Origin of the sequence: Lederbergia galactosidilytica, from assembly GCF_017873565.1 — a bacterium.
Lineage (GTDB): Bacteria > Bacillota > Bacilli > Bacillales > Bacillaceae_C > Lederbergia > Lederbergia galactosidilytica.
Genome location: NZ_JAGGKH010000011.1, coordinates 57672 through 115342 on the forward strand (window position 1 = coordinate 57672; position 57671 = coordinate 115342).

Genomic DNA, 57671 nt, shown 5'->3' on the forward strand with positions numbered 1-57671 from the left:
TCTCCCTTCATTCCCAACTATAACCCAAGATTTTCATACAAATGCATCACTTGTCCAATTTAGCTTAACAGCTTGTTTACTAGGGCTTGGATTTGGCCAAGTGATTATTGGGCCGATGAGTGATGTGCTAGGAAGAAGAAAGCCATTATTAATCTTTCTCTTTCTTTATTTTGTCGCATCTACTTTTTGTGCTTTTGCACCAACTATCTCTATGTTTATCGTAGCCCGCTTCACCCAAGGTTTTGCAGCCGCTGGTGGGATTGTTATTTCTCGAGCTATTGTACGTGACCTGTATCAAGGGCGAGAATTGACTAAGTTTTTTTCATTACTCATGCTCATTAATAATTTAGCGCCCATTCTAGCGCCGGTAGTAGGTAGTAGTATTTTATTGTTTACCAATTGGAAAGGCGTATTTATTACTTTAGGCTTTGTCGGAATTCTCCTTGTCACTTTTGTCTCATTAAAGTTAAATGAAAGCCTACCTGAGGAAAATAGAGTGCCTAGTAATATCGGTCAAACCTTTAGGAATTTTCTCTCTCTAATCATGGACCGTAAATTTTTAGGATTTGCCCTTACACAAGGATTTATTTCAGCAGGTATTTTCGCGTATGTTTCTGGTACACCTTTCGTGTATCAAAATATTTATGGTACCTCTCCACAATTATTTAGTATATTATTTGCGATGAATGGTATTGGTATCATGATCGGTACACAAGTTGTTGGTCGTTTTGCTGACACAATTTCGGAAATTCGCTTTTTAAAAATTGGTTTATCATTGGCAATGATTGCAAGCAGTGGCTTACTTTTAGCTGTACTTTTAAAAGGTCCGCTCTTTACGGTTGTCATTCCAATATTCTTCTTTGTTTCATCAATGGGGATAATTTCGACCTCCTCATTTTCATTGGCTATGGAAACACAAGGACATATAGCTGGTAGTGCAGCTGCTCTTTTAGGATTACTTCCTTTTGTCCTAGGCTCCATTTCCGCTCCCCTTGTTGGTATTGCAGGAGAATATTCTGCTCGACCAATGGGTGTTCTTATTTTTTGTGCGGCCTTATTTGCCTTCCTCTCATTCTATGGATTAGCGAGTAATTCTCGAGCCCGTGTAAAAAACAAATATGCCTCATAAAAAATTTGACGCAAACTGTGCCGTTCAACTTATAAGCCTCCTCGTGATTGAATTAATCACTTTGGGGGCTTCTTTTAATCATGTTTTATAATAAGTTAGTTTGGATGCGACATCCAAGTCATTCAGCTTTGTGTTTTTCTTATCTTTTCTAAGAAGTTTTTTTATTACCTCTTATCCCCTTTCTTTTCTTATATGATCTTGCTGCCGCTCAGCTCACATTCACTCCTTACAGCTTTAAGCCAATCAGTAATAAATGAATCTTTATGATTTCGCATTTCGAATGGGCTTAGTTTATACTCACGTAATCATCCCTTTTCAATAAAATAATGTAGGATATATCCTTGTAAGGAGGTTTATGAATGAACATGCCCCATGATGCGGATTATAGTAACCCCTCTCCATCAAGACAAGAAATTATTGATCAATTGTTAGGGGCCATTACTCACGAGGAAATGGCTTTAGCAAATTTCCTTAACGCCGGTGCCTCTAAAATACATGCTTTTATTGGCGCAGATTTAAATTTTCCAACTCATCCTTCCAACCAAGAAATTATTTCGATGAATAAATCCTCGCTCCATCTCTTAAGATCAGTTGTAATAAAGGATTGGTTTTTATTAAACAAGCTTGAAGAAATATTTATATTTGATGAAAGGCAATTTTCTGCCCCTATATCAGGCTTATTCGATGAAGAAATGAATGAAGAAGTAAACGAAGAACTAAATGAGGAAGTAAATGAGGAAGTAAATGAAGTTTCTGAGTCAGAAGCTGATGAGGAAAACGAAGCATCCAGTGAAACTGAAGAAAAACTAGCTGGAATGAATGATGATAATTTTGGTGATTATGATGAATCCCAAGAATTTTTCCGTGAATGAAGCAAATAAATCTCTACCTATTGTATGGAATACCATGATTACTTATCTTAAAGCCATACTTTTTTTTGGGAAAGCAATGCATTCACGTAAGATTAATAATAAGATAATAGCCAAATCCATTGCAAATTCATATGAATATTTGCATATGTTTATTAAATTTCTCATTAAGAGATATGAATTGACGGAGTTTATGCATATTTCAGTTGTCATACCTGAATTCATAGAAGAAACAGAAAAAGTAGTAAATGAAATGTATAAATTTTCACATGAATCTGTTGTTCGCCTATATGACATAAGAAAGATTTCGTATTTACAAACAATTATTTTGAATGATCTATGGTGGTTACAATCGATTTCGCAGCAAAATGATGTAGAAAACAATCCCAATACAAAATGGTTAACTTGTGAAGTGTTTAATCCTACCTCAACAGTAAAAGGGGGCTCTGAATAATCTAGAGCTCCCTTTTAGCAGACTACTTTATTGAGATTTCGGACCATCGTCTGGTAAAAATGAAAATAATCAAACACACTTGCAAATGGTACAAAGCTCCGGTGGGAGTATGCGCCTTGATGGACATCACAAGGTACAATAGAGAATCAAAGCTAAATATGCCCCCCTGGCGCAGAATATTTGATCAATTTCCTATTAACTTGATTGTTCATTTTAACCAACCCGCTGAAAATCATTTGCCGTTGGTAAAATTCCATTTCTTTCACACTATTTTTTGATTATCTCTTTTTTGCTGAACATATACTCTAAGCTAACTTATATTTTCCTTTTTTTCTTGTTACTAATTGGCTCACAACCATTGCGGCAAAGATAAGAAGCCCGATCGTATCAGTTAGACCTTCTGGATAAACAAGCATTAGTCCTGAAATAATGGCAATGATTCGTTCAAACCAATATAACTTTCTGTACCAAAATCCAATTATCCCAGCCCCGATTCCAATCATGCCGGTAATCGCTGTGATAAGGACCCAAATTAATTGGAGAATCGTTGTATCAATCATTAATAACTCTGGAGAGAGGACAAACATATATGGAATGATAAATGCCGCGATCGCAAGTTTAGCCGAGTTAACCCCAGTCCGAATAGGTTCCCCCCCTGAAACTCCCGCGGCTGCAAAAGCAGCCAAAGCGACCGGGGGAGTGATATCTGCCACAATTCCAAAATAGAAAACAAATAGATGTGCAGAAATCGCAATCGACACCGGCACCGCTCCTCCTGCTGGCATATCCATTGTTAAAAGGGTGATAATCGCAGGTGCTGCAATCGTTGATGTAATCACATAGTTTGCGGTAGTCGGTGATCCCATTCCCAGAACAATGGCTGTTAACATTGTGAAAAATAAGGTTAATAACAACTGTCCATTAGCTAGATCAACTAGACCATTAGCTAGCTTAAGCCCCAATCCCGTTTTTGTCACAACGCCAACAATAATACCTGCTGAGGCTGTGGCCGCCGCAACCGCTAAAGCTGTTCTTGCCCCATCAGCCAAAGCCTCAATAATTTGTTTAATTCCAATTCGTGTTTCTTTTAAAAACAGACTAACTAAAATAGTTGCAACAATAGACCAAAGAGCAGCTCTCATTACACTCATACCGCTCATCAGTAAAATAATAACCATCAAAATAGGAATCAATAAATGTATTTTCTTAAAAACTTCTTTTTTATTTGGAAGCTGTTCTTTCGATAAACCGACTAAGCCTACTCTTTTAGCTTCGAAATGGGTCATAATCCAAATCCCTGAGAAATATAATATTGCTGGAATCGCAGCTGCCTTGGCTATATCCCAATAGCTAACACCACCAATAAATTCAACCATTAAAAAAGCCGCCGCTCCCATAACAGGTGGCATAATTTGTCCTCCCGTAGAGGCTGCCGCTTCCACCGCACCAGCGAATTCCTTTTTGTATCCAAGCTTTTTCATCATCGGGATTGTAAATGAACCAGAAGTGACAACATTGGCCACAGAGCTTCCACTTATGGTCCCTTGTAATGCACTGGAAAATATCGCTACTTTTGCAGGACCTCCTACTCGTTTTCCGGCAATAGTTAACGCCAAATCATTAAAATATTGTCCAACACCCGTTTTGACTAAAAAAGCTCCAAACAGCAAAAATAAAAAAATAAAGGTCGCTGATACATACAATGGAGTCCCTAAAATTCCTTCAGACGTAAAAAATAGGGTGTTAATTAAGCTTTCAAAATTAAGTCCTCGATGCGCTAAAAAGCCTGGCATGGACTGTCCAAAATAGGCATAGGCAATAAATAAAGTCGCAATCACCGTAATGGGAATTCCAACAGCTCGCCGTGTGGCCTCTAACGTTAATAACACAGCAAGTGTTCCAACCAGTAAATCCATAGATGTGAGCGTACCAACTCTATTAGCAATAGTATCTAGCATGAGCGGGTAGTAGGCTCCCACTCCCAATGAAAGCAATGCTAATATATAATCATACCAGGCAACAGAATGTTTCTTTTTTGATTTCTTCCTAGCTGGAAATAAAATATAAATAAGGGACAGAGCGAAACCCAGATGCACAGATAATAAAATTTGCCTTGGTAAAGATTGCGTAATAGAAGCATATAGTTGAAAAATAGAAAAAGCTAATAAAACTAGAAAAACAATGGTACCTAGAATCCCCTCTAAGTGCCTTGTAGCAGATTCCGGATCATATTTTTCTAATATTTTCTGTTGTTCTTCCTGTGATAATATTTCATGTTGATCTGCCAACAATGTTCACTCCTTTCCATAACTCCCATAAAGCTAGACGTTGTTCTGTTAATAATATGAGGGATCCAGGGGGAATTACTTCAGCAAGATCTAATTCATGATTATTGCTAATAATTCGGTGTGTTCCCACCACTTGTGCCGTTCTCATATATATAGATGGCATATCCCTTCGCATATTTAACAGATGATATTTTCCGTCTTCCAATTTAAAAATTTCCCCTTTTTCAGCATTAGAGGGCATTCCAATCGCTGTATCTTCATACGTCAGTTCAATTTGTCTAATGGTACCATCTTTGAGAACAGTGTAAGTCTCCACAACATTTGAAAGATGAATCGAATGTGTGTAACTAATTTCGAATGTATCTTTATTTCGATGTAAGGGCAAATAGGCAAGTAGTTTATTTGTTTTTGCATCCTCAATAACTAATACCCTCTGAAAAGGTAAAAAAATAATAATACTAAGGATAAAAGCAAATAGGAAAGTTTTTTTAAAATATCTCAAACCGATCTTCCTAACTATTCTAAAAAATACATCCAATTAAGGGATTAAATCCAATGCACAAACACCATTCTTATTGACTATGGTGCATACATTTATCATTAAAATAGATAAAAAATCTTAAAGTATAGTAGATAGCAGGAAACTCCAAACCAACGCTTACTTTAGCAGATGCCAACTCTTGTAGATATTTAAATTGGCTGATAGAGCCTGTTTAGAATTTAACTATATGTGAAGATTCTTAAACTTCTTAAGTCAAGATTCAATTAACTATCTTAATTCGCTTCATCCAGTGAGGAAGGAATCCTCATTGGATGAATGCGCTTTATTCGGCTTTTACCCCTTTTTCATCAAAATACTTTTGTGCACCTGGATGAATGTCAATTCCCATTCCATTAAGAGCATTTTCCGTCTTAATAAGCTCTCCTTTAGCATGACCAATTTTATCAGTATTTTCAAAAATTGCCTTGGTCATATCGTAAACTAAATCCTCAGTTAAATCACTTCTCACTACTAGCATGGCTTGAACCGCTACTGTCTCTACTTCATGATCAGCCCCATAAGTACCCTCAGGAATCGTTTCCTTTGCATAATAAGGGTATTTCTCAATGAGGGCCTCGATTTTATCATTATCAAGTGGCACAATTATTACATCTTTTGTTGCCGATAATCCTTCAACAGCTCCGGTTGGCGTTCCAGCAGTAATAAATGCTGCATCAATCGTTCCATCTTGTAATCCAGTTGAAGAATCATCAAAAGATAAGTTACGAGCCTTGACATCTTCAACGCTCATATCATACATTTCCAAAATTTGCTCAGCATTCGCACGTGTTCCTGACCCAGCTTCTCCCACAGAAACTGTTTTCCCCTTTAAATCAGCAACTGTTTCAATCCCTGATCCTTTCAGAGCAACAATTTGGATTGTTTCAGGATAAAGAGTACCTAGCCCTTGCACATTATCTATTTTTTCTTCAAACATATTGGTACCTTCAGTGGCATATGTAGCGATGTCTGTTTGGGTAAAAGCGACTTCTACATCCTCTTTTTGGATGCTAGCCATGTTTTCTGCTGATGCATTGGAAGTTATCGAGTTGGCTTCAATTCCAGTTGCATCACCGATCAAAGTAGCAAAAGTTCCTCCAAGCGGATAGTAAGTTCCACCCGTCCCACCAGATGCAATCGTTAGAAATTTAATGCCGTAGTCTTTCTTTCCTCCATCATTTTCACCTGATTGCTTCCCATTATCAGCGTTTTTGTCGCCTCCACATGCAGCTAATAACAAGGAAAGCGTTAACACAAAAGCAGCCATTAAAAACTTCTGTTTTCTTTTCACTTATATGTTCCTCCTCCTACATATTCTAAAGCATGAATAGTTTAACATATTTTACCAACTCTATAAAGATAATACGCTTTCACCTTAAACTTCATACCCCATCCAGGCTAGTTATAATACTTTTTCTGCTCTATATGATAAAATACTTTGCAACAAGTAGAAAAAGTAAGGTGAAACTAATGGCATTTCCAAGAGGAAAGATTTACGATGCAACCATCGAAAGTATGATACTAAAAGAAAATATACCACTTTTAGTTTATTTACCGGCTTCTTATTCAGAAGATGAACAATATCCTTTATTAATTGTTCAGGATGGAAAAGATTATTTTCAATTAGGGAAACTTACCCGCTTCGCTGATGAATTAATTGACGAAGGAATTTTAGAAAAGACTATTATTGTCGCAACACATTATAAAAGTATAAAAGATCGCCGTAATAAATATCATCCATCGGGAAATGAAAATCTAAACTTCATGAAATTTATCGCCAATGAGTTAATTCCATGGGTTGACGAGCACTACCCTACCTACACAATCAGAGAGAAACGCACTTTGATGGGAGATAGTCTTGCTGGCACCGTTTCTTTACGCACCGCTCTTTATTTTCCGGAGCTTTTTAAAAATCTTATTCTCCATTCTCCATATGTGAATGAGACAATACTTGAAGAGGTTGAATCAGCCCCATCCGTATTTAATTTTGAAATATATCATGTCATCGGTAAGGAAGAAACCGTTGTTAAAGTGTCAAACAACCAAGATTTTCTAACACCTAATCGGGAACTTCATCAACTATTTATTGCAAAGGGCTACGAAACTTTTTATGACGAATTTTTTGGCGGACATTCTTGGAAATATTGGCAATCTGATGTTAAAAGAGCATTACAAACAATGTTTTCCTAAGCAACCTGTATAAGAATCTGTTATAGTTATGATATGAGATTTTTATTTATTAAATAAAGATAAAAGGAGGCAAAAACATGAAGTTTGGAATCGTCATCTTTCCATCAAAAGAATTACAAGATCTAGCCAATTCTTATCGTAAGCGTTATGATCCTCACTATGCTTTGATTCCTCCACATTTGACGTTAAAAGAAGGCTTTGAAACGGAGGAAAAACCTGAAAAACTAACCGAAATATTAGAAGCGATTGCCAAAGAATTTCAGCCTATCCATTTAAAATTCCTTAAAGTTAGTTCATTTCAGCCTATTACCAACACCATCTATCTAAAAGTTGAAAAAACTGACGAACTTCTTCGCCTCCACGAAGAACTCTATAGTGAAATACCAGGTGGACCACCTGAACATCCTTTCGTTCCTCATGTGACGATTGGGCAAAAATTATCGAATGATGAACACTCCGATGTTTTTGGTGCACTTGGAATGCTTGGTGTCGAACATCAAGAAATCGTTGACCGTATCCATCTAGTGTATCAATTAGAAAATGGCTCTTGGTCAACTTATGAAACCATTCGATTAGGAAAGGATTAATAATAATTATGCAAGCTGTGCAAGCAACTACAGAACAACAACTCAACGATGCATTTTATGTGAGAAAAAAGGTATTTGTTGAGGAACAGAAAGTACCACTAGAACTAGAAATAGATGAATTCGAAAATGAATCTGCCCATTTCATATTATATAATCATGACAAGCCAATTGGGGCTGGTAGATTTCGAATGGTAGAAGATTTCGGAAAGATCGAACGGATTTGTATTTTATCGTCCTCTCGTGCACTCGGAGCTGGTAAAAAAGTTATGGAAGCGATCGAAGATTTTGCAAGGAAGAAAGCAATTCAACAATTAAAGCTCCATGCCCAAATCACCGCAATCCCGTTTTATGAAAAACTCGGTTATATGGTATGCTCGGAAGAATTCATGGATGCTGGTATCCCTCATAAAACGATGACCAAGCAATTAAATGCAGATAATGCATGAATAATTAATAATATTAGCCCAAAATTCAACCTAAAAAACAAGAAGGTATTTCAATGTTATACATATTCATTGAAATACCTTCCTTTGTTTTTCTGTTCATATTCGTTTATATGAACGAATTGTCTAGCTCTCTTATCTCTGTTCACTTTTTTCTTAATTATTTGTTGTTCTTTAGAATGGCTACGTTTTAGTATTTCTTGAAATGGAGAATTTAACGATATTTTTTCAATGTTGGAGACAGGTGTCCAGACATGTCGTTCAACCTGCGACAGAACTCTTTTATGATATTCTTGATACTGATAAGGTTGTACAGGACCAATATATCCCATCAAGGAACCTCCCCTCATTTACTTTAACTAGTACATACCCGAATTATATATGTATGAAACATTATTTTAATTAATTCAGAAAGAGAGGCTGGAACATAACTAGAACGTTCACTTTTAAATGACGATACGCTAGTTACCTGTAAGACATACATTTAATCCCTCGATCGGTCGATTTCTTAGTGTACATTTAGCTGAGCCGCAATATTCTTTAGTATTGTGTTGATATTGCACTTGCTAGCTACTTGCGGAAAAGGAATGAATTTCCACATATGCACCCCCACCACGATCGATGGATTTTAATATGACCTAAACATTTTTGTCCCAGTCTCAGTTAATCATATATTTTACCTTTTATTATTTAACATTTTCGAAATTGCTTCCATATCCAATTGATTTCCATCTTGAATAATCGATTTCACCATTTTATCTTCCATTTCTTTAGAAACCGGCTTATTGGCAATACGGGAAACTTTTTTGATAATTCCTCGCACTGTTCTTTCATCTTTAAAATTGGCATTTTGCAGTGAATTGGCTAGTTCTAAAACTTCATTCATATTAACGCCTGTTTTCTTTTCTACATTTTTGAAAAAGTGATTTTCCATTTTTTCCGCTCCCTTCCGTTCATACTTTATATAATATGAACGAAAGTCAAATAAGTGTGGTAAAAATTAAACATTAAACAGGAAAAAGATAGGTTGCTTTAACTGCAACCTATCTTTTTGTATTTTAGACATTTTTAACAGAAGGCTGCACCAACAATTATAAGCAGGATAAACAAAACAACAATTAAGGCAAAGCCTCCTCCGAAAAATCCTCCGCCACAGCCGCCTCCACCTGCATAACCGCCGTAACCACATCCACAAGCTCCTGCACCGTATCCATATCCGTACATTTACGCTCACCTCTCTTTTGTTGGTTCACTATAGCTTATGTGGCTAGTGCCTGTTCCGTATGGGCTAACTAAAAAAAAAGAGGCGAAAAAACTAAAAGAGGAAATATTGAAACAGAAAATTAAAAGATGGGCAGTTTATTCATCGATAAAAAGTCTTGCGTTAGGGACGGTTTGCCCTACCTCCCCATCTTAATCTTGATGCAAGCCACTTCCCTGCATATGATTAAGAACACTCGTTAAAGATATTAAATTCATCCCTTTGGTTTAAAAATAAGCGCTCCAATAAATCCAAACACGATGGCCGCTGAGATTCCTGAAGAAGTAACCTCAAACATTCCTGTCATTACCCCTACCAGTCCATGTTTGTCCGCTTCAGCCATTGCCCCTTTCACAAGTGAATTTCCAAAACTTGTAATAGGGACGGTCGCACCTGCCCCAGCAAAGTCAATCAGTGGTTCATAAAGTCCGAAGCCGGCTAATATCGCTCCTAATACAACTAATAAACTTAGCGTATGACCAGGGGTTAATTTAAATGAATCCATGATGAGCTGCCCAATCATGCAAATGATTCCGCCAATGACAAAAGACCAAAAAAACATTGCTAACATTTGCCCTTACCTCCTTTATTCATACTCAAGTGCTACCGCATGTGCGATACACGGAATCGTTTCTTTTTGTAAAACTGTTAACGGTGAAAGAAGCGCTCCAGTAGCCACAACTAAAATCTTCTTATACTTGCCTCTTTTCATTTCATTTACTAAATGTCCATACATTACAGCGGCAGAACAACCTGGACCGCTAGCACCTGCAAATACTTCCTGTTCATCTGTGTACAGAATCAATCCACAATCATTAAATATATTCTCATCTAATGGTAGACCCTTTTGTTTAAATAGTTCTAGGGCTGTATTTCTACCGACCTCAGCTAAATCTCCCGTAATGATTAAATCATAATATGAAGGATCTCTTTTTAAGTCAAAGAGATGCCTTTGAATTGTATCTACAGCAGCTGGCGCCATTGCCCCACCCATGTTAAAAGGATCGCTTAATCCCATATCAACGACCTTCCCAATTGTTGCTGAGGTGATTCGTGGAGCTGGTCCAGTTATGTCTTTTGCCAGTCCAATCAGGCCTACCCCTGCTGCCGTTGCCGTCCACTGGGCTGTCGGTGGCTTTTGCCCTCCATATTCTGTCGGATAACGAAATTGTTTTTCGGCTGAAGCGTTATGACTAGAAGTTCCTGTCAAAACATGATTTGCTCCTCCACTATTAATAATTAGGGAGGCTAGTGCTAGTCCCTCCGTTGAAAGAGAACAAGCACTAAATAGGCCTAAATAGGGGATTCGATTTGTTCTAGCAGCGAATGTTGTTGGAGTAATCTGATTGATTAAATCACCTGAGAGGAAAAATTGTACATCATCTTCTGTTAACCCTTTTTTTCGAAGGGCAATTTCAACAGCATCCTCTAATAGAACATTCTGCGCCTTTTCATATGAATCTTTGCCCATTCGCAAGTCATCATGAAATTTATCGAAGTCATTTGCCAAGCGACAATCTTTTTCAAATGGACCTCCCACAACCCCTGTTGATAAAATAGTAGGTTTTTGCGAAAAAAGCCATGTTTGGGCTCCTTGAAGCATTTAAAATCCCCCCCACTGTACCAAAATGGTTTTGATAAGAGTGACGACAAAGGCTGAAAACACGCCAAATAAAATAACTGAACCGGCTAGCTTAAACATATTACCGCCTACTCCGACAACAAAACCTTCTGATCGATGCTCAATAGCCGATGAAATAACTGCGTTCCCAAAACCAGTTATTGGAACACCACTACCTGCTCCACTAAATTGACCAATCCTGTCGTACACACCGAAACCAGTCAAAAGCATCGCAATAAATACCATGGTAGCAACAGTCGGATTACCTGCGGTTTGTTCCGTAAAGTTAAAGAAGTAAATATAAAAATAGGTAATTGCCTGTCCGACTAAACAAAAAAGCCCACCGACCCAAAAAGCACGCAGGCAATTTTTTAATATGGGACGTTTAAGTTCATGTTTTTTCTGTAGCTGATCATATTGTATTTGTTCCGGTGTTTTTGTTTTATTTTTACTAGCCATTTTACGTCATTTCCTTCTGTAATTTAATAATTTCTTTAAACCGTTTTTCCGCTTCATCAATACTTATGTTATCATCTTCCAATGCTTCTCTAAGTCGGATAGTTTCTAAAAATATTTTATAATCGCTAGAAACAATAAATTTTTTTTCTGGATAGTCACTCTCTAATTGATCCTTTAAATTTTTTTCGATTTTTTTCATTCTAAATCGTTGAAGATGACTAACCTTATAGGCTATAAGGATATTTTTTTGCCCTTCAATGATCGCCACATCGTATATTTCATTTATTTTTTTTACGTCCTCTCTTATCTGATAGGCAACAGAATCATTTTTTTCTTGATAACTTATTTCGATTGGTGCGGGTTGAGTTGTTTTCATTAACGATAATCTTGCCTCTTCCCCATCTTCATTACTTGAACAACCGCTTATAATCAAGAAGAAAACTGTTATTGCTAAGACGTATTTTCTATTTTTAAGCATTGGTACCTCCTATTATTAGACCTTATTTCAAATAAGTACAAACTAATGAAATTCTTTCCATCTATTTTTGTTCAAAAAGTAAAATAGCTGTCCTGCAACGCTCTTGAGACTCTATGGGGGCAGATTTTAGTGCGAAATAAGGAGAAACACATGGGCGCAAAATGAAACTGTGGAGTATTATCCCTATCTCCATCGGGAAGCAAGTTGTTTCATTTTTACCGATTCTTTGAACAACCTTTATAGGATATTTTTCTCCAGATTCCTGAAATTATGATTATGTTTCAGAGAAATTTATCTCTTCTTATACAAAATGAAAACCTAGTCCCCCTTCTGAAAAGGTAAGAGACTAGGTTTTATATATTCTTCAACGTTCTTTTCTAATTGGCTTTGATGGTCCACATCCACAACCAGCTCTTTTTTTGCGACCTTTTCCAATAGCATTCTTTTTTCTAGGTCTATTATTCATCACAATCACATCCTGAGTAATTTTCTCTACTCTATAATTTATGTACCCAGTAAAAAATGTGTTTGCCCAATAGCCCTTATTCTTCAGAAATCTTGGATTGGATAATTGTTTCTATAATAGAGGCAAAACCTGCGATTGATAAAATATATACTAATGGCTCCGCCAACCTCGGGAAGAACCAGCAAGCAGAAAAGATAAATATTGATATCCAAATTCCAGTACACCAATAACAGCTAATGAGCTGACCGATCCAACCTCTTAAACCTTTTTCTCTAGGAATAAGATAAATCTCTAATTCACCATTTTCATCAAGCGATTCATACTCTTGCATAAAGGGACGCCTAACAAATTCTGTTATTTGATCATAGACCAATAATCGTGTTAATCGGAAAACCGCTAAACTTAATAAAATGAATGTAAACCAATTAATTGACATCAGTTTCACCCGCCTATTTTGTGCTATCAAGGCATTTGTCCGTTACCCATTTGGCTAATGTCTAATATGTTATTAATGAATATGGATCAATAGATGACAAGGAGGAATTTAATCCATGAGTTACGAAGAAATGGAATCAGTTGAATCAATTGAGACAAATCACTGTGGTGGTGGATGTAGTTCAGGTTGTGTTTGTCAAGTCGTTCGCGCTATTAAAGATATTCAAGAAATGGCTGTGGAAGAAGAAGAATGCCCAACTTGCCCAACGAATTGTTTTATCGAGCCACTAGGCGGCTCTCCAGTTCGTTCCCATGTAGATACGAGAGTATTTACCCTTACAAATAAAAACGGGGAATTATTTAAAGCACTATTTAAAGGCCGCGGAGGCAACTGTGTATCCGTTTATTTCCGAGTTGAAGAAATCTTTGATAACTGTTGTGCCACATTGCGCGTACTAGTTCCTTTAAATAAAGAAGGGGATCCAGTAAAAATAACCCATCATGGAGACATTAATTACGAAGCCCTTTGTGCAGTACGCAAATGGGGAAAAAGCAGCAGCTGTATCACCGTTGATCTCCATTGCTTCTGTGCGGTTCAATGTATCGCAGACGTTGACTTACAACTTTGTGACTAATTTTGAAGGCGGAGGGTTCACACCCTCCCCTTTGTTAAAAAATAATCCGAATCGCCTGTAAATCCTCAATGGCGATTGTAAGAACATCTCCATTAAACGTTTTTACCTGAATGTTATCCCCTTTTTTACTCTCCAATATGCCGCGAATTCTCTCATCTTCTTTAATAAATTCACATGGAAATGGGGGCTGGCTCCGAGGGACTTGTAATAAGTATTGCAACTTTTCAGAAATTGACATTTCCTTAAAAGCTTTAACAGGTGTGAGGTTCCAGTTTTTTTTGCTTGAGTTAGTCTGGTTTCGAAAATAATCTACTGCTGACTTAGGCTTTTCCGCTTGATATTCGTTCTCTATAAGGGATTCGTGTTCCTTGGAATTTGCTTGCACTTGAAAAGGAACGCTATTCTTTAGCTTCCTTGGTGTTGGTGTTGATTTATTTTCAGGTGAAGTTGTTGTATTTGGACTAGAAGAAAAGGAATATTGCATCGAGAATTCTGGTCTTACAAAATCTGGTTGATGGATATATAGCAAAGGGCTCTTCCCTTTTCGTTTCTCTTTCTCTTCCATTAAGGTACACCTCCATATTTCGTACTTCGTTTTATATGTATGCAACAAATTGGGCAAGGTGACCTTTACATAAAAAATATCGGTAGGAAAATTCTAGGGGTCTACACCTATTTATCATCTTTTCTATTCCACACAAAAAAGCTGCCACAAACTGTGGCAGCAAACATAATAATTTTATAAAGCTACAATATGGAAGCCGGAATCGACATGAAGATTTTCCCCGGTAATCCCTCGGGAGAGATCACTAAATAGGAATAATGCAGTATCTCCTACCTCTTCAGGAGTAGTTGTTCTTTTCAGTGGTGCCTTTTCTTCGATATCTTTTAACACGCTGTTAAAATCACTAATCCCTTTTGCAGAGAGTGTTCGGATTGGTCCAGCTGAAATTGAATTCACACGAATCCCATATTGCCCTAAATCTTTCGCTAAATAGCGCACACTTGCATCAAGTGAAGCTTTGGCTACCCCCATTACATTATAATTAGGGACAACACGTTCTCCTCCTAAATATGTCATTGTAACCATACTTCCACCTTCAGGCATCATATTTAGTTCTTGAACAACTTTTGCCACTGCAGTTAATGAGTAAGAACTAATATTATGGGCTAAAAGAAATCCATCTCTTGTGACATTTAAATAATCCCCATCAAGCTCATCTTTATTCGCAAAAGCAATCGCATGAGCAATTCCGTGAATTGGTCCCACTACTTCTTTGATTTTACCAAAACATTCGCGGATCTCCTCATCATTTGTAATATCACAAGGGAGGACTAGCGATTCACTTCCCTCCAAAGAATCTGCTAAGTCACGAACGTTTTTCTCCAATCTCTCTCCTGCATATGTAAACACTAAGTTAGCTCCTGCACTGTGTAGTGAACGTGCGATTCCCCATGCAATACTACGTTTATTTGCCACACCCATAACGACAAAAGTTTTTCCCTGAACAGATAAGTTCATATCCAACCCCTCCATTAATCTTTTTCAAAAGTACTTTATAATTATTAATCATCTTTCTTAACTATCATGTGTTACTAGTACCTAGTACTAACCCTATCATACACGAGTAGTTTTAGGGTTGTAAAGAAAAAGCACAAAAGAAAATCAATTTCCTTTGTGCTTTTCATTGTTAGTATTTATAAATTTTTAGGTGTGGAAGTGGCGCACTTAGCCGTTCACCTTTATGATCTAAATTTGTACGTCGCTGAACAGGCGCTTACGCTTTTCATGTTAAAATTGAATTTCGCGCATTAGGTCATCTACAAATTCTCTTGTTCCTGTCACAATAAGACGGTCTTCTATTTTCAATCTTGAATCACCATGTGGCACTAAAGATTCATTGTCTCTAAAGATCCGGACTACAATTAAGTCACCAACAAAAGGAAATTCACGTAGTTTCATATTGTGATAGTTTGGATTACGCATTTCGATTTCATAAAGGGCTGTTTCTTGATTCGTAAAGATATCGGCAATATTAGGTGATTCAATTAGCGCTGTGACAAAGGCTTTAGTTGATAGCAATGTTGAAAATACTTCGACTTCATGTTCTTTTAATGGAGCCGTCAAATCCGGACTTTCAATTCGAGCAATCACTCTCTCAATTCCTAGTTCTTTAGCATGGATAGCTAGTGTAGCATTAAGTTCTTCATCACCTGTAGAAATAAACAAGATATCTGTTTCAAACACACCCGCATTCTCTAATTCAGCCTCATTATAATTGGGAAGCTCGGTAATATTAAAAACTGTATCTGAAATATGAGAATCTGGTTTCTCCATCTTTTTATGAAAAACAGCCGCTTCAAATAGTTCCTTATCCAATTGTTTCGATACGGGAAGAGTAATTTGGTTTGCCCCAATAAATGTAACTTTTTGCTTCGGTTCAAAGCCATTTTCTTTCGGAAACCACTTTTTGAAGAAAATAGGTGTGACAATACACGAAATAACTGCAACCAAAATAAATGTTCCACTCATTTCTGGTGTAATGACTTCCATTCTCTCCGCTATTTTTGCAGCAGCAATAACCACAGATAATGTGGAAGTAAGTAAAAAAGCCGACGCTAATACTGTTTTTGTATCATACCATTTCTTTAATATGAATACAGGAATGATCTTAGAAATTAATAAAGCAATTAAGAGCAAAGGAATCAATAAAAGTAATTTTTTATTACTTAGCAAGGACCAGAGGTCAAGGTCTACCCCAACCATCACAAAGAATATAGGGATCAAAAAGCCATATCCGAAGGAATCCAATTGACGAACCATTTCAGGTTTAGGATTCAACAACGATACGAGCGTTCCCGCCAAAAAAGCTCCTAAAATATTTTCCGCTCCTAAAGTCTCCGATAAAGCGACCAATACAATGATTAATGTAAAAATTGCACGGGTACCAATTTGTACTGTTCCTGTCGAAAGTCTTTCGATAATAGGGCGATTTTTGAAACGTCTTCCGACAAAATATAACAGAATACCTGCAACAAAAAGGATCAATATTAACCACATATTTCCTTGACTATCTCCGGAGATAGAAACAAATACAGCTAGTAGAATCATTGTAACGAGATCAGCAATAACAGCGATTAAAAGAATAATTTGGCCAATTCCTGTTTTCATGATATTGGCCTCTTTTAGAGTAGGTACAACTACCCCTAAAGAGATAGTGGAAATAATTACAGTCATTAATACAATATTATCAATTAACCCCATCCAAACAAACAAATAAGATAAGCCTACTGATAATATAAATATTGCAGAAAATATGAGAATTGAAATCCCTAAACGATTTGGCTCGGTTTTCCCGTTAGCTAATTTAATTTTCTTATTAGATGATCTAAATGCAGAAAAGTCTATCTCTAATCCACTAAGAAACATTAGAAAAATAAAGCCTAGTGTGGAAAGGATGTCTAACCATGATCCTCCACGTATTAAGTCAAAACCACTTTTTCCAATAATTAATCCCATAATAATTTCCGCAATGACTACAGGCATAAATGAAATTCGAAAACGATCAAGAACAATTGGTGTTAAAAAAGCAAAAATCAGTACAATAACCAGTGAAAGTAATGATTCGTCCATAAAAAATTCCCCCATCTTAAAATACGAATTAAGAGGTAATCATCTTTCCAAAGTACGTGTTCAACTTGGGCCTAACATTGGGATCGTTCGGAGAGCATTCTTCTTAAGCTGGCTTAGCTTGGACTGAATGGACAACTAAACAGAAGATCCTCAACTGCTATATCATTTCACTGGCTTTAGAACACCGTCTTTATTGAATAAGATAACTCATAAGCATTGTCGCTAATCCAAAATAAATCAATATGGATGTGATATCATTCATTGTTGTAATAAAAGGACCTGATGCGACAGCTGGATCAATTTTTAACTTGTGCATAAAAAGAGGGACCAGCGACCCGCCTATCGTTGCCACTAAAAGAGAAGCAAAAATCGAAAAGCCAACTAATAATCCTAAAATAAGATCATGCTTCCAAATAAAAATAACCAAGGAAACTAAAATACCGCAAATTGCCCCGGTTACTATGCCGGTCCCTGCTTCTTTCAAAATAATTTTAAACTTTCCAGATTCATCCATTTCCCCAGTAGCAAGACCACGAACAGCAACTGCCAGAGATTGTGTTCCAGCATTTCCTGCCATCCCCGCAATTAATGGGATAAACACTGCGACAATGGGAACTTGACTTAACGTATCTTCAAAACGCCCAATTAAGCTTGCAGTAAACATACCTAAGAAAAGAAGGATAATCAGCCATGGTAAACGCTTCTTAGCAGCAGTAAATGGACTTTTATCCATTTTATCGAGATCAGATATACCTGCGAGCTTAGAATAATCATCAGAGGCCTCTTCATCAATAACGTCAATAATATCATCGACTGTGATGATCCCTAATAAATGATTTTGAAAATCAACAACTGGTAAGGCTAATAAATCATAATCCCGCATTTGTCGAGCGGCTTCTTCTTGGTCATCTCCCACTGAGATTGAAACGACCCGATCAGACATAATGTCAGAAATCATCGTATCATCATCTGTGATAATTAAATCACGTAATGACAAAACACCAGCTAAACGTAAATCTTCATCAATCACATAAACATAATAAATAGTTTCCGCGGTTGGAGCTTGCTTCTTTAAAATATACATAGCTGATCGGACCGTTTGATTCTGCGATATGGCTACATACTCAGTAGTCATGATACTTCCCGCTGTATATTCCTCGTAGTGGAGCAACCCTTTAATTTCTTGGGCAGCATCTTTATCCATAATCGTAAGATAGCTGGCTGTCTGATCTTTTCCTAATTTATTTAAAAGGTCAACAGCATTATCGGCATACATATTGGCAAGCATTTCTGCAGCATATTTTGGCTCCATTTCCGCAAGTATGTCTTTGTACTCCTCATCCTCTATCTCCAGCATTTCAAAAAAATCTGCTACTTCCTTTGGGGATAAGTAATAATACATTTTTAATCGAATCTCTTTATCAATTTTGAAAAAGAATTGGGCCTGATCATATGGGTGAAGATCTAAAAATTCTTCTCGAAAGGAATCAAGGTTGCCTTCATTCGCCGTTTGGATCAGTAACTCTTCATTAATATTTTCTTGTGTATCGTTTATTTCCATGACGACCCTCTCCTTCCAAATTGGTCCCCATTATCCTAACAAATCTTGATCGGTTTGTCGTCATTAAATGTCTTTTTTTCTATATTTATTTTTCACTTAATCAATACAGTTCGATTAAACCTTGATATCATGCTAAAAAATCCAAAGCTTGGGTATGTTAAAATAATGGAAAGAGCTAAATTAGTGCCGATGAAATGGAAGTGGATAGGATGAAAATAGATATAATTGGCGATATTCACGGCTGTTTTCAAGAGTTTAAGGAACTTACCCAAAAACTTGGCTATTCATGGGAAAGCAATTTTCCTATACATCCTGAAAAGCGAATCTTAGGCTTTATTGGTGATATAACAGATCGAGGTACCGATTCAATTAAGATGATTGAACAAACATGGGCACTTTGGAAAAACCATGGTGCTTATTATGTACCTGGTAACCATTGCAATAAGTTGTATCGCTATTTTCTTGGGAGAAATGTGCAAATTAAACATGGTTTAGAAACAACGGTAGCTGAACTTGAAAAACTGTCCGATAAAAAATTTAATCATATTAAAAGGGTATTTATGGAGCTTTATGATAACTCCCCACTTTACCATATTTTAGATGATGGACAATTAATCATGGCACATGCCGGAATCAGAGAGGATTATATCGGAAAACAAAATAAAAGTGTCAAATCATTTGTTTTATATGGGGATGTGACCGGAGAGACACTCCCAGATGGAAGACCTGTGCGAAGAGATTGGGCCAAACATTATAAGGGTAAGGCTTTTATTATTTATGGACATACTCCAGTAAAGCAACCGCGCAAAATTGGGAACACAATTAATATTGATACGGGAGCTGTTTTCGGTGGATATTTAACAGCTTTGCGCTACCCCGAAATGGAATTAGTATCTGTTCCTTCTTCATTGCCTTATATTGAAGGAAAATTCACAATCTTTCCTTAACATCAAAATTTTAAATAAAAATCCCCCACAAAACCTTTAAAAGGCTTATTAGATGGGGAATCAGATAAGAAACTTTAATTCACTAGTATCAAAACCGCTAATGGAATATGCCCCTACAGTGAACAGCTTTTTCCAATAGCGATATGGTTATTCCATTAGCTCCTTCATTATAGCTTTATAATGATTCTCTATTTAAAAGCTCTTGCATATCTTCGGGTAGTTCAGCCTGAATTGACAGATTTTCTTGGGTAATGGGATGGGTTAGTTTAATTTGCTGACAATGGAGTGCTTGGCGATTGATTAAAGTGCGTTTCCCACCATATAAATCATCCCCAAGTAAAGGATGACCAATATACGCTAAATGCACTCTAATTTGATGGGTCCTACCCGTTTCAAGCTTTAATTTGACATATGAAAAAGAGGAAGTCGTTTGAATGACTTTATATCGTGTCACAGCTTTCTGACCATCACTTCTTACTTCCCGTTCAATAATACTATCCAACTTACGACCAATTGGCTCATCAATCCTTCCAATGTCCTTTTCCATCATTCCTCCAGCAAACGCCTCGTAAAAACGCTCTATCTCACCTTTTTTTTGCATCTGACTTAATAAATGATGGGCATGTCGATGCTTAGCAATCAGCACTAAACCTGATGTATCTCGATCCAAGCGTGTCACGATATGTACAGTGGAAGCTAGCTTTATTTGTTCATAATAATAAGCAATTGCGTTGGCTAAACTCCCTGTCGGATGCTGCCTTGACGGGATCGTATTCATCCCTGTAGGTTTGTTCACAATGAACAGGTCCTCATCCTCATACATAATCATTAAAGGGATTGGCTCTTTAACCAATTGTTCATTTTCTTGCTCTGGAGGAAACAACAGTTCTAAGTCATCATATTCCTGCAAACGATAACGAACATTTTGCTCTATTCCATTCACACGTATAAAGCCACCTGTAAATTTAATGGCCGACAAAGCTCTTCTCGAGATCCCTTGTTCTTGTAAAAAAGCCTTAATTTCTTGATTTTTGTATTGAGCTGTAATTTTCCAACTTAATTCATGTTGCTTCATAATTTTATCGACCATCCGAAATAAATGAATCATGAACCCTTTTCCAAAAAGGAAATGGACGAAATCTTGCAAAGCGGACTTTTTCTTTCGCTACCTTAAATTGGATGGATTTCACATCACGATGCATCACTGTTAAATGATCCAAAGTTACATGGAAATCAAATGAATTGACTGGTTTTAAGACTAGTGTATGATGCTCTGGCAAGATAAGTGGAGAACCAACCGTTCGAAATACTCTGTTATTAATGGAAGCCATCTCTGCCAATTGAATAGAAGGTAAAGATGGATGGATAATCGCCCCTCCCAAAGCCTTATTATAGGCTGTGCTCCCAGATGGAGTAGATACACAAAGTCCATCTCCACGGAATCTTTCAAAGTGATCTCCACGTATTTCTACATCCATTACTAAAGTTCCCACTAATCCTTTTACAGTGGATTCATTTAAGGCTAGGTAACGCATTTCTTTTCCGCCATTCCGATAACGAATTACGACCTCTAATAATGGATATTCCACAACTTGATAAGGAGTTTTTGCGATCGCAATCACTAATTTTTCAATCTCGCTTGGAACCCAATCCGCATAGAAACCTAAATGTCCAGTATGTACTCCAACAAAAGCTGTTTTATCTAATCGAGAACTATATCGATGAAATGCATATAGTAAAGTACCATCTCCGCCAATGGAAATGACAATATCAGGATTGCTTTCATCATATATCATTTCAAAATCCTGTAAATAAGTCCTTACCTTCTGTGTCAAAGCATTAGAAGCCGGATTTCCTTTGGATGTAATGGCAAATTTCAATCCTCTCAACCTCCTAATTTAATCATTATCATTATTTTTCTTCATCTTCTTTGTAGCTTCCTTATTTATTGAAAAATAAACCTGTGCTTCTTGAATTTCTTCCTTAATTTGCGACATTTCCTCATCAAGTCGGAAAGCAGCTTCAGCTGCACGTTGTAACCTCATATTAATTTCTTCAGGAAATTCACCTTTATATTTATAATTCAGAGAGTGTTCAATCGTAGCCCAAAAATTCATTGCTAATGTTCGTATTTGAATTTCAGCTAAAATCTTTTGCTCACCTTTAATTGTTTGCACAGGATATTCAATCACAACATGATAAGATCGGTAACCACTTGGTTTTTTATGAGAAATATAATTCCTTTCCTCAACAACCTTAAAATCATTCCTCTTTCTTAATAATTCCACAACTTGTTCAATATCATCAACAAATTGACACATCATTCTTAATCCAGCGATATCTTGCATTTCTTCCGCTAATTTATCCAGCGGAATATTTTTCTGATCAGCTTTATCGAGAATACTTGCAATCGGCTTGACTCTCCCCGTTACAAATTCAATTGGAGAATGATCTTGCTGCCGTTCAAATTGGGCTCGCATCCCTTTTAATTTTATTTTTAATTCATCAACTGCTTGTTTATAAGGAGCTAGAAAAAGTTCCCACTGTTTTATCATGCTACCACCTCTTAAAATACATGTTCAAAAGCGAGAATAAAATGAGCCAGTTAACTCAAGCACTAAAAAGCGCCACTTATACATATACCACGTACGCCGAAGCTTAAGGTGGACAAATACAACAGGGTGGATATACTGAGTTGAAGACCGTCTATTACATTGCGTCATTTTTATCAGTTTTTTGAACATACCTTAAATGAAAAACAAATATATTGTTTAAATTTGCTTCTGTTACAACATTCATCATCCTATGTAAGTAAGGCAGAATTAAGAAGCCATCTTTATTTTAGCATAAACAAGTTTTACATAATAATTTTTGTCCCGGTATATGTTCTAAGCTAGAAAAAAATACGAATTACATTTTGTAGTGAATAATATTGAAAGCTGACGGTAAATAAAGAATAATAGAATAAGAAAGTTTTGTCTTAGATGGAAAGGATGTCAAACATGAGTGGGGAAATTGAAAGGGAATTTAAAAATATTATTACAAAAGACGAATTCAATCTTCTTTTAAATACTTTTCATATTAGTATTCAAGATTTTGTTACTCAAAAAAATCACTATTTTGATACTCAATACTTTACATTAAAAGAAAAATCTGCTGCTCTAAGGATTAGAGAACTTCCGGGCTATTATGAACTTACATTAAAAAGGAAGTCTACAGACGGTGTTATCGAAACAAATCAAATCATCGATCATAAAGAGGTAGATTTTTTATTAACTAATAATATTCTCCCTATCGGAGAGGTAAATAACACACTAATTAAGTTGGGAGTCCCTGTGCAAGATTTGGTATACTTTGGGAGCTTAACAACCGATCGTGCAGAGCTGGAGTATAAAGGTGGAAAATTGGTCTTCGATCATAGTCATTATCTTGGTATTGAAGATTATGAACTTGAATATGAAGTTACTGATTGGGAATTAGGAAAATCTATTTTTACAAATTTACTTAATCGACTTAACATTAGCCCACGACCAACCGATACTAAAGTTGGGAGATTATATCATGCAAAGCTAGACATTATGAAACAATCCAATAAGGAATGATTAATCTGAATACATTAGGTGAAATGAAAACTTTAATTGAACTACAATTATTACAAGGAATGACTCGTTCAAGTTCGAGTTCTCCTAGCCGAGATACAAGTTTGGATTTTTCCAAAGTTCTTGAGCAAACCCTTTTAAATACCACAAATGGAAGTTTTAAAAATGCTGAAGCTCTAAATACACTAGGGGCTATGAGCCAACTCGAAACAAATTTTCTCCCGAGCACAGTGGCCAAATCTATTGTACAAAAAGTAAGTCAAGCGAAAACTAATACTAAAGCAGATTCTAGTTTAGAAGCGATTATCCAACAAGCGGCAGATAAATTCAATTTGCCTACTAAATTAATTAAATCTGTCATTAAACATGAATCTAACTTCAATGCCAGTGCAGTTAGTTCTGCTGGTGCAACTGGCCTTATGCAACTAATGCCGGCAACTGCAAGAGGATTAGGTGTACAAAATATACAAGACCCTCTTGAAAATGTGATGGGTGGCAGCAAGTATTTACGACAAATGCTAGATAAATATAATGGAGATTTACCTTTAGCACTCGCCGCTTATAATGCTGGTCCTGGGAATGTAGATAAATATGGGGGGATTCCTCCATTTAAAGAAACACAAAACTATGTTAAAAAAATTACAAATACCTATTACAGTTAAACAAGCTCCACCCTAATTTGCTTATACTTAGCCAATTAGGGTGGAGTTCTTTGGTTGTTCGGGAAAATTATTTCAGTGTGGAATCGCCAAGCCTCAGCGACTGGCAAACTTTCGATACCTTCTTTATAAGTCAATAACGATTCACCCTTCTCTGTCTAGCTACAGGTGGTAGGGGCTCAAGATCAAATTACCTGTAATTCTGGAAGGGAAGAACATCCTTCCAGATTCCAGAACATTTGCTTGTCGCCCCTAAGCAACCGCCTTCCGCTTTTCTCTGTCTAGCTATAGGCGGTAGGGGCTCGAGGTCAAATTATTCTGTAATTCTGGAAGGGAAGAACATCCTTCCAGATTCCAGAACATTTGCTTGTCGTCCCTAAGCAACCGCCTTCCGCTTTTCTCTGTCTAGCTATAGGCGGTAGGGGCTCGAGGTCAAATAACCTGGAATTCCGGAAGGGAAAGAACACCCTTCCAGGATTCCAGAACATTTGCTTGTCGCCCCTAAGCAACCGCCTTCCGCTTTTCTCTGTCTAGCTATAGGCGGTAGGGGCTCGAGGTCAAATAACCTGGAATTCCGGAAGGGAAAGAACACCCTTCCAGGATTCCAGAACATTTGCTTGTCGCCCCTAAGCAACCGCCTTCCGCTTTTCTTTGTCTAGCTACAGGCGTTAGGGGCTCGAGGTCAAATAACCTGGAATTCCGGAAGGGAAAGAACACCCTTCCAGGATTCCAGAACATTTGCTTGTCGCCCCTAAGCAACCGCCTTCCGCTTTTCTTTGTCCAGCTGCAGCGCCTAGCGACTAGCAAATTTACGGCTTCTTCCTACGATAAGTCAACATCGGCTCATCCTTCGCCGTGTTTCCTTTATCTCGTCAGAAGCCTTTAAATTTGTACGTCGCTGAACAGGCGCTTCCGCTTTTCTTTGTCCAGCTACAGCGCCTAGCGACTAGCAAATTTACGGCTTCTTCCTACGATAAGTCAACATCGGCTCATCCTTCGCCGTGTTTCCTTTATCTCGTCAGAAGCCTTTAAATTTGTACGTCGCTGAACAGGCGCTTCCGCTTTTCTTTGTCCAGCTACAGCGCCTAGCGACTAGCAAATTTACGGCTTCTTCCTACGATAAGTCAACATCGGCTCATCCTTCGCCGTGTTTCCTTTATCTCGTCAGAAGCCTTTAAATTTGTACGTCGCTGAACAGGCGCTTCCGCTTTTCTTAAAATAGTTCAATTTATTTGAGTTCTGATTAGGTCATTGCTAAAATAAATATACCATTTTAAATAAAGGAGCGAATCATATGGTTGAGATGAAGATGACACCGTATGATGCTATTGGGGAAAAGAAGCTTCATAAGCTTGTAGAACAATTTTATCTACGTGTCGGAAAACATCCCGAACTCACCCCCATTTTTCCTGATGACTTAACAGAAGTTGCCAGAAAACAAAAGCAATTTTTAACACAATTTTTAGGTGGTCCCAAGCTATATACTGAAGAACATGGTCACCCGATGTTACGTGCACGCCATTTACCACATGAAATTACACCTAGTCGTGCGAAAGCATGGTTGGCATGCATGAGTGAAGCTATGGATGAAGTCGATATTGAACCAGGCCTTCGAGAGCTTTTCTATACGCGTTTAGCTTTGACAGCAAAAAATATGGTGAATACTCATTCACCTAACGTTATGCAAGGTGAAGTGCTTTGACAACACGACAGATTAAGTATCTTTTAAATAAAAGACCAATGGAAATTTATTTCTTTGTAGATCCTTTTTGCTCAGAATGCTGGTCACTTTCTCCAATTCTAAAGAAATTGCAAATAGAATATGGCGAGTATTTTTCTATTAAATATGTTTTGTCTGGAAAACTTTCTTCCTTAAATCAAAATAAAGATCGAGTTTTTTCTTGTCAGAATAGATGGAAGCGAGAGCAGGGCCGGTTCAAAAGATTGAAAAACAAGACGTCACCGCAACCCCCACATCTTGCAGCTATAAGTATTAAAGCAGCGGAATTACAGGGAAAAAAAGCAGGAATTCGTTTTATTCAAAAACTCCAAGAATTTTTATTTATTGAGGATAAAGATATTTCGGATATAAATGTGATTCAACAATGTGCAAAATCTATCGGCCTTGATCTTGATGAATTTTTACAGGATGTTTATTCCGAAACAGCTGCCAAAGCTTTCCAATGTGATTTGAAGATTTCAACTGAAATGGAAGTAGATGAAATGCCGTCCATGGTTTTTTTTAATGAAAATATTGAAGATGAAGGCATTAAAATTACTGGTTTATATTCTTATGATATATATGTGCAGATACTAACTGAGATGCTTCAAGGTTATCCTAAACCTGCGGAGAAGCCCCCGTTAGAAGTTTTTCTCTCTCTAAATCCAGTAAATGCTACACAAGATTTAGCATTGATTTTTGATTTACCGCCTCATAAGATAGAAAGACAAATGAAGAAATTGCAAATCCAGCAGAAAGTACAGAAAATCTGCTCACTACATGGCTCTTATTGGCGATACAAATATAATAATTTATAATTTTTACTGACGCTATTTAAAACAAAACGCGCTCATGATTTTTTCATAAACTGCCCTATAAAAGTAGACTGAAATGTCTAACATTTATAGGGCAGTTCATTTTTTCATCCACAATCTTTTTAAACATGAAGAAAAATAGTCTACATATATATAGATATATATGTAGACTGAAACACTTGAAAGGAGAAAAAAACGATGCGTACGATGAGCCTCGTTATAATTATCGTTTTTATCGCCGTCTGTTTCTTCCTTCACATCTTAGCATTATTACGATTGATTTCGATTTATATCACTTCTCCACTCCTTTTTATAGGGTTATTCACCCTAGTCTCGCTTGTGAATGGAAAGAATAGATTTCGCGGTTTTCATTAGTTCTTCTATTGAGAAATTCCTTTTTGGAAAAAACGGATGATGTCTTCTGTAATTTGTACTACGTCATCCTCCCCTTCCTCTCCGATAATATTTTGATTATTTCCTATCTGTAATAGAGAGAAAAATATTCTTGAGCTAAATTTGCTTGAAAATGCAGAAGGTAACTGTCCTTTATCCATTGCACTTTGAAATCCTACTTCCAAAACAGTATAAAGTTCCTCTATAGCACGATTCATCTCTTGCCAATCATTTTTCTCTAGGACTGTTTCAGTGCCCCGTGTTAAAGCATCTATATCAAGATGAAGGGTTGCCGTTAAAAACCCATGCGCAACCTCGTATAAATTTTTATAGAATGATTGCTCTTTTTGCAATGTATCTTTTACTTGTTCCCCAATCCGCTCTAACATCCGGATCATCGTTTTCGCATACAAATTTGATTTACTAGGAAAATAATAATAAACAGTTGCTTTTGTTACATTTGTCGCCTTTGCTACATCATCCATTGAAACTTCTTGATAAGAGTAATTTAAAAATAAAATTTGAGCTTGATCCTGGATCTTTTCTATTGTTGGCTGTTTTAATAAATTTGTCGGCGGTCTACCTAACGCGCGTTTTTGGGACAATTTACTCCTCTCCCTTGCATCAGACTTGTTGATAATCTGATAGATCTCATTTTATTATACACAAAAACTTCCACCAACTTTATTGAATTATAAAGGAAACTAATCAAAAATTTTAAATTGACTAACCAGTATATATAATTATATTATGAACAATAGAACAAATAATCTAAAGGATTGATGAACATGAAGAAGTGGAGTTGGGGAGACTTTGTCTCTGGGATGAAAAGTCGTTGGATCACGATGGTCATTTGGTTTGTATTACTAGGTATCCTCTCCGTTGCTTGGCCACAAATTAATAGCCAAAAAACAAATTCAAATCAATTATTACCTGATCATGCAGCTTCCCTTAAGGCTGCGGAATTAGCGAAAGAACAATTTCCCAATGAAACAGGCACACCATTACTTCTCGTCTGGTATCAGAAAAACGGGTTAAACGAAACTGATTTTGAAAATATTCAAAGACTATTTAAGGATTTAGATGAACATCCTGTAAATAAACAATCCTTTGTACCGCCTATATATAAAGCTCCGGCACAAGCATTAGCACAATCAGCTTCAGAAGATCAAGCTGCTTTAACAACACCTGTATTCTTTGATTCAGCTGCTTCCACAAAAGAACTTCAAAAAGGAATAGATGAGTTAAAAGAACAAATTGATCAATCTCTCAATCATGCGATATTAGATGATGATTTAGATAAAGATGGATTACATGTTCGAATTTCTGGTCCTGTTGGCATTCAAACTGATGCAGTATCATTATTTAGTAATGCGGATTTTACTTTATTAGTGGCCACTGTAGCAATTGTTTTGCTTTTATTAATCATTCTTTACCGCTCCCCTTTACTTGCGATTATCCCTCTGATCACTGTTGGTTTTGCTTATGGATTTATCAGTCCTCTTTTGGGACTCCTAGCAAAAAATGGGTGGATAGAAGTAGATCAACAAACGATATCGATTATGACAGTTTTACTATTTGGTGCTGGTACAGATTATTGCCTATTTCTTATTTCAAGATATCGTGATGAATTAAGACATGAACCTGACCGATATAAGGCAATGCAAAAAGCTATAGAAAATACTGGTAGTGCGATTATGATGAGCTCAATTACAACCGTTTTGGGCTTACTCACTCTTACTCTAGCTTATTATGCTTCTTATGATCGATTTGCAATTCCATTTAGTTTATCCATTTTAATTATGGGGATAACGGCTTTAACTTTATTACCAGCCTTCCTTACTCTGTTAGGTAGAGTTGCATTCTTCCCTTTTATTCCGAGAACAGAAGCAATGATCCAAAAGCTTGAAGCTAAGAAAGGTAAGAAAATACGCAGGCAAAAAGAAAAAAATGCATTCAGTATGGCTTTAGGTAAATTTGTCACTACCAAGCCATGGACAATTATTATAAGTTGTTTAGTTATCTTAGGGGTTTTCATTTCGTTTGTACCAAAAATTCAATTTACTTATGGACTTTTAGATTCCTTTCCAAAAGATATGCCTTCAAGAGAAGGATTCTCTATTATTTCAGACCATTATCCACCTGGAGAAGTGGCCCCTACACAGGTGATTGTCAATACAAATGGAGAAGAGATTTCTCTACAAAAAGCTTTGCAAGATTTAACGTTTATTGATAATGTATCTGATCCTGAACAGGGAAAAGATAAAAATTACCAATTATATGAAGTCTCCTTCACTATGGACCCATATTCACCAGAAGCAGTTGAAAAAATTGAGGATATTCATACTGTTGTAAATTCAAGTCTGCAAGAGGCTGGTATCGTCAATGCTGGAGAAAATCTGTGGATCGGTGGAGAAACAGCTACATTATATGATACAAAACAGATTACAAATCGAGATCAATCGATCATCATACCTGCAGTTCTATTGATTATTGGAATTTTACTGTTAGTTTATTTCAGGTCAATTATTGCTACGATTTATTTATTAGTGACGGTCGGTCTATCCTATCTAGCTGCCCTTGGAATAGGCTGGATTTTACTCCATTATGGCTTCAATGTTCCTGCTATCCAAGGATTAATACCTCTTTATTCATTTGTTTTCTTAGTTGCATTGGGAGAAGATTATAATATTTTTCTAGTCGCTAATATATGGAATAAACGCAAAAAACGCTTGCCTCTAAAACAAGCGATTGCAGAAGGTGTTAGCGAAACAGGTAGTGTCATTAGTTCCGCAGGATTGATTCTAGCTGGTACCTTTGCTGTCTTAGCTGTTATGCCAATGCAAGTACTTGTTCACTTTGGTACAGTAACTGCGATCGGAATACTAATGGACACATTTATTATCCGGCCTTTATTAGTTCCCGCCATTACGACTGTATTAGGGAGATATGCTTTTTGGCCGGGAAAACTGTGGAAACTAAAAGATGAAAAGGAAAAGGAACTCATATAAGTAAGTTATAGCTCCTCAATTATAAATTAACCGCTCCTTCACCTGGTTAGGAAGATATAATCGAGAAAAAACATAGGCAGTTTAACTTGATCCATAGAAAGAAGCTGTTTGTCTTTTCGTGGATCAGGTAATTGCGCTTCGCTCACCAGCTGTCTCACTGCCGTTTGAAACAATTGAGTAATTTTATACTTTAAAAAAAGAGCGAACTTCCTATCAAAATGATAAAAAGTTACGCTCTTTTTTCTTATTCTGAAAGCAAGGCTTCCATTTCATTTAATTTTTCTTCAAAAATTTGACAAGCAGCTTCAATTGGTTCTGTCGAAGTCATATCCACACCAGCTTTTTTCAAAACTTCAATAGGATAGTCTGAGCTTCCTGCTTGTAAAAATGCTAGGTAGCGTTCAACAGCTGGTTCTCCTTCTTCCAAGATTTGCTTAGACAACGCAGCAGCTGCACTAAATCCCGTCGCATATTGATATACATAGTAATTATAATAAAAATGAGGTATTCTTGACCATTCTAGACCAATTTCTTCATCAATATGAATATCCTCTTCCCCAAAATACTTTTTATTTAGTTCATAATATTCTTTCGTTAATAAATCAGCCGTTAACGCTTCTCCATTTTGATCCTTTTGATGGATTAGATGCTCGAATTCCGCGAACATTGTTTGGCGGAAAACCGTCCCACGGAAACCTTCAAGATAATGATTCAATAAATATAATTGTTCCTGCTTATCCTTAGCATTTTTAATCATATATTCATTAAGAATTGATTCATTTGTTGTGGAAGCTACTTCCGCCACAAAAATCGAATAATTCCCATATGGATATGGTTGGTTTTTACGGGTGTAATAACTATGCACACTATGACCAAATTCATGAGCAAGTGTGAAGAGATTATTCACATTGTCTTGCCAATTCATAAGAATATATGGATTGGTACCGTAAGCACCTGACGAATATGCGCCACTTCGTTTCCCTTTATTCTCGATTACATCTACCCATCTATTTTCAAATCCTTCTTTCAATATGTTTGTATATTCACTACCTAATGGTGCAAGGGCCTCAATAACAATATCCTTTGCCTCGTCATACTTTACTTCCATTTTGACTTCCTTCACTAGTGGAGTATACAAATCATACATATGAAGTTGATCCACCTTCATAATTTTCTTACGTAATTTCACATAGCGATGTAGTAAATGTAAATTTTTATTAATAGTATTGACAAGATTATCATAAACACTCTCAGGAATATTGTTTCCTGCTAATGCCGATTCTCGTGCAGAACCGTAATTACGAATTTTAGCAAAGAAGTTATCTTTCTTTACTGTTCCATTCAATGTGCTGGCAAACGTATTTTTAAATTGGCCATACGTTTCATACACCTTTTTAAAGGCTGTTTCCCTGACTTTTCGATCCTGACTTTCCAAGAAACGAATATAATTTCCATGAGAAATTTGGACATCTTCCCCATTTTCATCTTTTATCACTGGAAATTCTAAATCGGCATTATTCAGCATACCAAATGTTGTACTCGCAGAACCTAAAGCTTCAGAAGCCTGAGCCAACATGGCTTCCTGTTCTGCTGATAAAACATGCCCACGTTGAAGATTAATTTCCTCTAAAGCATGACGATATACTTGTAAATCAGTGTTTTCTTCAATAAATTGAGCAATTTTGCTTTCATCCATCGCTAAAATTTCTGGAACAACATAGGAAAATTCACTTGCTACAATGGAATATAAACTCTCAGCTCGCGAATTTAATCCTTGATAATGTGAATTCCCTGTATCTTGATCATAGCGCATATGAGCATATGTATATAATTTTCCTAATCGTTCAAATACTTGCGATTGAAATTGCAAAACTTGATTTAGTTGACTAGCACTTTCTCCTATAGTCCCCTTATACTGTCCTGCCTGTTTAACTTGTTCTTTAATCTCTTCATACTCTTTTTCCCAAGCCTCATCTGTGGGGAAAATATCCTCTAAACGCCAGGTCATTTCCTTCGCAATTTCGGACCGTTTTGGTAATGATTTTATCTTAGTTTCTTTTGACATAACCATCCTCCTCTAGTTTCATTCTAAAAATCTTCGGTAAGCAAAGTAAAACATAAATGTTTTACTGTGATGTTCGGATCAACGTAAGGCACGCCATTTTGGCACATTCCCAACGGACTAAGGTTATGTAGCCTCTCCGAATCGGCATCAAGGCTAGACTCTTACACTAGCCAATTTTATAATTGCTTAACTTAGAAAAATCCTACAATATTATCTATTCTACCTATTTTATACAAATCCCTGCAACTTTAATGATTGTTTGAATAAAGGCTATGTAAAATATCTCTTCGGAATAATGCATTTTCCCTAATCAAGGCCTCTTCTGTATTTTTGGGGATTTTTACTTTTTTTTCAATCATAAATAAGTCTTCTCCTATTTTCGATAAATATTCTAATGATGTGAGCAGAGAAAAATATTCAGAAATAGGTACTTTCCACGTATATTGATTATTAAAATCTAGCGGAAATTCTCGAATTGTAATCATACCATTATTTATACGTTGTAAAATTCTTTGATTTACCCATTTCAAGGAAAGTTTTTGCCCGATTGGTATTTCTTGCAAGCAATCTAGATATATATAAAATTGCCAAACAATTGGAGAGTCATAGATGAGATGTGCATGAGGTAGGGGGAGACCACAAATTTCTGGTAACAGAAATGGATTATGTCCAGTCGTATACACTTCTTTTAAAAATAAATCATTATGAAGATTTCCATAATATACTTTATATTGTATCCATGTTCTTTTTTCATTTAACCAAGTTTGAAAATCAAAGGGCAGGTCATGAACAGGGGGAAACTTTTTTTCTAGTGGAATTTCTTGTAATAATCCTATTAACTTAGTGGATGGTAAGGAGGTCATTTTTGAGAGTTGTAAAAAAGTCTGCTTCTCTGGTAAATAACTCAGAAGTGTAAGTCCAGCTTTAGAAGTATATGTGCACAGAGAGAATTGGAAATCTGATAACTCAAAGATCTTGTTTTTCCTTTTTTTATAAGGTTTAGTACCAAGTATCCATATAGGGAGAATATTAAGTTTTCGATAACCTGCGTTTCTTTCCATTAAACGCTGTCTAGGTAATGGAGAGCATTGATATTCAATCGCATAAAGATGATTGCCCTTTTTAACTAAAAGATCAGGCCTTTGTTGGATTTCAGGAAGATAATATTCTAAATAAACATCAAATCCATTTCTCTGATAATGGTGATACAAATGTTTTTTTCCGAGTAAATGTCTGGGACTTTCGGGTTCCGTCGTAGAATTGGAGCATTTAGCAAATTGCTTGTGGGCAAAGTGAGGGATACGGATTTTCCCTACTTTTAGGATTAAATGCTCATGACATACTGGACAATAATAATGTGAGGAAAGTTTTTGTTTCGCTAAATTTTTTGGAACGTTCACCAATGATATAAGTTTTCCTTCATCATTTAATGCAGTTAACAATTTTTTCACTCCTTTATCTTACCTAATTCGCTATAAACTGTTATAATCCTTTAAATAAATCGATAAAGCAATAAAGCATATAATTGCTAGAGATAAGATGAGTATAACACCCTCAACGGCTCATCTATTGTTTTTAACCTTAAGTTGATGTATTTTGCAAGCAAAAAGTTTAGAAGAATGCAGCGAGAAGTTTAGAACTTTGCCAGCCCTTATGTTCTTAGTAATTAGCTATTCGATAAAGCGTGTTTCACACGGTAACTGTCACCAGTAAAACTTAAAATATGAGCGTGATGTATGACTCGATCCACCAAGGCAGCGGTTAGGCGTGCGTCTACAAATATTTTATTCCACTGACTAAATTCTAGATTTGACGTAATAATAAGGCTTTTCTGTTCATACCAGTCGGAAATCAACTGAAATAGTAACTCAGCCCCATCCTTACTAAATGGCACATATCCCATTTCATCAAGAATGATCATATCAACTTTATTAAATCGATTACGTAGAGCTTGATATCGACCTTCCACCCACGACTTTTCCAATAACTCTATTAAATCAGCTACTCTGTAGAAACGGACCTCATATCCGTTTCTACAAGCTTTTCGACCTAATGCTGTTGCTAGATGCGACTTTCCTGTTCCTGGTGCCCCTGATAAAATTACATTCTCTTTTCTCTTGATAAAGGAAAGGGATTCAAGGCCATCTCTGTCGAGATTTGATGGGAAGTGAATATGGTCGCCCCATTGATAATCCTGTAATTCCTTTTCATTCATAAACTTCGCTTTTTTAATTAAACGTTCTCCTTTTGCGATTTCCCTTAACTCTATTTCTTGTTGTAATAAATCCATCAAATATTGTTCCGGATTCTCGAAAGGAACCTTCTCATACAGGTCTGCAACATATGCTAAACGGAGTAATTTACATTTCTCCCTAATCACATCAGACACGTTAAACACCTGCCTTCACAGTAGGCTGGAGGGAATCATAAATACTCCAATCCACATCGTAAGGATGGTTCGTAGAATCATCTGAACTTGAATCAAATTGATTTTCATTTGGTAGTAACTCATAGAATTTTTCATCTATTTCTTGCATATCATGATTTACTATCAAGCTCAATAACCACTCTACACGCTCTTTTCTTAATTTCATTGATTCGATATTCAAGTAATAAGCAATTCTGCCAGGTAGGTATGGGAAATAGCGAGAATATACAATGGATCGCGGCTTCTGTTTCCAGTTTTTTAGGATGGATTGCCACGGAATTTCCCTGGTTTGATTCATATACTGTCTAGGACCCGTGGAAAGTATCTCTCCGTTATGTGAGACAACCTTGTAGTGATCCCAATATAAAATCATAGTAACTTACCGTAATGATAACTTTTAGGGACATGGACCAATACTCCATCAATTCTTACTTCACCATATTTATTAGCGGTTACCATAGACTGTTTAAATACCGGATAATCAGACTCAGGTAAAGCTAACCCATATTTCTTTTCTTCTTCAAACAAATCTGCAATAACGATATCCTTCTTATAATGAAGTCGTTGATGATCTTTTTTACATTGATCAAATAATAAAGCACGTAAGTGCGTTATATCTCTGATGACAGGGGAAGGAGTGAAGAAATTATAACGAACATATCCTACTTTGTTTTCCACATGTCCTTTTTCATTTCCTTTTCTCGCATTACAGGCTTGCGCCTCAAACCCATAATGGTTCGCGAAACGTAGAAATTCTTCATTGAAAACAGTTTCCTGACCACGCCCCCGTGCCTTTACTACTGCTGCCGAAAGGTTATCCAGGCGAAGGTTTCTTGGAACAAACCCCGTTTGATTAAAAAGCATTTTAAGACCTTCTAAAAAGCACTCCTGATTTTCTGCAGGCAAAGGAACTGCAAACCCTGCGTTACTATATGGAAAACTCATAACTAATGCATGGATGTCTTTTGCTTTCCCATCTTCAATTGCTTCGGTAATGCCAAAGTCAATTTGAGCTTCGGCAGGAGGATGGGTCAATCTCTCATATTCCTCTTTCATTTCATCCGATTCGTCTAACACTTTTTCTTTCCATTCTTTCTTAATGAAATCACAAACGGTTCGATAAGAACCAGGAAATCCTAATTTCTGTAATCCTTCAAAGATATTTTTGTTGTTCCTTCTGGCTTTCTTTTTTAGCGCATAATCTTCGACAAGCCAGTCCATTACAATTTCTCCCCATTCTTCTTCATACATCATTCCTTTTTTCTCGATGATCTTTTCAGTAGGTAGTTGATCGCCATCTGCGTACTTTTTAACAGTTACCCAACTAAAACCAGTTCGCTTTGAAATTTCATTGATTGATAGGGATTTTATATTCCTTAATTTTTTGATATGATTGATTTCAGGCATTGCTAGCATCCTTTCACTCTCCCACCATTAGTTGATTCGACACCAATAACGGTAGGGTATTTTGAGAGGGCTGGCAAGCCTTTTATTTTTGTGCAACCTTCTAACATTTTGGTTGCAATTCTCTTAACTTTTATTTTGCACTAAACAGTTGAAGAGTAATCTCGGTAGATTTATTCTATAGCCCCTTCCTCCCAATACCCTACAAGAAATAGTATTGGAGCAAATTACTTTTTAAGTGAGCTCCAAAATACAATGCCTAAACGGAAATCCGATGTATGCGATTGGGGACTTTACTATGTTAAAAAATTATCTTCCGTACAACAATGCTGAGGTTAAAGATAAGCTACAGCCGCAAAAAAAACCGATTCCTCATAAGGAACCGGCAGATTTATTCGAAATATTGATTAAGAGTGGAGAATACATTTTCACCAATAATGATTTTACCATATTCAATCAAACGATGAACCGTTATGTGACTTTCCTGTCCATATTCAAGAAGTATACTTAGTGCATTGTCTATTTTTATTTCATCATATAATTCTTCTGGGAAATGAACATGTAAATAATAGACATTTTCCCATGAAAACAACTGTGTTTGAATTTGTTCATCTAAGTTCTTATTTTTTGAAAGGGATAGGAGATCTTCAAAATCCTTGAATTCAAAGATGAATTCATATTCATTTTTTGATTTTCCATAATGATTCACTTGAAAATTTTGATCGAGCAAATCTTCAATCGCATGATCAACCGGTATCTCACTATGTTTCTCATCAGGAATCGGAAGTTCTAATTTTTGTCCATCTTTAGACAATTGGGCTTTTGTGACGATTACTTCAAGCCCTTTATCAAGAGCTTGGATCTGGATCCAAAGCGGCCCTTCATTAAGAAATTCATCTTCTTCATGAATTTCTTCCATCATCTCCCAAAATAATTCTTCACTTCGTTCCCGATTGTACCAAATTTCTTCACGGTCAAAGCCACGTTCTTCTATATCCATATAAGAGATATACAACTTGACTGTGTTTTCATTGATGCGTTCAATCTCCAAAATCAACACTCCCTTCTATAATAGTTGGTGAAGGGATCACGATCCCGTATCGGAGATTCTTAACCTCAGAAAGAATGAGTGTATATTATTCTCCATGTACTTCTATTTTATGATAAGTAGCTGATAAATGGAAACAAAAGCTATCTTAAAGTTTAAAATCCTCTAATGCCTATACTTTACCCCATATTTTGCTTATTTTATCTAACATATGAGAGAAAATCAAGGTAATTTTCGAAATTTTACCCAGCATATGACTTGATGAATAACTTCTTTATGATTAGATTGTGAATTTATAAGTATGAAAAAAGGCCAGCCCATTATTCGAAACACGATAATAGGTTTAGCCTTTTCAAACAATACATGTATTAATAAGATTAATTAACCATTTTTTGCGCTTCACGAAGCTGATAAGTTCGAACCTTACGAGGCAGGAAGCGTCTGATTTCATCTTCATTGTATCCAACCTGTAATCGTTTCTCATCCAAAATAATGGGACGTCTTAAAAGCCCAGGATTTTTTTGAATCAATTCAAATAATTGTTGTAGGGGCAATGATTCTAAATCAACATTTAACTTTTGGAAAATCTTTGATCTAGTTGAAATAATTTCATCTGTCCCATCCTCTGTCATTCGTAAAATTTCTTTTATTTCATCTAATGTAAGAGGATCTGAAAAAATATTTCTCTCATTGTAAGAAATATTTTGCTGTTCAAGCCAATTTCTTGCTTTTCTGCATGATGTGCAGCTAGGTGAAGTGTACAACGTTACCATAATAGAACCACACTCCTGATTAGAATTAAAATTCTTGCTTCATCTATTGAATGAATTACTACATATTGTGACCAGTTATATGTAAGTAACTTTTATTGTTTTATTCATAAATAAAACAACCTTACATATGTATTATACACCAAACTTAGCATAATGAATAGGTTCTTTTGAGCATTTTCCTATCTGTTACATAAAAAACACATAGCTGTTACAATTTGTTCCTATATTCATTCATTACCCCTTATAGATTTATTTTAAACAAGAATTTCCCTTTTACTATTCCCAAAATCAACTACTTCATACTGCATGTGAAAATATTTTCACTAATAATACCAAGTTCATTTAAGAAAACTAATTTATGGAGACCAAGAATATTGGGCTCCATAAATTATGAAGTAAAATGGGCTTCTACTTCTTGCCAACTTTATAATTGACATTTTCTGTATAAGTATTCGCTGCATTCCATAATAAAAATTCGTTAATCCCTTCATCATAAAGCCCTCTTATTTGGTCCTCCACTTGCTTTTTACCGTAAACTTGGTAATTACCCGATCCTAAATAAGAAGCAGTGAAATCTTGAAGCCATGGGCGCGAGATAGGGGCGTTTTCAAGTTCCCCAAGTTTTGCATTTTCAACTTTTGCATACTCTTTAACAAGTTTATAAGGTTCTAAATCTGGCTTGGCTATCCCAAAATAAGAAGTCCAATGACTTGGATAAATCATCGAAGAAATAACATCTACGTTTTCAGATATCTTATTAAAGTTTTGGCCAATTCCTGGTGCCTCAGGAAGTGTAGCCGTATAACCAAATATATCCACTGATACTTTTACATTATATGGTGCCAATTTTTCTTTTGCATAGGCCACAAAATCTGTTACTGCATGAACCCTTTTCTGGATATTATCTCCATCCATATCGGCATATTCGCCCATACTATATGTTAACGATTCATCTCTATTTTCAAATCCTTCTGGGAAACGAACATAATCAAATTGAATTTCTTGGAATCCTAATTTTGCTGCTTCAATTGCAATATTAACATTATAATCCCAAACCTCTTTCATAAAGGGGTTAACAAAAGATTCTTTCCTTCCATTTGCCCATACCTCGTTTCCATCTTTAAAAGATAGCTCAGGCTTAGCTTTTGAAAGTTTGGAATCTTTGAACACTACAATTCTGGCGATTGGATAAATTTGTTTTTCCTCTAATGTATCCATCATTTTTTGGGGATCTTTTATATAATCTTGAGAGATGTTTGCATACGGAGAATCCTTTGGCAATTTATATGTAATATCTCCCCAATCGTCTTTTATGTCAATTACCATTGCGTTAAGATCCGTTGAATCAACCATATCAACCAACTGGTCAAAACGGGTTCCTCCAGCTGTATGACCAGTAACATAAATACCCCTCACAGCATCTGGATATTTAAAATCTCTCCCCGAATCATATACAAAGCGCGGCATTACATTTGGAAGTGTTTTACCAGCCACTGACAATTCTCTTACCTTTAAAGGCTGCATTGATAATTGCGTTTCAGCGGCCACTGTTATGGAAGCCATGCAAAATAATACAGCCATGATTGCCACAATCATTGAACCCTTTTTCCAATTCACTAAAAATCTCTCCCTTAAAAAAATGTCTATATTTATATTTTCTTGGTTATTTATGTCCTTTTTCATTCTAACAATATTTTTACCTTAATTAAATAACTTTTCCTATTTCATCCATTTTCTGCTCTAGTTTGGTTCTTTGTACCTTGCTTGATTGTGCCTCTATGAGCAGGTATAATGAGGTAATAATGATTATTATGGTTCCTTTATACCTCTATTGGTTTAAGGTAAAACATTTTTTTAATTTGGAGAATCAGTTCCCCTTATTATGAAGGGGCTAGTTGCTTAAGGAGGATTTCTAGATGAAAACAATTTTCTCGGGTATTCAACCGAGTGGCGTCATTACTCTTGGTAATTATATTGGCGCAATTAGACAATTTATTGAGCTTCAAGAAGATTATGATTGTTATTTTTGTGTAGTAGACCAACATGCCATTACAGTTCCTCAAGATCGATTAAAATTAAGAAAAAATATTCGATCTCTGGCTGCCTTATATATCGCTGCTGGTTTAGATCCTCAAAAAGCTACTCTATTTGTACAATCCGAAGTACCTGCTCACGCTCAAGCGGCTTGGATGTTACAATGTATATCCTATATTGGTGAATTAGAGAGAATGACTCAATTCAAAGATAAATCTGATGGTAAAGATGCTGTCTCAGCTGGTCTACTAACGTATCCCCCTTTAATGGCTGCTGATATTTTATTATATGGCGCAGATTTAGTACCTGTTGGGGAAGATCAAAAACAACATTTAGAGCTAACTAGAGATTTAGCTGAGCGATTTAACAACCGTTATAATGACATATTTACCATTCCAGAAGTAAGAATCCCGAAAGTTGGGGCACGCGTTATGTCCCTACAAGATCCTACTAAAAAGATGAGTAAATCAGATGAAAATCAACGTGCATTTATTACCATGTTAGATGAACCAAAGCAAATTGAAAAGAAAATTAAAAGTGCTGTTACTGATTCTGAGGGAATCGTTCAATTTGATCAAACAAATAAACCAGGTGTATCCAATTTACTTTCTATTTATTCGATTCTTGGAAATAAAAGTATAAAAGAACTTGAAGAAATGTATGTTGGAAAAGGATATGGAGATTTTAAAACCGACTTAGCCGAGGTTGTATTAAATTATATTACTCCTATTCAAGAGCGTTTCTATCAATTAGTGGATTCAAAAGAGTTAGATGATATTTTAGATGAAGGTGCAGTGAAAGCTGCAGCAAAAGCAAATAAAATGGTTAAAAAAATGGAAAATGCAATGGGCTTAGGCAGAAAAAGAAGGTAATATTTTTTAAATTATAAGGCGCTGTTCTATGAAACATACTTTATGATTTAAGTTCTTCATATGTTCACTTTTTAGTAAGACCTCATAGACAGTCGCCTGATTTTATTTACCTATTCATGTGATAATGAACTTACAATTTGCCTAAAAAAATCCAATATTCGTTCACCCTTTAAGCTTAACCTATTGTAAAGGTCAAAATAACCTGATCCAATGAAAGAAGTTCCTTTGCTTTCATTGGTTCAGGTTATTTGCTTATTGCCCCTTATCAGCTGTCAAACTTATTTCATTTTCGTTCTGAGCTTCAAACCTACAAGATATGAGTTAGCACAGCGTTACGACGTCAGCAGAGCAGTACTAGAACGGTGTGTTTTGGTCTGTCCAAATTATGTAGCATAACGACTTCACCGCTGCTTTGCCTTTCTTTGTCCTGTTCAAGCACCTAGCGACTAGCAAATTTGCGATCACCCTCCTACGATAAGTCAACATCGGCTCGTCCATTGCTTGTTTCCTTAATAACTAAGTAGCCTTTATATTTACATATCGCTGAACAGATGCTATTGCCTTTCCTTTTTTAATTTACTTTTGAATCAGATTCCATTTCCCAGAGCTTTTCAAAAAATGGTTGTCCCTTAATCATATTTTCACATAGCTTAAGATGTTTGCTAGACCAACCAATTTTTGTTTCTTCATATAGGCACTCCCAAACCTCCTCAAACAACATGCTTTGGATCTCATGATATCGATGTGGGGCCCACTCAGTGTACCAATATCTTATTTCCGAGGTGTTTTTTGAGGCATAAAGCTGGTCAAGAGCCATAAACATAAGATGCTTTAATTGTCGCTCTTTTCTTGTCAAACCATACATTAGCTTAGGGTCTGGTGCTAAGATATGATGTTCCTTCCTCTCTTCATTTTCTCTCCACTTATACTGTACTTTTTTTGTTTGTGCAGTCATTTCATAAACAAGTTGTTCTTGACGAGGTATAAGTCTGCTTTTTCTGAGTGGAATATTATAACCAACAGTATCGACAGCAATAATCCCCTTACCATCAGTCACAACAAAGCAATTTTCTAATTGTACTCGTTCATGATTTTTTCTTAAATATGCTTTTTTGTAAACATCGTTCATTAATTGTTGTGGAAGTTCCGCCATATTGTTTTCTATATAATGAAAGAGAGTGGTATCTACTAGCAACAAAGGCACTTGATCTAAAAGCTCGATCACGTCTTCCCCTCTCCTCCATTCATGAAAATGGCAAACATTATACCCGTTCTCTTCCCCCTCGAACCAATTCACCCATACATCATGAAGATATAGCATTTTAATCCCTCACTTCATTACTATTTGTCAATCAGTATAGGCAGGTGGGAGTAAATTTATTCCTTTGGAAATGAATCATCCATTTTTCTAACCGTATTGAGGAAGGCGGATGTTATCAAGAAAACACCTAAAGGTAGTAAATAACTTTCTGGACGTTTTACCACAAAGCTTATATAATCAATCCAGCTATTACCCATAGTCATCAAATTTAAATAGCCAATTAAACTAACTCCACCTGACACAGCTAGACAAAATCCCGTTAGAAATAGTATGACTCGAAATATCATTAATTGGCACTTCCCATTTATTTTTTACATCATATATATAAAGGCAAACTCACTATCTTTAGAGCCTTTATAGATTATGCCGGGGGTAAGATTTAAAGTAATTCATAGAATTAAATGCTAATACTATTTGCGAACTTGTCCCAATTTATATATATGCAATTAAAAAGGTGGTATGCCTAAGAAGATAGAAAAGTGTTGTTTTCTAGCAACTGATCAGAGGGTATCGAAAATGTTTCATTCATAGTGATTTTATTATTTCGTATATATCCTCTAGCCATTTCATAACCAATTGCATATCCCATCATATTAGGGATTCCCTTTCTCCCTCCGAATAATAAGTAATCATGCTTAGGATCATTCCGCTTAATATGAAATGCTGGTGAATAGAATTTTTCCAGCATTCCTTTTAATTTGTCTTCTGAAAAAATCTCAGTCCAAAATGCAGTATATTTTTTTCCACAACTATTTAATACTGCTGTTTCAGCCAATCCCTCAAACAAAACTGAATCTAGTAAAGTATATTCATTTGTCTGCTTTTTATATTTTGTCATTCTTGCTGCATGATGATACTCATGAACAAACAATGATTCTATTTGTTCATCACTTAACCCAGTGGAAATAAATAGAAAAATAGTATCCGAAAAGGATAAGCCCGCACGTCCTTGTAGTTGCCTCATAAAAAATTGATTCTCTTGATTAATTGGAAATAAGTAAATATTTACAGTAGGTCCTCCCCATTTTTTCTTGTATTTTTGATAAATTATCTCTACGCGGTCCCAAACCTTTTCTTGTTTAAGCTGGTTAAATAAGTGTAAGCTTCTTGACGATGGCTGATACATTCCAAATCTTAATAAGTAATGATAAAAATCATGTTCATCTTTAATTTCAGGCCTCGCTAACTTAACCATCTTCCATGGTTGTTCAAAATGTTTCTCACCCCATTGATCTGTCTCCATTACCCCAATGTTTACTCCCCCTTTAAATCCAACTCAACAATACTACCGTACTCATTATATGTTATTAAATTTGATAATAAGGGTGAATAAAAAAGCGACCCTAAGGGGGTCGCTTCAGACTGTAGACAAACACCATGAATTTTGGTGTTTGTCTACAGTCTTTTTTCTTTTAGAATAGAGATAAAGCTAGAAAGGTTGATTTCCGCTGCGAGCGGACGCTTTCCACGGGCACGGCTTCAGCCGCTTCCCTCGCTGCGCTCAGTCCAGGGTCTTCAGCTCGCGCTGTTCCCGCTGGAGTCGCCGCTCTCCGCTCCAATCAACGGTGTTTCCTATTAACTGAATGAGGTGATGGATATGGTGACGAAAAATCAAATTAATGAACGCGAACAGCTGGAAATGCTGACAATAGAGCAGTTGGTTCCTCAAGACCATCTGGTGCGCAAACTGGATGCGGCTATTGATTTCTCCTTTATCTATCCATTAGTGATCAGCCAATGCACAGAGAGTAAGAATCACCAAAAGATGATTCAACGTTAGATCTGGCAAGATTACTTGGATGTAGTTGAGGACTTGCGTCACAATCATGAAATCAAAGAATTAGACGGGTAGCGTAAAGAGACGATTGAGCGTGTCTTTGCCGATGCAAAAGAAAAGCATGCGATGGACAACCCTTAGGGGGCTTAAAAAAATGTCCATGCAGGCGATGCTGACTTTTGCTGCCTTACATCTTAAGAAGCTGGCCAGCTGGACATGGAAAACGCCAACCATGGCGTAATAGAAACCATAAGGAAAGCATTTATGGTCTTTTTCATAGAATGATCCTGTATGAATAGCAAAAGGGTTGGAAATCATTTTGATTTCCAACCCTTTTGTCTACAGTCTGAAGCGACCCTAAGGGGTCGGTCGCTAATTTATTCGTATTTTTTAAAGGCTAGAGTAGCATTATGTCCGCCAAAACCGAGAGAATTACTAATAGCAGCCGTAATTTCAGCTCTCCGAGATTCATTTGGTACATAATCTAAATCACAATCAGGATCAGGTGTTTCATAATTTATTGTTGGTGGGAGAATCCCTTCTTTAATCGCCATTACTGTGAAAATAGCCTCTACCCCACCTGCCGCTCCTAAGAGATGACCGGTCATTGATTTAGTTGAGCTAATCGCTAATTGACGAGCATGATCACCAAAAACCGTCTTTACAGCCATCGTTTCATACTTATCATTATAAGCAGTACTTGTCCCATGGGCATTAATATACTGTACATCCTCTGGTCTTAGTCCACCATCTTGAATCGCCATTTGCATAGCTCTTGCTCCACCTTCACCACCAGGTGCAGGTGCAGTAATATGATAGGCATCACCAGTTGATCCATAGCCTACAACTTCTGCATAAATTTTCGCGCCGCGTTTCAGAGCTTGTTCTAACTCTTCTAGGATCACAATTCCAGCACCTTCTCCAATGACAAAACCATCACGATTTAAATCAAATGGTCTACTTGCTGTGTTTGGATCAGGGTTTGTCGTTAAGGCCGTATTTGCGCAAAACCCAGCATATGACATCTGAGTTATTGGTGCTTCTGCACCACCAGCAATCATTGCATCGGCATCCCCTCTTTGAATCACCTTAAATGCATCACCAATAGAGTTTGTTCCTGTGGCACAAGCGGTTACTGTGCATGAATTAACTCCTTTTGCACCAAGATATATGGATACTTGTCCAGTCGCCATATCGGGAATCATCATCGGTACAAAAAATGGACTCACACGTCGATAGCCTCTTTTTTGGAATGTTTCAAACTGTTTTTCGAATGTTTCCATTCCTCCAATACCAGACCCGATCCAAACTCCTACTCGATCAGCATTTGTTTCATCAATCTTTAATTGGGCATCTTCTACTGCCATCATGGCTGACGCTAATGCGTAATGAGTGAATCGATCCATTTTACGTGCTTCTTTTCTTTCGATATATTTTTCTATATCGAAATCCTTTATTTCTGCAGCTACTTTCGCAGAAAACTGCTCTGGATCCAGTCTTGTTAATGAACCTACACCAGATTGTCCAGCAATAACATTTTCCCATGCTGTTTTTGCATCGTTTCCTACAGGAGAAACAGCACCTATTCCAGTTACTACAACTCTTCTTTTCACTTTTTCCAGCTCCTTTAATATAAAAAGAAGTAATTTCTTATTTTATTTAAATTCAACTTATTAACACTTGTATATTCCATTTGTAAAGCGCTAGCGATTAGCCATTTTACGACTGTTTCCTACGATAAGTCAACATCTACTCGCTTTTCAGCTTATGATGTTTCCTTTATCTTAGGCCAATAAGACGTTGGCGAGGACGACTTGTCTTTAATCGTTCATCCTCATTAAATAATTCGTGCGTCACTGTACAGGCGCCTTCGCTCTCCTTACTACTTTCCCCATTTCATGGCGATAGCACCCCAAGTGAGCCCACCACCAAAGCCAACCATGACGACGATATCACCATCTTTAATTTTTCCAGATCTTAATTCGTCATACAAAGATAATGGAATAGAAGCAGAAGAGGTATTGCCATATTTATGAATGGTTTTTGACATCTTTTCTTCTGGTAATTCTAAGCGTTCCCTAGATGATTCCATAATGCGAATATTGGCTTGATGAGGAATTAAGAAATCAACATCATCTTTCGTAAGTCCTGCTTTTTCGATCACATTGACAGAGGCATCTCCCATTTTACGGACTGCGAACTTAAAAACTTCTCGCCCATTCATCATGATATATTGATCTTGATACAAATATTTTCCACCAGATCCATCAGAACCTAGTTCGAATGAGAGAATTCCCTTATCGGCTGAGACAGGGCCTAAAACCACTGCACCTGCACCATCACCAAATAATACAGCCGTATTCCGGTCATTCCAATCTGTAATTTTTGATAACTTCTCCGCACCTACTACTAATATATTTTTATATGCACCTGTTTCAATAAATTGCTTAGCTGTAATCATACCATACATGAATCCTGCACATGCAGCGCTTAGGTCCATCGCCGCTGCGTTTTTACATCCTAGTCTGTCCTGTAGAATACAGGATACAGTCGGAAAGGGTTGATCTGGTGTTACCGTTGCGACCATAACCAAATCAATCTCTTCTGGTGTTACCCCCGCATCATCCAAAGCTTCTTTTGCAGCTTCATATGCCATATCAGAAGTGTTCATATCATCTGAAGCGATCCTTCTCTCTTCGATCCCTGTACGAGTACGGATCCATTCATCAGACGTATCCACCATTTGCTCTAAATCTCTATTTGTTAAGACTTTTTCAGGAACATATTTACCAATTCCAATTACTCCAGCACCCATGCTGTGACCCCTCTTTCTAAAATCGACATTATTATCATATATTAGGACTTGGTACTAAGTATAGCATTATACATTTTTCTTGTAAATTGCCTTAATTTTTTGTGGGATTTTCTTATTCTTGCCTGCCTTTCCTATAGCCTCCTAGCTATTCGAGCTTTACCTAACTATAATTTTTCGTCATTTACACAGGTTTCCCTCTTTTTTGACTAAAATTAACTATTATAAAATAGAAGCAAAAAATAAATAGTCTATTAATTCTCCTTTAAGACATCTCGATTAACAACTATCTATATTAATTTTCTCTCCCAAATGATAAATCACAGTTGCGATTTCTTCTCTCTCAGTATTTTTGATCCATTCATAATGATCGTTAAGTCGAAAATAAATACCTTCACTTTTCATCGGGAGATGATATTCTAACACTTCTCCACCCATTTTCATTCTCTCTTCCTTTAGTTTCTCAATTGCTTGTGAAAATGTCGAATAGGAACGCTGCATACTGTATGGTTGAATGAGTACCAAAGGTGTTTGAATTGGAGTAAAACTTTGATCCTTTAAAATAGAAATTAGTAAGTCATGTGCTTTCGTTTCCTCACGCGTATAAAAATCCACTAATGGAATAATGACCAATGAACTCTTTTCTTCATAAATATTTTCAGCCTTTTCTAAATCGGTATAATTTAAATGAGCATTTCTTCCGATATATAGCCAATTTTCCTTCTGTTCATTCGTTTGCCATTGAATGAAATCCTTCGCAAACACTAGGTAATCATCTTCCAATAACTCTTCACAAATCTTAAAACCAAATTGTTGTCGAGCCCCTAAAACAATGGCAGATTTCATTTTCTTCATCCCCTTGTTTTTTAATGTTATTATTAGACTATGCATCTGTTTCCTTTTTTTATCCTTACAAGAATAATCCAGCAAATTAAAGTAAGAACGAGCCTTCTCAGGCAACTTTCACTTTATAATTTTTAATTCATATGATATGATTACAGTATTCAGTAATCATTAGACTTTTTTAATAAAATAGATATTTTCGGAGGATTTAATATGAAATTCGTAATGACCTTTGTATGGGCCTTCATTCTTGGACAGGTCTTGTGCTATGTTATTTCATCTATGACCAGTACTGCATTTAATGTCGGAACTGCTTCCATCTTTGGTGTGATAATCTTTATTTTGGTTTCTTTGATCGGATCTGTATCAATTACACCACCGCCCGCTACTGACGAACGTTAATAAATTTACTTTACTACTAAAAGTAACTGAGTATTGGGCATTTAAATTTATGAATACTTCTCTTTCGGTAACAAATGGATTAGAAATTATAGTGAAAAACGCTGGTATTATAATCAGCGTTTTTGTTTTGCTTTTTAATACCATTGCTAAGCACTTTGAAAAACTGGTCTTTTGTCGTGAATCAACTTAAGGCATCTTTAAATGACTTTTCTTTCGGAAAAATTGTTTTGCTCTTTCATAAAGTCCTTCACCATAAACTCTTATTTCTCCGCTGGGGAAATGTAATTGCTTTATTTTTCGGTAATCGTCAAACTTCAATAATATTTTTACACCTGATATATAAATGGGGACATTCTCCTAGATCGTTCATTTAAAATTAATAATTTCTCAATAAAATTGGCATACCAAATCACTTTCAATTCAGTATGCCATAATAAAGCTAGATCTCTCTTTTTCACTAAGGCAGTGAACCCTTTGCCACTCGGCTTGTTTTTAGAACTGATGATTCGATAATTTTTTTGACTTGTAGATAACTTAGTGAATGACCCCTCCTTAACACCCTTTCGGGTTGTTTGAAGAAGGGGCTTCCTGTTTCATGAACCGTCGCATAATGGGGATGTACCAATATGTCTTACACAGTCTCCACAGGCGTAGATTATACTGTTCGGACACAACCTTGCCCTACAGTTATAGTTATTCCGTTTATGGTAAGTAACTCATCTAATCCTTTTTGTAAGATGTTTCGACTAGCATTATGGTCACGATCAAGTATCGTTCCGCATTTTGGGCAAATATGCGTACGAATCGAAAGGGACTTTTTCACTCGATTGCCACAATGGGAGCAATCTTGTGAAGTGAATTTTGGTTCTACTTTGATCAGGATCCCGCCATTTCTTTCGCATTTGTAGGCAAGCATGTTTCGAAACATGCCCCAACCTGCGTCCGAAATAGATTTTGCTAACTTTCTGTTCCGAATCATGTTTCGTATATGTAGATTTTCCACGGCAATCACCGAATAGTCCTTACTCAAGTTGTAGCTTAGTTTATGAAGAAAATCTCTGCGTTGGTTCCCCACTTTCTCATGTAGTTGACGAACTCGTTGTACCTGCTTGATATCGTTCGCTGAGCCCTTTTTCTTTTTGGAAAGCCTTCGCCGCGTTTTCTTTAATTGCCTTTCTTTTTTACGAAGAAATCTTGGATTTTCATGTGCTAGTCCATTCGAAAGAACGGCATATTGATTGATTCCAACGTCAATACCGATTGCGTTATGGATATCTAAAGTAGTTGGCAGTGCTTGTCCTTCGACACAGAAAATAGCATACCACCTATTCCCTTGACGTTTGATCATCAGTTGCTTGATTGGCGCCTTTAGTGGTCGATGAAGCAGGATATCTATTTCTCCTAACCTTGTATTGTATAATTTGCCATTGCCGGAAAAGGACATCGCCATTCGGTTCCCTTTCTTGTTGAATCCAAATTGAGGGAACGTCATACTCGTATACTCTTTATATTTTTTCTGTTTTGGGTATCTAGCGTCTTTGCGAAAAAAATTATCAAAGGCTTTTTGTAATCGCACAAATACTTCTTGCAGGGGCTGGGAAGGCATTTCTTTTAGAATGGGATAGTTCTTTTTATCCACTGTTAATTGTTTTTGCATGTCATAACGGTTGTAATTTTTCTTGTTTTGTTTATAACGGCGCTCTTTATCCAAAAGGGCAGAGTTGTAAGTTTGACGGCAGTATTGGAGCCAACGGTCGAACGTTTCTTTTTGTTTTTCTGTTGGGAAAAGCTCATATTTTTGATTGACCAACACGGCCATCACTTCCTCCGCTATATCTAACTCTATTATAGAACATTCGTTCCATAAATGAAGGCCCTTTCTCTGACTTGCGCCAACCGACATTCATCTCCCCCTTATCGTTGGGCTTCGCCCTTCACACGATTGAAGAGGGAGACTTCTTTCGAAAGTACGCTAAATTTTAAAGTCGTGGTCCACGCTTGTCAGAATGATAAAGAATATTGATACGAACCTTTCATCTGCTTAGCTATTATTTAAGTTCATTATAGTTATTTGGCCATTTTGTACATCGATCTTTAAAGTAGAAAAAGGATGAACATTTCCAGCGATAATTTCTTTTGCAAGTTTCGTTTCAATATGACTTTGCAAATATCTTTTTAGTGGACGAGCCCCATAGATTGGATCATATGCTGCTTCTGCGATAAAACGTTTTGCATCATCCGTCATTTCTAATTGGATATTTTGTTCATTTAAACGTCGCTGCAATTCATTCGTTAATTTACCTACAATCCCTACAATATTACTGATTGTAAGTGGTTTGAATAAAATAATATCATCTATTCTATTGAGAAATTCTGGGCGGAACGCTGTACGCAGTTGTCCCAATACAAGCTCTTTTGTTTTTTCATCAATCTCTTCTTGATCGTTGTCGCGTTCCAAAAGGTGGGCCGATCCGATATTAGAAGTCATAATAATAACTGTATTTTTAAAATCAATTCTTCTTCCTTGAGAGTCAGTAATCCGTCCATCATCGAGCATCTGTAACAGAATATTAAATACTTCAGGATGAGCTTTCTCAATTTCATCTAATAATATAACAGAATAAGGCTTTCTGCGAACTGCTTCTGTTAGTTGTCCGCCCTCCTCATAGCCAACATAACCGGGTGGTGCTCCGATTAAGCGCGATACAGCATGTTTTTCCATGTATTCTGACATATCGATACGAATCATATGTTCTTCACTGTCAAACAAAGTTTCTGCAAGAGCTTTAGCCAATTCCGTTTTCCCTACACCTGTTGGTCCTAGGAAAATAAACGAACCAATTGGTCGATTGGGATCCTTAATCCCTGCTCTTGCCCGTAAGACTGCATTACTCACGAGCTCAACGGCATCATCCTGTCCAATCACACGTTTATGCAAAATAGACTCTAATTTTAATAATTTTTCCCTTTCCCCTTCAACTAATTTCATGATGGGAATCCCTGTCCAACGTGATACAATTTCAGCGATCTCATCCTCTGTTACTTCTTCCTTAACAAGCCGATTTTCATCTGCTTGATGAGCAATGACCCTCTCTTCCATTGCTTTCAATTCCTTTTCAATGGCAGGAATCTTTCCATGTCGAAGCTCTGCCGCACGATTGAGATCATACTGATTTTCAGCGTCTTCTAACTCCCTGCGAAATGTCTCTAATTCTTCTCTTTTTCCCTGAAGTTGTAAAATTTCATCTTTCTCTGCTTGCCATTTTGCCTTCATTTCATCTGCTTTTTCTTTAAGATCTGCTAGTTCTTTCTGCAGGATCTCCAGGCGCTCTTTACTTGCCTCATCATCTTCTTTTCGTAGTGCGGCTTCTTCAATTTCCAATTGCATTACTCTTCTTGTTACTTCATCAAGTTCTGTCGGCATTGAATCAATTTCTACGCGGATATTAGCACATGCTTCATCTACTAGATCGATCGCTTTATCTGGGAGGAATCGATCGGTGATATAACGATCAGACAAAGTGGTTGCTGCCACTAGAGCTCTGTCATGAATATTAACCCCATGGTGAATTTCAAATCGTTCTTTAAGTCCTCGTAATATTGAAATTGTATCTTCTGCTGTAGGCTCAGTGACTAAAACCTTTTGAAAACGCCGCTCTAAAGCTGCATCTTTTTCAATGTGTAGCCGATATTCATCTAAAGTGGTCGCACCAATGCAATGTAATTCTCCCCGGGCCAACATAGGTTTCAACATATTACCGGCGTCCATGGCACCTTCTGCTTTTCCGGCCCCTACAATTGTATGAATTTCGTCAATAAATAGGAGAATTTTCCCTTCGCTCTTTTTCACTTCCTGTAAGACAGCTTTTAAGCGTTCTTCAAATTCTCCTCGAAATTTAGCCCCTGCAATTAAAGAACCTAAATCAAGGGAAAAAATTGTTTTATCCTTTAGCCCTTCTGGTACATCTTTCCTTACAATTCTTTGCGCTAGTCCTTCTACAATCGCTGTTTTCCCAACACCAGGTTCCCCAATTAAAACGGGGTTATTCTTTGTTTTTCGCGATAAGATGCGTATGACATTTCGTATCTCTTGGTCACGACCAATGACAGGGTCGAGTTTCCCTGTCTTTACTTCAGCCACAAGGTCCCTTCCATATTTTTTTAATACTTCATATGTCGCCTCAGGATTTTGCGAAGTCACATGCTGTCCTCCTCTGATCCGGTCAATTTCATTTTTTAAATTTTTTTCCGTGATTCCTTTTAAAGCTAAATATTTTGATAATTCATTGTTAGGTAAATCCATTGAGGCTACGGCAATGTGCTCAACAGATATATACTCATCTTTCATTTTTTCTTTCACTTTTTCTGCTACCCGTAACAAATTCTGTAAATCCGAACTAAGATACTGTCCTCCCTGTATCCCTTCCCCTGTCACTTCGGGTTTTGCCGCAATGAATTGATCAATTTGTTGCTGGATTTCACTTTTTCCTAAACCCAAATGTTCATATAACCGAGCAAGTAAACTATCATTTTTCTCCAATAAGGCATACCATAGATGAACCACATCCACTTCAGGATGATTTTCTTTCATAGCCTTTTGTTGAGCTTCAACAAATCCTTCTTGCATCGTCATCGTCATATTGCTTAGATCCATCAAATCACATCCTATCATTTAATACATTTATTATGATGAAAAAGAAAGGGCTCATAAGAAAAACAACCTCTTAGGTGGGAACAGGCGGGCTGAGGAATTCATACGGTACTGTTCAACCTCTCGATTCCGTGTTACTTACCCTTTTTCTACGAAAAACAGCGGAAGACTTCCAAAAGGAGCTTCCGCCATCTTATCATGGACTAAGATAAATACTTTTTATTCACTAGTCATTTATTATAAATTCCCGGTTCAAACTTTTTTAATCATTATTGTTTAGGAAATTCCTAATGCTATCTTTGCGTAACGTGACATTTTATCTTTAGACCATGGTGGATTCCAAACGATGTCCACATCTACTTCTTTAACTTCAGGTATATCCACAAGTGCCGCGTTTACCTGATCGACAATTACTGGTGCTAGTGGGCATCCCATCGAGGTTAAAGTCATTGTCACTTTTGTTAAGCCATTCTCATCCATATCAACATCATAAACCAATCCTAGGTTAACAATATCGATTCCTAGTTCTGGGTCAATAACTTGTTCAAGCGCACCAAATATATTTTCTTTCAAAGCTTCATCCATGCTTTTTTTCCTCCTTTTAGAAGTCTCTTCTTTATTCTATCATACCAAAATAGTAGAAAAATCAAACTAAAATGACCTCAATATCAATGACTAATAAACATCCTATACGTTTATCGCAGTATCGTGTTGAATAGATAAATGATCTTCAAACCAACTAACTGTTTCTAATAGAGCCTCTCGACTGACCTTATGGCCTGCTTTTTCATCTACAATAAAATGGAGATTGGCAGGCGATTGTGAATATGCTTCTTTAACTTTTTCATAAAAGTTATAAGTTGGCTGAAATGGTACAATTGGATCCTGCTTTCCATGCCAGATCAATAAAGGCCGTTGTGCAAGTTTTTCAGAACTAGCACTTAAATCAAAAGGCCTTAAAGCTGCAAATTCATGTTCCAGCTCTTCGTCTGAAAAAGGAAGCTTTATCCCTGATTTTTTTAGTTGTGTGATTTGCCCTCTTGCTAGCATTTCATAATTGGGACTTCCCATTAAGGAGACAGCTGCTTTAATCCATTTATATTGTGTAAGAGCACCAAAAGTAATGATTCCACCCATAGAGGTACCAACAAGGCCAATTTTTTCAGGTTCAGCTAATTCTTTATTAACCAATTCATTTTTCAATTCTTCTATTTCAGAGATCGTCTGTACAACCATCCGCCAAAATTGAAACATCATTTCTTTGCTGTTTTGTCCATTATTTCTTTCGCCATGAAATTGAACATCTGGCAATATTACCCGAAATCCCTTTTCAGCCAATAAATAGGCGAAATGGAGATTATGTTCTTTTGCAGACGTAAACCCATGAATAAAAAACACGAGTGGTCGTGCAAGGTCATGATATTCATTTTTTATAACATGAAGAAATGGAATATTTTTTAGCTTTTCATTATGAATCTCAATCATGCTGGTTCCCCTTTACAAAATTGACTTTCAAGCATATCCATCTTATCACTATAAAGAAAAAGTTCCAAATTGTGTGCAGGTTTATAAGACTTTTTCTAACTTTGTGATTGTGCTTTTCACTTAAAATCGGTAAACTTAAGGCAATTAACCAGTCTTTATTATATTTTATCTATAGGAGTGATTCGGGATGACGGTAAAAATATTTGCAGACAGTGCGTCTGATTTGCCATTATCGTATTTTCAGGAGCAAGATATTCAATTAATCCCTCTCCAAGTACATTTAAATAACAAAAATTATTTAGATTTGGAAACTATAACACCAAATGAAATATACGAAGAGATTCGAGCAGGAAAAATGCCGAAAACTTCTCAAGCCTCCCCACAATTATTTCAGGAATTATTTACTAATTTAGCAAAACAAGGGAATAAAGGTTTGTATATTGCTTTTTCTTCTGAATTATCGGGAACTTATCAAACAGCTGTTATGATTCGTGACCAAGTGAAAGAAGAATATCCAGAATTAGACTTAACGATTATTGACACAAAATGCGCGTCTATTGGTTATGGATTATGTGTTCAGGCTGCAGTTGAAAAATTAAAAACTGGAGCTACACTAGCTAAAATTATTGCTGAAGTAGAATTTCATTGTGAACATATGGAACATTTGTTTACTGTTGAAGATTTAGATTTCCTTGCACGCGGAGGTCGGTTATCTAAAGCTTCGGCCTTTTTAGGTGGGCTATTAAACATTAAACCCCTTCTTCATGTTGAGGATGGAAAACTCGTTCCGATCGAAAAAATTCGAGGCAAGAAGAAATTACTGAAACGTATCTTAGATGTGATGGAAGAGCGTGGTGTCAATCTAGAAAATCAAACTATCGGTATTAGCCATGGAGATGATGAAGAACTCGCACAAGAAATGAAAAACATGATTAAAGAACGATTTGGTACAAAAAAATTCTATATAAATATTATCGGTGCTGTGATCGCTTCTCATGCTGGGCCAAGTACGCTTGCGATCTTTTTCCTAAATAGCGAAAGAGCATAATAATTCGCTTTAAAAGGAAAGATAAATACCATCTCCACAAGAAAGGAGCTGGTATAAATGCGTTACAACACCTCTGATAATGACAAAAAAGCAAGGGATAACCAAGCTACCCATGAGGCCAAAAATGAAATACGTGAGAAAAATCGCAAGGCAGGAAAACATCAATTTTCAAAGAAAACAGATCATTTGTAGGAGCACATTGCTCCTCTTTTTTTATGAATTCTCTTTCTTTGCTTTCTCGGATTTAAAATAAAAGTTGACTCGTTATTAGGTGGACTGTGTAAACAAGCCGTTTTCAAGACACTTAAAAGCGGCTATAAGTGTCTCCCGGCGTTAAAGTTGTTCCCTTAAGCTTAATCTACTATAATTAAAGGAAGTATATTTTCGGGAGGGAAAAAGATGGCAAAAGAAAATTCATTCGATATTGTTTCAAAAGTAGATTTATCGGAAGTAACAAACGCGATAAATATTGCCATGAAAGAAATTCAAACTAGGTATGATTTTAAAGGAAGTAAAAGTGAAATTAGCTTACAAAATGATGAACTTGTCCTCATTTCTGATGATGAATTCAAAATGAAACAACTAAAAGATGTATTACTTAGTAAACTAATCAAAAGAGATGTTGCTATTAAAAATCTGGACTATGGTAAGTTAGAAAATGCCTTTGGTGGAACGGTGCGACAAAAAGCGAAAATCGTCCAAGGAATCGATAAAGAAAACGCAAAAAAAATCAATACACTCATTAAACAAAGCGGTATTAAAGTGAAAAGCCAAACTCAAGATGAGCAAATTCGTGTAACTGGTAAAAACCGAGATGATCTCCAGCAAGTGATTCATCTGATCAAAGAGGCAGACCTTCCAATAGATGTTCAATTTGTCAATTATCGATAACAGTCCATTATACATATAAAGATATTATGAAACTTGTGGTCAAGTAATTTTAGAACAAAGCAAGTGAGAAAAACTCATTCTTCTCACTTGCTTTTATTTTTTCAATAAACGGTTGAAACAAAATGTGTAAAACTCCTTAAAGTGGAAGAATGAAGCAAGATCCTAAATACATAAATAAGCTATTCGGATTATCATGTAGAAAAACGAATAAAACACGCGAGACGACTATAGGAAATAAGGAGATCGGCAACACCTCGGAGGCGATGCTTGTGAGACTTGACCCGCCCACAGAAGGGGCATACTCCATTTGCGGTAACCAAAAACTATAACTCATACTCTATTTTTCCGATTACCCAATAAATTAAAGCTATCTTAAAAGTCAAATCACCTCTAAGATAGCTTCTATTTTTTATTCGATTGGTCTGTTCTTCCCTCTCCTCCATGCTATATACATGAATGTGCCAAAAAGGGCAAACACGATAAAAATGCTGAAGATGAAAAGGATATTATAGCCGCTTTTCTCCATCATTTTATAGATCTCTGCTTGATCTCGATCAATTACTAAATGATATTCTCCATCTGTACTTCTCACAAGATCAGTATTTAGTAATCCTCTTAATTCTTTTTCGTCTTCTAATTGATCTTTCGTTAAGTGAATGGATTGATCTTTTGTAGTATTATTGATCGCGATAACAAGAGTATCTGACTTATATTGTCGCTTATAGACAACCATTCCATCTTTCTCATACAAAACTTCGATTGTTCCCTTTGTTAATGCGGGTTGCTCCTTACGTATTTGTCCCAATTTTGAAATATAATCACTTAATTCTTTATCAGCTCGAAAATTCATTAAAGGAATATTGTCTGGCAAGTCTTTTCCATCTACAGCTGTTTCGGTTCCATAATAGATCATGGGAATTTCCGGTTGTGTATATAAAAGTGTTAATGCCTGCTTCCATCCAGTAATAGGATAAGTTCCTTTTTCAGACATTTCACCAGTATACCTAGGAGTATATTGATTATCGAAAAAACTTATCCTGTTCGCTAATTTCTCCTCATTTTCTTCCCATATATTAAATAAAGGCTGAACTGATTGATTTCGTTCGGATAGTTCTGCCCTCAACAACTGATTTACAGGAACATTCACCATGGCATCAAATCCAAGTTGGTCATAAGCTTCTAAATCGGATTGATCTAATTCCTCTTCAAATCCCGAAATAAATACATCCTTTTTTGCTTTCTTAATTTCTGAAATAAAATGTTCCCAATAGGTTGGAGTTAATTCTCCAATATGATTAAACTGAAGTCCATCTATCCCGGTATCAATCCAATAGAATGCTGCCGATAAAAGACTTTCCTCTAAATTCGGGTATTCCTCGGGAGACATTACAGGGATTTCGAGGATAATTTTCATTTTTCGGTCATGAACTTCCTCTACAAGTTGTTTAAATTCCTCCATCGTACCAAAATGAGGCTCAGGTTTTGTATAATCCTTTATCCATTCCCCATGAAATCCCCCTTCTTCGTTCGCAAAAACGGAAGAAAGCTGAACAACTGTGAAATTCATCTCTTGTATGTAATCAAGCTGATCGATAATCCCTTGGAAATCTCCACCTTGATAA

57 protein-coding genes and 1 pseudogene (2 of these 58 cut by a window edge) are annotated in these 57671 nt (G+C 36.5%); 19 read left to right on the top strand and 39 right to left on the bottom strand.

The window, feature by feature from the left end; translation table 11 throughout:
- The 3 genes from J2Z23_RS12695 to J2Z23_RS12705 all read left to right on the top strand — a co-directional run.
- Nucleotides 1–1129, top strand: partial view of a Bcr/CflA family multidrug efflux MFS transporter gene (locus J2Z23_RS12695; RefSeq protein ID WP_057982312.1) — the 3' portion only. It extends 89 nt beyond the left edge of the window; the window shows 1129 of its 1218 coding nt (coding positions 90–1218); its start codon lies beyond the left edge, outside the window; the stop codon is at nucleotides 1127–1129.
- Between the two features lie 359 nt (nucleotides 1130–1488).
- Nucleotides 1489–2001 carry an alpha-helical endospore appendage domain-containing protein gene (locus J2Z23_RS12700; protein ID WP_209974141.1) on the top strand — a complete coding sequence of 171 codons (513 nt, stop codon included), beginning with the start codon at nucleotides 1489–1491 and terminating at the stop codon, nucleotides 1999–2001.
- A gap of 178 nt (nucleotides 2002–2179) precedes the next feature.
- Complete coding sequence (locus J2Z23_RS12705; protein WP_128738663.1) at nucleotides 2180–2452, top strand: hypothetical protein; 273 nt, start codon at nucleotides 2180–2182, stop codon at nucleotides 2450–2452.
- Nucleotides 2453–2757: 305 nt separating this feature from the next.
- Here J2Z23_RS12705 and J2Z23_RS12710 read toward each other — a convergent pair whose 3' ends face one another.
- The 3 genes from J2Z23_RS12710 to J2Z23_RS12720 all read right to left on the bottom strand — a co-directional run bounded on the left by J2Z23_RS12710 (nucleotide 2758) and on the right by J2Z23_RS12720 (nucleotide 6572).
- On the bottom strand, nucleotides 2758–4740 hold the full coding sequence (locus tag J2Z23_RS12710; RefSeq protein ID WP_209974143.1) for a TRAP transporter permease: 1983 nt from the start codon (nucleotides 4738–4740) through the stop codon (nucleotides 2758–2760).
- On the bottom strand, nucleotides 4724–5242 hold the full coding sequence (locus tag J2Z23_RS12715) for a DUF1850 domain-containing protein (protein WP_057982304.1): 519 nt from the start codon (nucleotides 5240–5242) through the stop codon (nucleotides 4724–4726). The genes J2Z23_RS12710 and J2Z23_RS12715 overlap by 17 nt, the downstream gene beginning before the upstream one ends.
- Before the next feature lie 322 nt (nucleotides 5243–5564).
- Nucleotides 5565–6572 carry a TAXI family TRAP transporter solute-binding subunit gene (locus tag J2Z23_RS12720; protein WP_057982301.1) on the bottom strand — a complete coding sequence of 336 codons (1008 nt, stop codon included), beginning with the start codon at nucleotides 6570–6572 and terminating at the stop codon, nucleotides 5565–5567.
- A 179-nt stretch (nucleotides 6573–6751) separates the two neighbouring features.
- Between J2Z23_RS12720 and J2Z23_RS12725 the strand changes: the two genes are divergently transcribed.
- The 3 genes from J2Z23_RS12725 to J2Z23_RS12735 all read left to right on the top strand — a co-directional run bounded on the left by J2Z23_RS12725 (nucleotide 6752) and on the right by J2Z23_RS12735 (nucleotide 8504).
- Nucleotides 6752–7471 carry an alpha/beta hydrolase gene (locus tag J2Z23_RS12725; protein WP_209974145.1) on the top strand — a complete coding sequence of 240 codons (720 nt, stop codon included), beginning with the start codon at nucleotides 6752–6754 and terminating at the stop codon, nucleotides 7469–7471.
- 77 nt (nucleotides 7472–7548) lie between these two features.
- The gene (locus J2Z23_RS12730) at nucleotides 7549–8058 is read left to right on the top strand and encodes a YjcG family protein (RefSeq protein WP_209974147.1); all 510 of its coding nucleotides are present in this window, start codon (nucleotides 7549–7551) and stop codon (nucleotides 8056–8058) included.
- Nucleotides 8059–8066: 8 nt separating this feature from the next.
- Complete coding sequence (locus tag J2Z23_RS12735; RefSeq protein ID WP_209974149.1) at nucleotides 8067–8504, top strand: GNAT family N-acetyltransferase; 438 nt, start codon at nucleotides 8067–8069, stop codon at nucleotides 8502–8504.
- A 56-nt stretch (nucleotides 8505–8560) separates the two neighbouring features.
- Here J2Z23_RS12735 and J2Z23_RS12740 read toward each other — a convergent pair whose 3' ends face one another.
- From J2Z23_RS12740 to J2Z23_RS12775, 8 genes are all read right to left on the bottom strand, one after another.
- Nucleotides 8561–8833, bottom strand: a complete 273-nt coding sequence (locus tag J2Z23_RS12740) for a hypothetical protein (protein WP_209974151.1) — start codon at nucleotides 8831–8833, stop codon at nucleotides 8561–8563.
- Between the two features lie 344 nt (nucleotides 8834–9177).
- Nucleotides 9178–9435: a sporulation-specific transcription regulator SpoVIF gene (spoVIF, locus tag J2Z23_RS12745; protein WP_057982291.1), complete on the bottom strand. Its 258-nt coding sequence runs from the start codon at nucleotides 9433–9435 to the stop codon at nucleotides 9178–9180.
- Nucleotides 9436–9569: 134 nt separating this feature from the next.
- Entirely contained in the window at nucleotides 9570–9725 is a 156-nt protein-coding gene (locus J2Z23_RS12750; protein WP_064468687.1) for a YjcZ family sporulation protein, read from the bottom strand.
- Nucleotides 9726–9976: 251 nt separating this feature from the next.
- Complete coding sequence (spoVAE, locus tag J2Z23_RS12755; RefSeq protein ID WP_057982289.1) at nucleotides 9977–10333, bottom strand: stage V sporulation protein AE; 357 nt, start codon at nucleotides 10331–10333, stop codon at nucleotides 9977–9979.
- A 15-nt stretch (nucleotides 10334–10348) separates the two neighbouring features.
- A complete protein-coding gene (spoVAD, locus tag J2Z23_RS12760; protein ID WP_057982286.1) occupies nucleotides 10349–11365 on the bottom strand; it encodes a stage V sporulation protein AD in 1017 nt (338 codons plus the stop codon).
- Nucleotides 11366–11842, bottom strand: a complete 477-nt coding sequence (spoVAC, locus tag J2Z23_RS12765; RefSeq protein WP_057982284.1) for a stage V sporulation protein AC — start codon at nucleotides 11840–11842, stop codon at nucleotides 11366–11368. It abuts the gene before it with no gap.
- Nucleotide 11843: 1 nt separating this feature from the next.
- Complete coding sequence (locus J2Z23_RS12770; protein WP_057982282.1) at nucleotides 11844–12320, bottom strand: sporulation protein; 477 nt, start codon at nucleotides 12318–12320, stop codon at nucleotides 11844–11846.
- A gap of 542 nt (nucleotides 12321–12862) precedes the next feature.
- Nucleotides 12863–13222, bottom strand: a complete 360-nt coding sequence (locus J2Z23_RS12775) for a DUF1360 domain-containing protein (RefSeq protein WP_057982280.1) — start codon at nucleotides 13220–13222, stop codon at nucleotides 12863–12865.
- 115 nt (nucleotides 13223–13337) lie between these two features.
- Between J2Z23_RS12775 and J2Z23_RS12780 the strand changes: the two genes are divergently transcribed.
- Nucleotides 13338–13856, top strand: coding sequence for a CotY/CotZ family spore coat protein (locus J2Z23_RS12780; RefSeq protein WP_082881439.1), 519 nt, complete (start codon nucleotides 13338–13340; stop codon nucleotides 13854–13856).
- 34 nt (nucleotides 13857–13890) lie between these two features.
- On the opposite strand, the gene J2Z23_RS12785 is transcribed toward J2Z23_RS12780, so the two are convergent.
- From J2Z23_RS12785 to mgtE, 4 genes are all read right to left on the bottom strand, one after another.
- The gene (locus tag J2Z23_RS12785) at nucleotides 13891–14421 is read right to left on the bottom strand and encodes a CotO family spore coat protein (protein WP_057982278.1); all 531 of its coding nucleotides are present in this window, start codon (nucleotides 14419–14421) and stop codon (nucleotides 13891–13893) included.
- A gap of 174 nt (nucleotides 14422–14595) precedes the next feature.
- A complete protein-coding gene (gene fabI / locus J2Z23_RS12790) occupies nucleotides 14596–15378 on the bottom strand; it encodes an enoyl-ACP reductase FabI (protein WP_209974154.1) in 783 nt (260 codons plus the stop codon).
- Between the two features lie 270 nt (nucleotides 15379–15648).
- Nucleotides 15649–17490: a monovalent cation:proton antiporter family protein gene (locus J2Z23_RS12795; RefSeq protein ID WP_057982273.1), complete on the bottom strand. Its 1842-nt coding sequence runs from the start codon at nucleotides 17488–17490 to the stop codon at nucleotides 15649–15651.
- A gap of 190 nt (nucleotides 17491–17680) precedes the next feature.
- On the bottom strand, nucleotides 17681–19051 hold the full coding sequence (gene mgtE, locus J2Z23_RS12800) for a magnesium transporter (RefSeq protein WP_057982271.1): 1371 nt from the start codon (nucleotides 19049–19051) through the stop codon (nucleotides 17681–17683).
- 209 nt (nucleotides 19052–19260) lie between these two features.
- Here mgtE and prpE point away from each other — a divergent pair, with 209 nt between their 5' ends.
- A complete protein-coding gene (prpE, locus tag J2Z23_RS12805) occupies nucleotides 19261–19998 on the top strand; it encodes a bis(5'-nucleosyl)-tetraphosphatase PrpE (protein WP_209974156.1) in 738 nt (245 codons plus the stop codon).
- A gap of 175 nt (nucleotides 19999–20173) precedes the next feature.
- Here prpE and J2Z23_RS12810 read toward each other — a convergent pair whose 3' ends face one another.
- Genes J2Z23_RS12810 through yjbM form a run of 3 tightly spaced genes read right to left on the bottom strand, consistent with a single transcriptional unit; the run spans nucleotide 20174 to nucleotide 22550 of the window.
- Nucleotides 20174–21106: an RluA family pseudouridine synthase gene (locus tag J2Z23_RS12810; protein WP_318249073.1), complete on the bottom strand. Its 933-nt coding sequence runs from the start codon at nucleotides 21104–21106 to the stop codon at nucleotides 20174–20176.
- The gene (locus J2Z23_RS12815) at nucleotides 21078–21878 is read right to left on the bottom strand and encodes an NAD kinase (RefSeq protein WP_057982268.1); all 801 of its coding nucleotides are present in this window, start codon (nucleotides 21876–21878) and stop codon (nucleotides 21078–21080) included. The genes J2Z23_RS12810 and J2Z23_RS12815 overlap by 29 nt, the downstream gene beginning before the upstream one ends.
- 18 nt (nucleotides 21879–21896) lie before the next feature.
- The gene (gene yjbM / locus J2Z23_RS12820; protein WP_128738667.1) at nucleotides 21897–22550 is read right to left on the bottom strand and encodes a GTP diphosphokinase; all 654 of its coding nucleotides are present in this window, start codon (nucleotides 22548–22550) and stop codon (nucleotides 21897–21899) included.
- A gap of 450 nt (nucleotides 22551–23000) precedes the next feature.
- Between yjbM and J2Z23_RS12825 the strand changes: the two genes are divergently transcribed.
- From J2Z23_RS12825 to J2Z23_RS12840, 4 genes are all read left to right on the top strand, one after another.
- A complete protein-coding gene (locus J2Z23_RS12825) occupies nucleotides 23001–23600 on the top strand; it encodes a CYTH domain-containing protein (RefSeq protein ID WP_209974158.1) in 600 nt (199 codons plus the stop codon).
- Nucleotides 23597–24259, top strand: a complete 663-nt coding sequence (locus J2Z23_RS12830) for a lytic transglycosylase domain-containing protein (protein ID WP_057982262.1) — start codon at nucleotides 23597–23599, stop codon at nucleotides 24257–24259. The genes J2Z23_RS12825 and J2Z23_RS12830 overlap by 4 nt, the downstream gene beginning before the upstream one ends.
- Before the next feature lie 1291 nt (nucleotides 24260–25550).
- Nucleotides 25551–25958 (top strand): globin domain-containing protein, encoded by a 408-nt coding sequence (locus tag J2Z23_RS12835; protein ID WP_057982259.1) that lies wholly within the window; start codon nucleotides 25551–25553, stop codon nucleotides 25956–25958.
- Between the two features lie 38 nt (nucleotides 25959–25996).
- On the top strand, nucleotides 25997–26794 hold the full coding sequence (locus tag J2Z23_RS12840) for a ClpXP adapter SpxH family protein (protein ID WP_057982407.1): 798 nt from the start codon (nucleotides 25997–25999) through the stop codon (nucleotides 26792–26794).
- 377 nt (nucleotides 26795–27171) lie between these two features.
- Here the strand turns inward: J2Z23_RS12840 and J2Z23_RS12845 are convergent, their stop codons facing one another.
- Complete coding sequence (locus tag J2Z23_RS12845) at nucleotides 27172–27789, bottom strand: TetR/AcrR family transcriptional regulator (RefSeq protein ID WP_057982257.1); 618 nt, start codon at nucleotides 27787–27789, stop codon at nucleotides 27172–27174.
- Nucleotides 27790–27972: 183 nt separating this feature from the next.
- Between J2Z23_RS12845 and J2Z23_RS12850 the strand changes: the two genes are divergently transcribed.
- Nucleotides 27973–30195, top strand: coding sequence for an MMPL family transporter (locus J2Z23_RS12850; protein WP_057982254.1), 2223 nt, complete (start codon nucleotides 27973–27975; stop codon nucleotides 30193–30195).
- Between the two features lie 244 nt (nucleotides 30196–30439).
- Here the strand turns inward: J2Z23_RS12850 and pepF are convergent, their stop codons facing one another.
- The 8 genes from pepF to J2Z23_RS12885 form a co-directional block, all read right to left on the bottom strand.
- Nucleotides 30440–32260 carry an oligoendopeptidase F gene (gene pepF, locus J2Z23_RS12855; RefSeq protein ID WP_057982252.1) on the bottom strand — a complete coding sequence of 607 codons (1821 nt, stop codon included), beginning with the start codon at nucleotides 32258–32260 and terminating at the stop codon, nucleotides 30440–30442.
- A 248-nt stretch (nucleotides 32261–32508) separates the two neighbouring features.
- Complete coding sequence (locus J2Z23_RS12860) at nucleotides 32509–33702, bottom strand: competence protein CoiA (RefSeq protein WP_057982251.1); 1194 nt, start codon at nucleotides 33700–33702, stop codon at nucleotides 32509–32511.
- A gap of 224 nt (nucleotides 33703–33926) precedes the next feature.
- The gene (gene istB / locus J2Z23_RS12865; RefSeq protein WP_057982249.1) at nucleotides 33927–34649 is read right to left on the bottom strand and encodes an IS21-like element helper ATPase IstB; all 723 of its coding nucleotides are present in this window, start codon (nucleotides 34647–34649) and stop codon (nucleotides 33927–33929) included.
- A 1-nt stretch (nucleotide 34650) separates the two neighbouring features.
- Nucleotides 34651–34986, bottom strand: a complete 336-nt coding sequence (locus tag J2Z23_RS22310; RefSeq protein WP_238482754.1) for a hypothetical protein — start codon at nucleotides 34984–34986, stop codon at nucleotides 34651–34653.
- A 71-nt stretch (nucleotides 34987–35057) separates the two neighbouring features.
- A complete protein-coding gene (istA, locus tag J2Z23_RS12870) occupies nucleotides 35058–36104 on the bottom strand; it encodes an IS21 family transposase (RefSeq protein WP_238456210.1) in 1047 nt (348 codons plus the stop codon).
- Between the two features lie 379 nt (nucleotides 36105–36483).
- The gene (gene mecA / locus J2Z23_RS12875; protein WP_057982247.1) at nucleotides 36484–37143 is read right to left on the bottom strand and encodes an adaptor protein MecA; all 660 of its coding nucleotides are present in this window, start codon (nucleotides 37141–37143) and stop codon (nucleotides 36484–36486) included.
- A 374-nt stretch (nucleotides 37144–37517) separates the two neighbouring features.
- A complete protein-coding gene (gene spxA / locus J2Z23_RS12880) occupies nucleotides 37518–37913 on the bottom strand; it encodes a transcriptional regulator SpxA (protein ID WP_057995636.1) in 396 nt (131 codons plus the stop codon).
- 408 nt (nucleotides 37914–38321) lie between these two features.
- A complete protein-coding gene (locus J2Z23_RS12885) occupies nucleotides 38322–39509 on the bottom strand; it encodes a putative glycoside hydrolase (RefSeq protein WP_209974186.1) in 1188 nt (395 codons plus the stop codon).
- Nucleotides 39510–39829: 320 nt separating this feature from the next.
- On the opposite strand from J2Z23_RS12885, the gene trpS reads away from it, so the two are divergent.
- The gene (trpS, locus tag J2Z23_RS12890) at nucleotides 39830–40819 is read left to right on the top strand and encodes a tryptophan--tRNA ligase (RefSeq protein ID WP_057982243.1); all 990 of its coding nucleotides are present in this window, start codon (nucleotides 39830–39832) and stop codon (nucleotides 40817–40819) included.
- Nucleotides 40820–41390: 571 nt separating this feature from the next.
- Here trpS and J2Z23_RS12895 read toward each other — a convergent pair.
- The 3 genes from J2Z23_RS12895 to J2Z23_RS12905 all read right to left on the bottom strand — a co-directional run bounded on the left by J2Z23_RS12895 (nucleotide 41391) and on the right by J2Z23_RS12905 (nucleotide 43383).
- On the bottom strand, nucleotides 41391–42140 hold the full coding sequence (locus J2Z23_RS12895) for a YjbA family protein (protein ID WP_057982241.1): 750 nt from the start codon (nucleotides 42138–42140) through the stop codon (nucleotides 41391–41393).
- 56 nt (nucleotides 42141–42196) lie between these two features.
- Complete coding sequence (locus J2Z23_RS12900; protein WP_057982238.1) at nucleotides 42197–42427, bottom strand: YuzI family membrane protein; 231 nt, start codon at nucleotides 42425–42427, stop codon at nucleotides 42197–42199.
- Between the two features lie 176 nt (nucleotides 42428–42603).
- Complete coding sequence (locus J2Z23_RS12905) at nucleotides 42604–43383, bottom strand: DUF2268 domain-containing putative Zn-dependent protease (RefSeq protein WP_057982235.1); 780 nt, start codon at nucleotides 43381–43383, stop codon at nucleotides 42604–42606.
- 486 nt (nucleotides 43384–43869) lie between these two features.
- Between J2Z23_RS12905 and J2Z23_RS12910 the strand changes: the two are divergent.
- A pseudogene (locus tag J2Z23_RS12910) lies at nucleotides 43870–44158 on the top strand (transposase); the annotation flags it as partial.
- Nucleotides 44159–44294: 136 nt separating this feature from the next.
- On the opposite strand, the gene fabF reads toward J2Z23_RS12910, so the two are convergent.
- The 3 genes from fabF to J2Z23_RS12925 form a co-directional block, all read right to left on the bottom strand.
- Complete coding sequence (gene fabF / locus J2Z23_RS12915) at nucleotides 44295–45530, bottom strand: beta-ketoacyl-ACP synthase II (RefSeq protein ID WP_057982954.1); 1236 nt, start codon at nucleotides 45528–45530, stop codon at nucleotides 44295–44297.
- A 269-nt stretch (nucleotides 45531–45799) separates the two neighbouring features.
- Nucleotides 45800–46732: a beta-ketoacyl-ACP synthase III gene (locus J2Z23_RS12920; protein ID WP_057982956.1), complete on the bottom strand. Its 933-nt coding sequence runs from the start codon at nucleotides 46730–46732 to the stop codon at nucleotides 45800–45802.
- 276 nt (nucleotides 46733–47008) lie between these two features.
- Entirely contained in the window at nucleotides 47009–47575 is a 567-nt protein-coding gene (locus J2Z23_RS12925) for a hypothetical protein (protein ID WP_057982959.1), read from the bottom strand.
- A gap of 222 nt (nucleotides 47576–47797) precedes the next feature.
- On the opposite strand from J2Z23_RS12925, the gene J2Z23_RS12930 reads away from it, so the two are divergent.
- Nucleotides 47798–47974: a DUF2929 family protein gene (locus J2Z23_RS12930; protein WP_238482760.1), complete on the top strand. Its 177-nt coding sequence runs from the start codon at nucleotides 47798–47800 to the stop codon at nucleotides 47972–47974.
- Nucleotides 47975–48300: 326 nt separating this feature from the next.
- Here the strand turns inward: J2Z23_RS12930 and J2Z23_RS22620 are convergent, their stop codons facing one another.
- From J2Z23_RS22620 to J2Z23_RS12950, 5 genes are all read right to left on the bottom strand, one after another.
- Nucleotides 48301–48432: a hypothetical protein gene (locus J2Z23_RS22620; protein WP_274380136.1), complete on the bottom strand. Its 132-nt coding sequence runs from the start codon at nucleotides 48430–48432 to the stop codon at nucleotides 48301–48303.
- A gap of 197 nt (nucleotides 48433–48629) precedes the next feature.
- Nucleotides 48630–49793 carry an RNA-guided endonuclease InsQ/TnpB family protein gene (locus J2Z23_RS12935; protein WP_064468708.1) on the bottom strand — a complete coding sequence of 388 codons (1164 nt, stop codon included), beginning with the start codon at nucleotides 49791–49793 and terminating at the stop codon, nucleotides 48630–48632.
- Between the two features lie 222 nt (nucleotides 49794–50015).
- Entirely contained in the window at nucleotides 50016–52628 is a 2613-nt protein-coding gene (gene clpB, locus J2Z23_RS12940) for an ATP-dependent chaperone ClpB (RefSeq protein ID WP_064468691.1), read from the bottom strand.
- A gap of 273 nt (nucleotides 52629–52901) precedes the next feature.
- Nucleotides 52902–53210: a metal-sulfur cluster assembly factor gene (locus J2Z23_RS12945; RefSeq protein WP_057982966.1), complete on the bottom strand. Its 309-nt coding sequence runs from the start codon at nucleotides 53208–53210 to the stop codon at nucleotides 52902–52904.
- Between the two features lie 102 nt (nucleotides 53211–53312).
- Nucleotides 53313–54110 carry an alpha/beta fold hydrolase gene (locus tag J2Z23_RS12950; RefSeq protein ID WP_057981557.1) on the bottom strand — a complete coding sequence of 266 codons (798 nt, stop codon included), beginning with the start codon at nucleotides 54108–54110 and terminating at the stop codon, nucleotides 53313–53315.
- 187 nt (nucleotides 54111–54297) lie between these two features.
- Between J2Z23_RS12950 and J2Z23_RS12955 the strand changes: the two genes are divergently transcribed.
- From J2Z23_RS12955 to J2Z23_RS12965, 3 genes are all read left to right on the top strand, one after another.
- Nucleotides 54298–55158: a DegV family protein gene (locus J2Z23_RS12955; RefSeq protein ID WP_057981556.1), complete on the top strand. Its 861-nt coding sequence runs from the start codon at nucleotides 54298–54300 to the stop codon at nucleotides 55156–55158.
- A gap of 57 nt (nucleotides 55159–55215) precedes the next feature.
- A complete protein-coding gene (locus J2Z23_RS12960) occupies nucleotides 55216–55350 on the top strand; it encodes a DUF3941 domain-containing protein (RefSeq protein WP_082881443.1) in 135 nt (44 codons plus the stop codon).
- A gap of 207 nt (nucleotides 55351–55557) precedes the next feature.
- Complete coding sequence (locus tag J2Z23_RS12965) at nucleotides 55558–56049, top strand: YajQ family cyclic di-GMP-binding protein (RefSeq protein ID WP_057981555.1); 492 nt, start codon at nucleotides 55558–55560, stop codon at nucleotides 56047–56049.
- A gap of 409 nt (nucleotides 56050–56458) precedes the next feature.
- Here the strand turns inward: J2Z23_RS12965 and J2Z23_RS12970 are convergent, their stop codons facing one another.
- Nucleotides 56459–57671, bottom strand: partial view of an alpha-amylase family glycosyl hydrolase gene (locus J2Z23_RS12970; RefSeq protein ID WP_057981554.1) — the 3' portion only. 188 nt of this gene lie beyond the right edge of the window; the window shows 1213 of its 1401 coding nt (coding positions 189–1401); its start codon lies beyond the right edge, outside the window — the gene reads right to left on this strand; its stop codon occupies nucleotides 56459–56461.

Coding starts and splice junctions, on each gene's coding strand:
- J2Z23_RS12795 (WP_057982273.1), bottom strand. CDS start 17,490: ATGGACGAATCATTACTTTCACTGGTTATTGTACTGATTTTTGCTTTT.
- spoVIF (WP_057982291.1), bottom strand. CDS start 9,435: ATGGAAAATCACTTTTTCAAAAATGTAGAAAAGAAAACAGGCGTTAAT.
- spxA (WP_057995636.1), bottom strand. CDS start 37,913: ATGGTAACGTTGTACACTTCACCTAGCTGCACATCATGCAGAAAAGCA.
- J2Z23_RS12935 (WP_064468708.1), bottom strand. CDS start 49,793: ATGGCCGTGTTGGTCAATCAAAAATATGAGCTTTTCCCAACAGAAAAA.
- J2Z23_RS12740 (WP_209974151.1), bottom strand. CDS start 8,833: ATGGGATATATTGGTCCTGTACAACCTTATCAGTATCAAGAATATCAT.
- J2Z23_RS12785 (WP_057982278.1), bottom strand. CDS start 14,421: ATGGAAGAGAAAGAGAAACGAAAAGGGAAGAGCCCTTTGCTATATATC.
- J2Z23_RS12905 (WP_057982235.1), bottom strand. CDS start 43,383: ATGGAGACAGATCAATGGGGTGAGAAACATTTTGAACAACCATGGAAG.
- J2Z23_RS12885 (WP_209974186.1), bottom strand. CDS start 39,509: ATGATTGTGGCAATCATGGCTGTATTATTTTGCATGGCTTCCATAACA.
- fabI (WP_209974154.1), bottom strand. CDS start 15,378: ATGAACTTATCTGTTCAGGGAAAAACTTTTGTCGTTATGGGTGTGGCA.
- pepF (WP_057982252.1), bottom strand. CDS start 32,260: ATGTCAAAAGAAACTAAGATAAAATCATTACCAAAACGGTCCGAAATT.
- J2Z23_RS12770 (WP_057982282.1), bottom strand. CDS start 12,320: ATGCTTAAAAATAGAAAATACGTCTTAGCAATAACAGTTTTCTTCTTG.
- J2Z23_RS12900 (WP_057982238.1), bottom strand. CDS start 42,427: ATGATATTTCGAGTCATACTATTTCTAACGGGATTTTGTCTAGCTGTG.
- J2Z23_RS12730 (WP_209974147.1), top strand. CDS start 7,549: ATGAAGTTTGGAATCGTCATCTTTCCATCAAAAGAATTACAAGATCTA.
- J2Z23_RS12955 (WP_057981556.1), top strand. CDS start 54,298: ATGACGGTAAAAATATTTGCAGACAGTGCGTCTGATTTGCCATTATCG.
- clpB (WP_064468691.1), bottom strand. CDS start 52,628: ATGGATCTAAGCAATATGACGATGACGATGCAAGAAGGATTTGTTGAA.
- J2Z23_RS12950 (WP_057981557.1), bottom strand. CDS start 54,110: ATGATTGAGATTCATAATGAAAAGCTAAAAAATATTCCATTTCTTCAT.
- J2Z23_RS12780 (WP_082881439.1), top strand. CDS start 13,338: ATGAGTTACGAAGAAATGGAATCAGTTGAATCAATTGAGACAAATCAC.
- J2Z23_RS12725 (WP_209974145.1), top strand. CDS start 6,752: ATGGCATTTCCAAGAGGAAAGATTTACGATGCAACCATCGAAAGTATG.
- J2Z23_RS12830 (WP_057982262.1), top strand. CDS start 23,597: ATGATTAATCTGAATACATTAGGTGAAATGAAAACTTTAATTGAACTA.
- J2Z23_RS12930 (WP_238482760.1), top strand. CDS start 47,798: ATGACCTTTGTATGGGCCTTCATTCTTGGACAGGTCTTGTGCTATGTT.
- istA (WP_238456210.1), bottom strand. CDS start 36,104: ATGCTAGCAATGCCTGAAATCAATCATATCAAAAAATTAAGGAATATA.
- spoVAD (WP_057982286.1), bottom strand. CDS start 11,365: ATGCTTCAAGGAGCCCAAACATGGCTTTTTTCGCAAAAACCTACTATT.
- J2Z23_RS12850 (WP_057982254.1), top strand. CDS start 27,973: ATGAAGAAGTGGAGTTGGGGAGACTTTGTCTCTGGGATGAAAAGTCGT.
- J2Z23_RS12750 (WP_064468687.1), bottom strand. CDS start 9,725: ATGTACGGATATGGATACGGTGCAGGAGCTTGTGGATGTGGTTACGGC.
- prpE (WP_209974156.1), top strand. CDS start 19,261: ATGAAAATAGATATAATTGGCGATATTCACGGCTGTTTTCAAGAGTTT.
- spoVAE (WP_057982289.1), bottom strand. CDS start 10,333: ATGTTAGCAATGTTTTTTTGGTCTTTTGTCATTGGCGGAATCATTTGC.
- J2Z23_RS12920 (WP_057982956.1), bottom strand. CDS start 46,732: ATGGGTGCTGGAGTAATTGGAATTGGTAAATATGTTCCTGAAAAAGTC.
- trpS (WP_057982243.1), top strand. CDS start 39,830: ATGAAAACAATTTTCTCGGGTATTCAACCGAGTGGCGTCATTACTCTT.
- J2Z23_RS12825 (WP_209974158.1), top strand. CDS start 23,001: ATGAGTGGGGAAATTGAAAGGGAATTTAAAAATATTATTACAAAAGAC.
- J2Z23_RS12700 (WP_209974141.1), top strand. CDS start 1,489: ATGAACATGCCCCATGATGCGGATTATAGTAACCCCTCTCCATCAAGA.
- J2Z23_RS12945 (WP_057982966.1), bottom strand. CDS start 53,210: ATGGATGAAGCTTTGAAAGAAAATATATTTGGTGCGCTTGAACAAGTT.
- mgtE (WP_057982271.1), bottom strand. CDS start 19,051: ATGGAAATAAACGATACACAAGAAAATATTAATGAAGAGTTACTGATC.
- J2Z23_RS12775 (WP_057982280.1), bottom strand. CDS start 13,222: ATGTCAATTAATTGGTTTACATTCATTTTATTAAGTTTAGCGGTTTTC.
- J2Z23_RS22310 (WP_238482754.1), bottom strand. CDS start 34,986: ATGAATCAAACCAGGGAAATTCCGTGGCAATCCATCCTAAAAAACTGG.
- J2Z23_RS12965 (WP_057981555.1), top strand. CDS start 55,558: ATGGCAAAAGAAAATTCATTCGATATTGTTTCAAAAGTAGATTTATCG.
- J2Z23_RS12840 (WP_057982407.1), top strand. CDS start 25,997: ATGGAAATTTATTTCTTTGTAGATCCTTTTTGCTCAGAATGCTGGTCA.
- J2Z23_RS12925 (WP_057982959.1), bottom strand. CDS start 47,575: ATGAAATCTGCCATTGTTTTAGGGGCTCGACAACAATTTGGTTTTAAG.
- J2Z23_RS12835 (WP_057982259.1), top strand. CDS start 25,551: ATGGTTGAGATGAAGATGACACCGTATGATGCTATTGGGGAAAAGAAG.
- J2Z23_RS12895 (WP_057982241.1), bottom strand. CDS start 42,140: ATGCTATATCTTCATGATGTATGGGTGAATTGGTTCGAGGGGGAAGAG.
- J2Z23_RS12960 (WP_082881443.1), top strand. CDS start 55,216: ATGCGTTACAACACCTCTGATAATGACAAAAAAGCAAGGGATAACCAA.
- J2Z23_RS12735 (WP_209974149.1), top strand. CDS start 8,067: ATGCAAGCTGTGCAAGCAACTACAGAACAACAACTCAACGATGCATTT.
- J2Z23_RS12810 (WP_318249073.1), bottom strand. CDS start 21,106: ATGATTCATTTATTTCGGATGGTCGATAAAATTATGAAGCAACATGAA.
- spoVAC (WP_057982284.1), bottom strand. CDS start 11,842: ATGGCTAGTAAAAATAAAACAAAAACACCGGAACAAATACAATATGAT.